Genomic DNA, 54,993 nt, shown 5'->3' with positions numbered 1-54,993 from the left:
CGAGCATGGTGAGCATGGTGCGCAACCGGTTGACCCGGAGTGCCTCCAGCGCCATCCGGAGCGCTTCGGCCGTCCTCACCGTGGGTCACCGTCCCGTTGGCCTCCTCGGTGCCGTTCGTTCCGTTCGTTCCATTCGCTCCGGATGTCCCGCCGGGCCGTACGGGCGGCGGCCGTGTCGAGCTCCACGAGCCCGTCGCGGACGTGGATCTGGCGGCGGGCCCGCGCCGCGACTCCCTGATCGTGGGTCACCAGCACCACCGCGACGCCGCCGTCGACGTTGAGCCGTTCCAGCAGGCCCATCACCTCCTCGCCGTTGCGCGAGTCGAGGTTGCCGGTCGGCTCGTCGGCGAGCAGCACCTCGGGATCGCCGACCAGAGCCCGCGCGATGGCCACCCGCTGCTGCTCGCCGCCGGACATCTGGGACGGGCGATGCCCGAGCCGGTGACCGAGCCCGACCGCTTCCAGCGCGGCCCTCGCCCGCGCCCGCCGCTCCGGCCTCGGTACGCCCCGGTAGACCAGGGGAAGTGCGACGTTGTCCAGCGCCGAGGTGCGGGCCAGCAGGTGGAAGGACTGGAAGACGAAGCCGATCGCCTGGTTGCGCAGCTCGGCCAGCCGGGTGTCGTCGAGGGTGGACACGTCCACCCCGCCCACCCGGAGCACGCCGGACGTCGGCCGGTCGAGACAGCCGAGGAGATGCATGAGCGTGGACTTCCCCGACCCCGACGGCCCCACGATCGCCACGAACTCCCCCTGGTCGATGCACAGGGTGACCCCGCGCAGCGCGTCGACGCGGACGCCGCCGTCGAGCGGATAGGAGCGGACGAGGTCCACGGCCTCGAACGCCGGCGCCGGCCGTGCGGCGGTCATGGGAGGGGCTGGCCGGGGCGGATGGTGTCCGCGGCCCTGACCACGACGCGCTCGCCCGGCGACACCCCGGCGAGGATCTCCACGACCGCGTCGCCCTGCGCGCCCAGCCTGATCACGCGGCGCTCGGCCCTGCCGTCGCGCACCGCCCAGACGATGGCGTCCCGCCCGCTGGTCACGACCGCCGAAGCGGGTACGGCCACCGCGTCGGGGGACTGCCGCACGGTGAGCCGCACCACCGCGCTCATCCCCGGTTTGGGCGCGGGGGCCGCGCCGCCGCCGTCGTAGGCGCCCTCGCCGAGTTCGAGCCGTACGGGATAGCTGACGCCGCCGGTCGCCCCCTGCTTGGGAGAGATGCCGACGCCCACCACCGTGGCGGTGTAGCTCGCGCCGGTCACCGCGTCGAACTCGGCCTGGGCCGGCGTCCCCTTCTTCACGAGCAGCACGTCGGTCTCGTCGACATCTGCCGAGAGTGTGAGCGTGGAGACATCGGTCACCGTGACGATGGCGTCCCCCGCGGCGACCGGCACCCCGGCCGCGATGACACCGCTCGACCGGCCGCTGCCGGGAGCCGTCAGCCGACTACTGAGCGCGCCCAGGTCACCCAGGCCGCCAAGGCCACCCGCGCCGCCGAGCGCGCCCAGGCCGCCGAGGCCCGCCGCACCGCCGGAGGAGGGACCCCCGAGCGTGACCACTCCGCCGAACGGCGCCCTGACGACCAGGGCGTCCACGGTCCGCCTGGCGGCCAGTACGGCGGCCCTGGTCTGCGACCGCGAGGCCTCCTGCAGGGACGACATGGACGCCGTCAGCCCACTCAGGCCCGACCGCAACTGGCCGGTCAGCTGCGTGGTCAGCCGGCCGGTCACCTGTGAGAGCACCTGATTGAGTGACCGGTTGAGCGACCGGTTGAGGTTCGCGACCACCTGATCGAGCGCCCGCCGCTGGTCCCGCTGCCGCGCCTGCGCCTCGTCGATCGCGGACAGCAGGGCGGCCCTGATCGCGGGGTCGTCTATCGCCTTCGTCGCCTTCCTGGCCCTGGCGAAGCCCTGTGCGACCTGCGAGTCCAGGGACGTGGAGGTCAGGTTCAGGCTCGGCGGGCTCACGGCTGCCGATCCGAGTCCGGAGGGCGGGCCGGACCCGCCGGGCACACCGGCCATGGAGATCGGCCGGGCTGCCTTCCTGTCGGCCTTCTTGGCCTCGGCGAGATGCTCTCGCGCCTGAGGTGAGCTGATCCGCGCCAGGATCTGGCCCTTCTTCACCGTGTCGCCGTCCTGGACGTAGATCGCGGCGACGGTGCCCGCGACCGGGGCCGTCATGGTGGCTGCGGCCCGCGCGACGACGGTCGCCGGCGCCTCGACGACCTCACTGACCGGCGCACGGGCGACCGTGCCGATCTGCGCTCTGGCCGGCTCAGCGGAGGTGCAGCCGGCGACCAGGACAATCGGAACGGCGAGCAACGGGAGAAGCCCGCGACGAAATGTCACCGGCCCATCGTAAAGGGACGGTCAAGCCGCCTTTCCGGGAGACCGGCTGACGGTCTGGCCTGTCAGCCGGAGGCGAGCCGGCGGCTGCGGTCGCGAGCGGCCTCGATGGCGTCGAGGAACGCCGCGCGCACGCGGTGCCGTTCGAGTTCGGCGATGGCGGAGATCGTGGTGCCACCGGGCGAGGTCACGGCCTCACGCAGGATCACCGGGTGCTCCCCCGAGTCGCGCAGCATGATCGCCGCACCGACGATCGACTGCGTGACCATGTCGAGCGCGGCGGCGCGGGGCATGCCCAGCAGGATGCCCGCGTCGACCATGGCCTCGACCAGGTAGAAGAAGTACGCCGGCCCGCTGCCGGACAGCGCGGTGGCCGCGTCCTGCTGCGATTCCGGGATGCGCAGCACCTTGCCGACCGGGCTGAGCAGCGCCTCCGTGCGCTTCAGGTGCTCCTCTGACGCGTACGAGCCAGCCGAGATGACGCTCATGGCCTCGTCGACCAGAACCGGGGTGTTGGACATGACCCGGACGACCGGGACCTGCCCGTCCAGTCGGGACTCGACGAACCCGGTCGTGATGCCGGCGGCCACGGAGATCACCAGCCGGTCGGCCGGCACGTACGGCGCGATCTCGGCCAGCAGCGTCTGCATGTCCTGCGGCTTGACCGCCAGGATGAGCGTCTCGGCGCCCTTGGCGGCCTCGGCGTTGTCCGCCACCGCCACGCCGTACCGCTCACGCAGCGCGTCGGCCCGGTCCGGCCGGCGTGCCGTCGCTATGATCTGCTCGGGCCTGAACCCGGCGCGCAGCAGCCCCGAGAGCAGGGCCTCACCCATCTTGCCGGTCCCGAGAATCGCGATCATGCATCTACCTCTTCATGGAGATCTTCCTCGCGGCCTGCCGAGCCCCCTGGCTAACCCGCCGACGAGCCCATCGAGCTTACCGCCCGCGTGACGGAGCGGCCGTGCTCGAGTTGCGGTTTCGCAACCGACTGGGCGTCGTTGCCGACTCTTACTGTCTCTGTCAGGAATGATCGCTCGATGGCGCCGTAAGCCGGTTCCAACGAGGAGCCGCCCGCGCTGAAGGGGTAACCAGGTGAAAAAGATCCTCATCGCGCTGGCCACAGCCGGCCTGGGGCTGAGCGGAGCACTGGTCGCCGGACCCGCGACCGCCGATGCGCCCGCGGCCCCCGAATACACCCCGCCGCCTCTCCAATGGGCGCAGTGCGAGGACCTCCCGGCGGGCATCGAGTGCGCGATGGTCGAGGTCCCGATGGACTACCACCGGCCACGCGGCCAGAAAATCAAGATCGCGGTATCGCGTAAGAAGGCGACCGACACGGCCCGCTACCAGGGCGCTCTGCTGTTCAACCCGGGCGGTCCCGGCGGCAGCGGCCTGGCCTACCCGGCAGTCATGGGGGCGCGGCTCGGCGCCGATCTGGCCGCGCGGTACGACCTGATCGGCTTCGACCCGCGCGGCGTCGGCGCCAGCGAACCGTCGCTCAGTTGCGACCCGCACTACTCCGACCCTGTGCGGCCCGACTACGTGCCGGCGAACCCGCCGGAGGAACTCGCCTGGGCCGAACGGGCGCGCGGCTACGCCGCGGCGTGCGGCGAGAAGTACGGCGATCTGCTCAAGCACATGTCCACGACCGACGCGGCCATGGACATGGACCAGATCCGCAAGGCGCTCGGCCAGCGGCAGATCAGCTACGTCGGCTACTCCTACGGCACCTACCTCGGCGCCACCTACGCCACGCTGTTCCCGGGCAGGGTACGCCGCCTGGTCCTGGACAGCATCGTCAATCCCAAGCGGATCTGGTACGGCCACAACATCGACCAGAACCACGCCTTCGAGGCCCGGGCCAAGGAATTCTTCGCCTGGATCGCCAAGTACGACGACACCTACCACCTGGGCACGACGGCCGCCGACGTGGAGAATGCCTACTACGCCGCCCGCGCCAAGCTGAAGGCGACCCCCGCCGAGGGCAAGGTCGGTCCGGACGAACTCGACGACACGTTCCTCGCCGGCGGCTACCTCAAGAGCCGCTGGCCACGCCTCGCCGAGGCGCTCGCGAAGTACGCCACGGCGGGTGAGACGGACGCGCTGCTCAGCGCCTTCGGCGTCTACGGCGACAACAGCGGCGACGACAACACACTGGCGGTCTACTCCGCCGTCGAGTGCTCCGACGCCCGCTGGCCGCGCGACTGGACCACCTGGCACACCGACTGGTCGCGCTCCTACCGTACGGCGCCCTTCCTGAGCTGGGGGAACGCCTGGTTCAACGCCCAGTGCGCGTTCTGGCCGGTGCACGGGCGCGAGCAGCGGATCGACGGCCGGTCGGTCAAGGACGCACTGTTCTTCCAGGACACCAAGGACGCGGCAACGCCGTACCAGGGCGGGCTCGAGATGCACAAGCTGTTCCCGACCTCGCGCCTGGTGGTGATGGACGGCGGCGGCAACCACGGCCTGACCGGTCGCGGCGACGCCTGCGTCGACGACATCTGGAAGGCGTACCTGACCGACGGCACGCTGCCCGCGAGCCGGCCGGGGCCGGACGCGCACTGCGCGCCGTTCCCCGACCCGGTGCCGCCGTCCGTGGCCGCGACGCTCAAGTCCGCGGCCCCGCAGCAGCACGACGACTGGGTGCCGGGCGAGCGCTGACGTCCCACCCGTCATTGAGAGCACCCGGCATTCAGAGCACCCGGCCCGCCGCCTCGCGGGCCGGGCATCGGTGAACCCGGCCGACACGGTGACCGTTTCAGGGATATGAGAACCTTCTGGCTCGTCGCACTCCTGTTCATGGCCGCCGCCTGTGGAGACCCCTCGTCCACATCGGCGTCGGGATCGGCGTCCGGGTCGGGTGGACCCGACGAGCCGGTCGGCGTACCGGCCAGTACGGCCACTCCGAGCGGTTCGCCGTCCCCCGTCACCCCGATGGGGCACACCCTCAACACTCACAAGGTGCCGTGGGTCAGCGCGACTCCCTCTGGGGACGGGCGATCGCTTGACGTCGTCTGGTGGTCGGGCGTCGAGCCGTGCAACGTGCTCGACCGGGTCGAGGTCGACGAACGGGCGGACAAGGTGGTCGTCACGCTTTACGAGGGTCAGGACCCGCGCTCGCCCGACGCGGTCTGCATTCTCATCGCGATCCAGAAGACGACCAAGGTCGAGTTGCGCGCCCCGTTGGCCGGCCGGAAGATCGTTGACGGTGCGGCGAGTTGAGCCCCGCACCCAGACTGAGCCGAGGCTTGAACCGCGACTTGAACCGCGATGCCGCCGCCTCCGTACTTAGGGGTATGCGTACCATCCACGGCATCACCACGACCACGGTCGCCGGTGCGGCCATCGCGGCGGTCGTCACCGCTGTCCTCACCGTGACGACCGCCTCCGGGGCGCTGGGCGCTCCCGGCCGCATCTCGCCCTCGGCCCCGCCCGGCCCGGTCGCCCCCGCGGTGGGGCCCTCGTCCCCCGCGGATGCCGGCCCGGTGAAACCGCACGGGCGCACGCTGGGCACGCACAAGGTGCGATGGCGCAGCATCAAGCCCGTCGCCCACGGCAGGAAACTGCGGATCACCTGGTGGTCGGGGGTCGCTCCGTGCACCGTGCTCGACCGCGTCAAGACGAAGGAGACGGCCAGGAAGGTGGTCGTCACCCTCTACGAGGGCACCGATCCGGCCGCCAAGGACACGATGTGCATCTCGATGGCCATCAAGAAGTCCACCACCGTGAAGCTGCGCGCCCCGCTCGGCAAGCGGAAGATCGTCGACGGCGCCGAACCTCAACCCAAGCCCAAGCCAACACCAGAGCCAACACCCCCCGCGTGATCTTGTAATTACTCGCAGAGATGGTCACTGACCTGCACAAACCCCACCCGAGATCTTGCACTTGCTTGCACAGAAGGCTGATGACCTGCGCCATCCCTCTTCGTGATCTTGCAGAAAATCACATGAAACCCCCTGGACCAGGGGCTTCACCATTCGCGATCTCGCACCTGCGAGGTCGCGAATGTCGTTTTTCACGGCGGCATCGGGCCGGGGGGCGGAATGAGGTCGCGCGACTCGAGGTTGAGTCCAGTAGGCTCAAGTCGTTTGACAAAGACTCGTTGGCAACACAAGATTGAGCCCGACCGACTCAACTTTGATTACAAGGACGTACTCATGGCACGTGCGGTAGGTATCGACCTGGGGACGACCAACTCCGTCGTCTCGATCCTCGAGGGCGGCGAGCCCACGGTCATCGCGAACGCGCAGGGCTCGCGGACCACACCGTCCGTAGTCGCGTTCGCAAAGAACGGTGAGGTCCTGGTCGGCGAGGTCGCCAAGCGGCAGGCGGTGACCAACGTGGACCGGACGATCCGCTCGGTCAAGCGCGAGATGGGCACCAACTGGTCCGTCGAGATCGACGGCAAGAAATTCACACCTCAGCAGATCAGCGCGTTCGTCCTGCAGAAGCTCAAGCAGGACGCGGAGGCCTATCTGGGCGAGAAGATCACCGACGCGGTGATCACCGTTCCGGCGTACTTCAATGACGCCCAGCGGCAGGCCACCAAGGAAGGCGGCCAGATCGCGGGCCTGAACGTGCTCCGGATCATCAACGAGCCCACCTCCGCCGCCCTGGCGTACGGCCTCGACAAGGAGCAGGACCAGACAATCCTCGTCTTCGACCTCGGCGGCGGCACCTTCGACGTGTCGCTGCTCGACGTCGGCCAGGAGGACGGCCACGGCTTCGTCGAGGTGAAGGCCACCAGCGGCGACAACCACCTGGGCGGCGACGACTGGGACCAGCGCGTCGTCGACGAGCTGGTGACCCGCTTCAAGAACGCGCACGGCGTGGACCTGTCCAAGGACAAGATGGCCCTCCAGCGCCTGCGTGAGGCGGCGGAGAAGGCCAAGATCGAGCTGTCCGCGCAGACCGAGACCACGATCAACCTGCCCTACATCACCGCCTCCGCCGAGGGCCCGCTACACCTCGAGGAGAAGCTGACCCGAGCCGAGTTCCAGCGGATCACCGCCGACCTGATCGAGCGCTGCAAGGGCCCGTTCAACCAGGTGATCAAGGACGCCGGCGTCAAGGTCTCCGACATCGCCCACGTGGTGCTGGTCGGCGGCTCGACCCGCATGCCGGCCGTGACCGAGTTGGTGAAGGAGCTGACCGGCGGCAAGGAGCCCAACAAGGGCGTCAACCCGGACGAGGTCGTCGCCATCGGCGCCGCGCTCCAGGCCGGCGTGCTCAAGGGCGAGGTCAAGGACGTCCTGCTGCTCGACGTCACCCCGCTCAGCCTCGGCATCGAGACCAAGGGCGGCATCTTCACGAAGATCATTGAGCGTAACACCACGATCCCGACCAAGCGGTCGGAGGTCTTCACCACGGCGGAGGACAACCAGCCGTCGGTGCAGATCCAGGTGTACCAGGGCGAGCGTGAAATCGCCTCGTACAACAAGAAGCTGGCGACCTTCGAGCTGACCGGCATCGCGCCGGCACCCCGTGGCATCCCGCAGATCGAGGTCACCTTCGACATCGACGCGAACGGCATCGTCAACGTCTCCGCGAAGGACCTCGGCACCGGCAAGGAGCAGTCGATGACCATCACCGGCGGCTCGGCGCTGCCGAAGGATGACATCGACCGCATGATGCGCGAGGCGGAGTCCTACGCCGAGGAGGACAAGCAGCGCCGCGAGGATGCCGAGGTCCGCAACAACGCCGACGCGCTGGCCTACCAGACGGAGAAGTTCCTCCGGGAGAACGACGACAAGATCCCGTCCGACGTGAAGACCGAGGTCAACGACTCGCTCGCCGAGCTCAAGAAGGCGCTGGAGGGCACCGACACGGCCGCCATCCGCACCTCGGCCGAGAAGCTCGCGACCGTCAGCCAGAAGATGGGCTCGGCCATCTACGCCCAGTCCCAGGCCGCGAGCAGCGGCGACGGGGCGCCGGCGGCCGACGCTCAGCAGGGCAGGGCCGATGAGGACGTGGTCGAGGCGGAGATCGTCGATGACGAGCCGAAGCAGGAGGGCGGCAGCAAGTGACCCCGCGTGAGAACGGTTCCGAGGAGGGGCCGGTGATCCGCGACAATCGCAAGATCGACCCGGAGACGGGGAAGGTCCGCGAGTCCGCCGACACGCCCGCTGAGAACACGCCCACTGAGAACAGGGCCGCCGGGCAGGAGCCCGGTGAGGAAACGCGGGCCACGGCCCAGGCGGACGCCCAGATGTCGGGTCTCCTCGCCGAGCGCACGGCCGATCTGCAGCGCCTGCAGGCGGAGTACAGCAACTACCGCAAGCGGGTCGAACGGGATCGGGTCGCCGTCAGAGAGCAGGCCACCGCGAGCGTGCTCGCCGAACTCCTGCCGGTGCTCGACGACATCGGCCGGGCTCGCGACCACGGCGAGCTCACCGGAGGTTTCGCCAAGGTGAGCGAGTCGCTGGAGGCGATACTCGGCAAGCTGGGGCTGAGCCCGTACGGCACGAAGGGCGACCCGTTCGACCCGGAGGTGCACGAGGCGCTGATGCACAGCTACTCGTCGGAGGTGACCGAGCCGACGTGCGTCGAGGTCCTCCAGCTCGGATACCGGGCCGGTGACCGCATCCTGCGCCCGGCCCGTGTGGCCGTCGCGGAACCCCCTGAAGGCGAAGCTCCCGGCGGCGCAGCGGAGGCGGCCGGATCGACCGAATCAGCGGAACCCGGCGCGTCCGGCGCTCCGGACGAGAACTGAACACGATGACTCTCCCCCGATCGGCGAAGATCGGGGGAGACAGTCGAGAAACCCGTGCGAAGGATGCGATAGATGAGCACCAAGGACTACTTGGAGAAGGACTACTACGCCGTCCTTGGTGTGCCCAAGAACGCGACGCCTGAGGACATCAAGAAGGCGTACCGGAAGCTCGCCAGGCAGTACCATCCCGACGCCAACCCCGGGAACAAGGAGGCCGAGGAGAAGTTCAAGGGGGTCTCCGAGGCCTACGACGTGCTCTCGGACGCCAAGCGACGCAAGGAGTACGACGAGGCCCGCACGCTGTTCGGTTCGGGCGCCGGTGGCTTCGCCGGAACGGGAGGTCACCGGGGCGGGGGCTTCAACTTCGATCTCGGGGACCTGTTCTCCGGCGGGACCGGCGGTAGCGGCGACCGGATCGGCGACCTGTTCGGTGGGCTTTTCAACCGGGGCGGCGGTGCGCGTACGACCACCACAAGCAGGCCCAGGCGCGGCCAGGACATCGAGTCGGAGGTCACGCTCGCGTTCGGCGAGGCCGTCGACGGAACCACGGTGTCCCTCCGGTTGACCACTGCGGCGGCCTGCCCCGCGTGCTCCGGAACCGGGGCCAAGGCCGGCACCACGCCAAGGGTCTGCCCGACGTGTGAGGGCACCGGGGCCGCCAGCCGCAACCTCGGCAACTTCGCCTTCTCCGAACCCTGCCGCGACTGCCGCGGCCGGGGCCTCCTGGTCGACGATCCCTGTCCTGTTTGCGAAGGCAGCGGTCGCGGCAAGAGCACCCGCACCATTCAGGCCCGCATTCCGGCGGGCGTGGGCGACGGCCAGCGCATCCGGGTCAAGGGCAAGGGCGCGCCGGGGGAGAACGGTGGTCCGGCCGGCGACCTGTACGTGCTGGTCCACGTGAAACCGCACCGGGTGTTCGGCCGCAGCGGCGAGAACCTGACGGTGAACGTCCCGGTCACGTTCCCGGAGGCCGCGCTGGGCGCCGAGATCAAGGTGCCGACGCTCAAGGGTATGCCGGTCACCCTGCGCATCCCCGAGGGCACTCCCAACGGACGGACCTTCCGGGTGCGGGGCCGAGGCACCGCACGCAAGGACGGGACCAAGGGCGACCTGCTGGTCACCGTCCAGGTCGCCGTGCCGCAGCACCTCGACGACAAGGCCCGCTCGGCGCTGGAGGAGTTCCGGGACGCGACTGAGGGCGCCGATCTCCGCGAAGAGTTGATCAAGCAGGCCAGAAGCGAGTGAGCCGATGGATGCGAAGTTCTTCGATCTGTCCGACGACACCCCCGTCTATGTCATCTCGGTAGCCGCCCAGCTCTCCGGGCTGCATCCGCAGACCCTCCGCCAGTACGACCGGCTCGGCCTCGTCAGCCCCGACCGTACGGCGGGCCGCGGCCGGCTCTACTCCACCCGGGACATCCTGCTGCTCCGCGAGGTCCAGAGGCTGTCCCAGGAGCACGGCATAAACCTCGCCGGCATCAAGCGAATCCTCGAGCTCGAGACTGAGAACATGCGGCTGCGTGAGGAGGTCACCCGACTCAGGGGCGAGGTCACCATGATGCGCGCCATCGTGCGCTACGAACTACCACCGGCCTGACGTCCGCGAATCGAGGGGATCGCAACATGGATTACAAGCTGACGCAGAAGAGCCAGGAGGCCCTGTCCGGGGCCGTCCGGCGCGCCGCGGCGGACGGCAACCCGGAGGTGGCGCCCGCTCATCTGCTCGCGACCCTGCTGACCCAGACCGGCGGCGTCGCCGTACCGCTACTGGACGCGGTCGGCGCCGACTGGAAGCGGCTGCGGACGCGGGTGGAGGAAATGCTCGGCAGGTTGCCGAAGGCCCAGGGCGCCACGGTGAGCGCCCCGTCGAGCTCGCGCCAACTCCTCACGGCATTGAACACCGCCGCCCAGCGTGCCAGGCAGCTCGAGGACGAGTACGTCTCGACCGAGCACCTGCTGGTCGGGCTCGCGACCGACGGCGGCCAGGTAGCGGAGTTGCTCAGGGCCGAGGGGGCCGGCCCGGACGCACTGCTCGAGGCGTTCGAGAAGGTACGCGGCCATGCCAGGGTGACCAGTGAGACTCCGGAGGACACCTACCAGGCCCTGGAGAAGTACGGCGTCGACCTCACGGAACGGGCGAGGTCGGGCAAGCTCGACCCGGTGATCGGCCGGGACAGCGAGATCCGCCGCGTCGTCCAGGTGCTGTCACGCCGCACCAAGAACAACCCCGTGCTGATCGGCGAGCCGGGCGTCGGCAAGACCGCCGTGGTCGAGGGCCTGGCCCAGCGGATCGTGGCCGGCGACGTGCCGGAGAGCCTCAGGAACAAGCGACTGGTCGCTCTCGACCTCGGCGCGATGGTCGCCGGCGCGAAGTACCGCGGCGAGTTCGAGGAGCGCCTCAAGGCGGTGCTCAACGAGATCAAGAAGAGTGACGGCCAGATCGTCACGTTCATCGACGAGTTGCACACGGTGGTGGGTGCCGGCGCGGCCGAGGGTGCGATGGACGCGGGCAACATGCTGAAGCCCATGCTGGCCCGCGGTGAGCTGCGCATGATCGGCGCGACCACGCTCGACGAGTACCGCGAGCGCATCGAGAAGGACCCGGCGCTGGAGCGGCGGTTCCAGCAGGTCTACGTCGGCGAGCCGACGGTCGAGGACACGATCGCGATCCTGCGCGGTCTCAAGGGGCGCTACGAGGCGCACCACCAGGTGCAGATCTCCGACAGCGCGCTGGTGGCCGCCGCTACGCTGTCCGACCGGTACGTCACCGCACGGTTCCTCCCGGACAAGGCGATCGACCTGGTCGACGAGTCGATGTCACGACTGCGCATGGAGATCGACTCGCGACCCGTGGAGATCGACCAGCTCCAGCGAAGCGTCGACCGCCTCAAGATGGAGGAGCTCGCGCTCACCAAGGAGACCGACGAAGCGAGCCGTCAGCGCCTGGAGAAGCTCCGCGAGGAGCTGGCCAACCAGCAGGAGGAGCTGAACGGCCTGGTGCACCGCTGGGAGCGGGAGAAGGCCGGGCTCAACAAGGTCGGCGAGTTGAAGAAGCAGCTCGACGAGGCACGCGGCGCGGCCGAGCGGGCGCAGCGCGACGGCGACTTCGAGGCTGCCTCCCGACTGATGTACGGCGAGGTGCCACGGCTGGAGAAGGAACTCGCGGAGGCCACCGAACTCGCGGAGAATAGGGGGGCGGCGGAGGCCGAGCCCGAACCCATGGTCAAGGAGGAGGTCGGCCCCGACGACATCGCGGAAGTGATCTCGTCGTGGACCGGGATCCCCGCCGGCCGCCTACTGGAGGGCGAGACCGCCAAGCTGCTCCGGATGGAGGATGAGCTGGGCAGACGCCTGATCGGCCAGCAGCAGGCCGTTCAGGCCGTCTCCAACGCGGTGCGTCGGGCCCGGGCCGGCATCGCCGACCCCGACCGCCCGACCGGCTCGTTCCTCTTCCTCGGCCCGACCGGCGTCGGCAAGACCGAGCTGGCCAAGGCGCTCGCGGAGTTCCTGTTCGACGACGAGCGGGCGATGACCCGGATCGACATGAGCGAGTACGGCGAGAAGCACAGCGTCGCGCGGCTCGTCGGGGCGCCACCCGGATATGTCGGTTATGAGGAGGGTGGCCAGCTCACCGAGGCCGTCCGCCGCAGGCCGTACACCGTAGTGCTCCTCGATGAGATCGAGAAGGCACACCCGGAGGTCTTCGACATCCTCCTGCAGGTGCTCGACGACGGCCGGCTAACCGACGGCCAGGGCCGTACGGTCGACTTCCGCAACGCGATCCTGATCCTCACCTCCAACATCGGCTCGCAGTTCCTCGTCGATCCAAAGCTGGAGACCGAAGCCAGGCGCGAGGCCGTGATGGCCGCGGTCCGCGGGGCGTTCAAACCGGAGTTCCTCAACCGGCTCGACGATGTCATCCTGTTCGACACGCTTGGCACCGAGGAACTGTCCCAGATCGTGGACCTGCAGGTCTCCCGGCTCGCCGCGAGGCTGGCCGACCGGCGGCTGACGCTGACCGTGACGCCCGCAGCCTGCGACTGGCTGGCGCTGACGGGCTACGACCCGCTGTACGGCGCCCGCCCGCTGCGGCGGCTGATCCAGTCCGCGATCGGGGACAAGCTCGCCAAGGAGTTGTTGTCGGGAGCGATCCGCGACGGCGACGAGGTAATAGTCGACTCTGATCCGGCAGGTGACACGCTCAGCATCCGGGCCGTTCGGTAAGGTCTTCGCCACCATTACGGCAAGCCGACCCCGCCCAATCCCCCCGCTGCTACTTTCGGCGTTCGTTGGACTACCCAAAGCGATCAGGGGGACGTGGATGTCCAGGACGACACGAAGTAGACGAGGGCGGTGCATCGCGCTGGCGGCGGTGACCGCGGGGGTGAGCTGGCTCACAACCGGCCCGGCGATGGCGGGACCGGCGTCGGCGGCAGGCGACGGTGCGACCGCTGCCCTCGTCTGCGGGTCGGAGTCAGGCAGCAAGCAGGCGGCGAGCAACCCGACCAGCCTCACCCCGGACGGGCTCACCCTGCACGAGCTCACCCCGAGCGACCTCACCACCCTCGCCCCGGCCGCCGGGGTGCTGAGCATCACCGACGCCGCCGGCGCAGCGGCGGGCCAGGGCATGCGTTCGCTCCCCGATCGGCCCGCCACCACACTCCCTGCCGGGATCACACCGGCTTCCCCGACGCTCAAAGACCTGACTCCCGCCGGTGGCACCGCCGTCCTCCCAGCGGCGAGGGCCGGGGTCATGCCGATCCTCGCCGCGGCGCCCAGCCGTCCGGCCGTTTCCAACGCAGTCTGCCTGCCGGCCACCCCCATGTCCGCGATCCAGCGTCACCCGCGCCCGCACAATCGCGTGCACCCCATGACCGAGACGAACCCGGAACGGCACCGGCACCCGAATCCGGGCCGGCCACAGGCGCCGGACAGATCACAGACGCAGACGGGCGCCAACGCGGCCGGTCCCGTGAGCACGACCGATGCCCGGACTCCGGCCGGGGCCGCCAACCGGCCGCACGGACGCACAGAGGGACGCCGTCACAAGGCGGACGCGCGTACAGCGGGGGCACTGCCTGGGCAGGCGCAGGACCGCCCGCGCCGCAGGAACCGGGGCGGACATTCGCAGCCTGAGACGATGCGCCCGCACCAGCAGGGGGGCGTGAACCAGGCCCAGGACACCGGCGGGCAGCGGAACGCAACCCGGCCCGCCCCGCGGCAGGCACGCCCCGCCCAGCCGGGCACGGTCCGGCCGGGTACGGCCCAGACCCCCGCGCAAACGGGCGCGGCCCAGCCGGGTACGGCCCAGCCCCCCGCGCAAACGGGCGCGGCCCAGCCGGGCGCCGCTCACAACAAGCGACAGCGCCGCCACCAACCGAACGGACAGACGGGACACACGGCACCTGCCTCCACCTCGACATCCTCCGGCTCGGCGCCGGCACCGCGCCGGGTCAAGCGCGAGGGCAGGGTGCAGGAGAGCAGGATGCATGAGGGCCGGGTGTACCCGAAGGCGGTGACGGAGCAGCTGGGCACCGCGTCATCGACCCCCGGCGACATCACCACTCCCGCCCTGGCGTCGGCCACCGCGACGGGCTCCTTGGCCGACCTCGCCGGCGCAGCCGGCCGGAAGCTCCTCCCCTAGTCCAACTCCAACCGAACGCAAGCAGAATGAAAGGGGCCGTTTCACACGGCCCCTTTCGTATGCCCCTACCTGTCTGCTCCCTCGCAACGGTCAGCAGAGCAGGGCGTCGAGGTCATCCTCGGGCAGGCCGAGATCGACCCGAATGCGGTAACGGGCGCGCAGCAGGGCCTCCCTGATCGTGATTCCGGAGGGGCAGGCCAGCACCCCCTCGGTCGCCCACTCAAGGGCGGCGTCCAGGTCGTCGTAGGCCGCCAACGTCTCGGCGACGGTGAGCGCGGTGGCCGGATTCCAGCCGCCGGCCCTGACCTCGGCGATCACTTTCCGGGCTTCCTCGGCGTGACCCAGCTCGAACAGGGTGTCCGCGACCCCGGCACGGGGATCGACCGAGACCTCTCCCCCGTCTTCGATCGCGCCGCGGAACCGGTCGAGGGCGATCTCGGGCCGACCTGCCTGACGCCACTCCTCGGCGGCGAGGACGAGGATCGCCGCCCTCGACATCTCACCGGACTCGTATCCCTGCGCCAGCGCGTCGAGCCGACTTGCGAGGGCACCATGGTCATCGAGCAGCAAGGCCTGGTCGAGCAGTCGGTCCACCTGCTCCCGCGTCACGTGTGCCACACAGCCGAGGCTACCCAGGTGGGTCCATCTTCGCAGGACAACGGCAGGCATTCACGAAGCAACGGTTAGTACACGTTCGACAGCGCATCGTGTTCCATCACAGCTAACCGGGCATATTGCCCACGCCTGTCCCACCGTACGAGCCCGGCGAGGAGCGATATGCGATGTCCAAGCGAGTGATCCTGGCCCTCGCTTCCGCAGCGGTGCTGTCCGCCGTGCTCCCCGGCGTGGCCGGTTATGTGACGGCCCAGTTCCAGGCCCTCGATCGGGCACGGGAGGAGCTCGCCCGTCTCCGGACCCAACTGCGCATGATGGAGTTGACGATCGAGCCGGCGGCCGCGCAGCGGTGCCGGGACGGCGAGTCCGCCGGCCGCCGCCACCGCCAGGAAGAGAACAGCATGCAGGTCCCGACGCCCCCGCGGACGGACAGTCGGCCCTGGCAGGACGCGGCATACGATCGGACGGTCGGAGCGCCCTCCACGTGGAGCTCGCTCGTCGGTCCCACCCTCATGGCGAAGTCCGTACCGGAGCGGCCGCGTCCCCAGCCTGGCGGCGGGCCCGGCTGCTCGGTGGTCGGGGCGTACCTCGCTCAGCTCGGATTCGGCGCTTCCGCGTCCCGCAACTGCCGCGAGAGGTAACCCCGCACCAGTTGCTTCGCCTCGGCGACGATCTCCGGTGCGCCGTCGGGATCATGACGGAAGGCGAGCTTCAGCACGGCGTCCCCAGCCTCGACGGCGACGAGAATGGCACGGTCCAGCTCTTCGCTGTCCACGAGTCCGAACTCGGCGAGCAGTAACGCACGGAGGCGCCCGGCGATCACCGTGTTGTTGTCGGCCACCGAGTCGAGGAGGTTGAGATCGAAGACGTCACCGAAGTGGAGTGAGCGAAAGCCGGGAACATCCCGGTGCATCTCGACGTACTCGTCGATGATCGCGTCCACCGCGTCCCACCATCCGGCGTAGTCCTCGTTGATGAAGCGGCGCCCCACCCTCGCGACGAACATCTCGACGTTGCGCCTCGTCAGGGCGTCACTGAGGGCCCGCTTGTCCGGAAAGAACTGATAGACCGAGCCGACCGCGACTCCGGCCCGCTCGGCGACCCGGGTGGTGGTCAGCGCCTCGTAACCGACCTCGTCGAGCAGTTCCGCACACGCGTCGAGCATCCGCTCCACCCTCCGCGCACTGCGGCGCTGGGAGGGCCGGCGACGCAAGGGATCTACCGTTCGCTGACTTTCCTTAACAGGCTGGCTTGACACCCATCTATCTTGCCCCCTTGGCCCCGCCTCGGTCAGCGCTTATCCGTCAGCGGCGGAATTCGCCGCCGATCGCGTCGCCGACAACCCGGTGCAGCCCCGCAGCGCCCGATAGTTGTCCAGCGCCTGCCGCCTGGCGTCCCCCGTCAGCGGGATCGGAACGCCCCCGTTGATGCGAGCCGGCGTCCACTGGTCGCTCAGCACCTTGCGGCCGTTGATCCGCAGGGTCAGCACGCCGGTCGCACCCGTCTCCGGCCCCCAGTTGTAGAAGGCGAAGTTGCCCAGGCCGTAGTGGACATAGGCCTGGCCGGAATAGCCGCCGCCGAGCAGGACGTGCGCATGGCCGCCCACGATCACATCGGCGCCCGCCTGGATGAGCTTGTCCGCCAGACTGCGCTGGACAGGGGTGGGGCATTTGACCAACTCCGTCCCCCAATGCAGGAAGACGATGACCGTGTCGGAGTTCTTGCGTGCCTGCCGTACCACGCGGACGAGGCGAGTCTCGTCCTTGGCAGAGGCGAGGCCCGCCTTGTCCGGCCCCGCCGTCCAGGACTGGATGAACTCCGAGTCGAGCACCTGGGTGGCGCCGATGATCGACACTCGGTTGCCCTTCACCGTCGCCCGGAACGGGCGGTAGGCCTCGGTGTCGTTCTTACCGACGCCGATCACCGGGAACCGGGTCTTCTTGATCGCGGCGAGCGTGTCGGCGAGGCCGCTCTCCATGTAGTCCATGCCGTGGTTGTTGGCCATGGTCACGACGTCGACCCCGGCAGCCTTCAACGCGGTGAAGGCCGTTGCGGGCGCCCGGAACGTGTACTGCTTCCCGGGGGCCGGGGTCCCGGCGGTGGTGATGGCCGTCTCGAGGTTGAGTGCCGTGAGATCCGATTTGCGCAGGACCGCGGCGATCGGGCCGAGGGCCGTACGCGGGTCGCGGTCGAGCCGGGCGCGCAGGACGCCCTCGAAGTGCACATCGCCGGCGAACGAGATCGTGTACGGCTGAGGCCGCGGCTTGGGGGACGACGGGGCGCTGGTCGCTCGCTGCTCCACGGGGGTGGGCGTCGGCTCCCCTTCGGCGGCGGTGCATCCGGCGGAGAGGAGGAGGGCGAGAAGGGTCACGGCAAGGGGCTCACGTCTCACGGCACCCGAGCATGCCATCTCCGGGTCACGACCTGCTCTCACCGGCGGGGCGCAGAAAACTTGGTTATTTCCTTTACTTGAACTGTTCAGGTTTACTGCTAACGTGGACGTGTGCAGGACACCGACCGACTCAGACAGGCAGGGCTTCGGGTGACCGCCGCCCGGCTGGCGATCTTGCAGACCGTACGTGAGGGCGACCATCTCGATGTGGACGCCATCCACCGCGGCGTGTGTCGACGCGTCGGGCAGGTGTCCCTGCAGGCTGTCTATGACTCACTGAGCGCACTGCAACGCGGTGGACTGCTTCGCCGGATCGAGCCGGCGGGAAGCCCGACGCGGTACGAGACACGGGTGGGCGACAACCATCACCATCTCGTCTGCCGTCAGTGCGCGAGGGTCACGGACGTCGACTGTGCGGTCGGACACGCGCCCTGCCTCGAGCCGGCACACGACGCCGGATACCTGATCGACGAGGCAGACGTCATCTATTGGGGCCTTTGCCCCGATTGTCAGCTCACCAGCCCCCTTCCAGCCGATTCGGCATCGGCCGGATCCCTGTCACCGCACGAGACCCGGAGGACGGCTCTATGACGGACAGGCCCGGCCTGCCGGGCCCGTCCTGATCGCCTTGCTGGCGACGAATGAGCACGAACGATCGCAAGAGGAGCGAACTTTGGCTGCGAACAACCAGAAACCGTTGACCACCGTCGCCGGCGCACCGGTTCCCGACAACCAGAACTCCCTGACCGCCGGCCCCCGCGGCCCGATGCTCCTACAGGACGTCTGGTTCCTGGAGAAGCTCGCCCACTTCGACCGCGAGGTCATCCCCGAGCGCCGGATGCACGCGAAGGGTTCGGGCGCGTTCGGCACCTTCACGGTGACCAACGACATCACGCAGTACACCTGCGCCAAGATCTTCTCAGAGGTCGGCAAGCAGACCGAGATGTTCGCCCGCTTCTCGACCGTCGCCGGCGAGCGGGGTGCGGCCGACGCCGAACGGGACATTCGCGGCTTTGCGGTGAAGTTCTACACCGAAGACGGCAACTGGGACATCGTCGGCAACAACACCCCGGTCTTCTTCTTCCGCGACCCGCTGAAGTTCCCCGATCTCAACCACGCGGTGAAGCGGGACCCGCGCACCAACCTGCGCAACGCCGAGAACAACTGGGACTTCTGGACCAACCTGCCCGAGGCGCTGCACCAGGTCACGATCGTGATGTCGGACCGCGGCATCCCCGCGTCGTACCGTCACATGCACGGCTTCGGCTCGCACACCTACAGCTTCTACAACGCCGAGGGCGAGCGGTTCTGGGTGAAGTTCCATCACCGCACCCAACAGGGCATCCAGAACCTCACCGACGCCGAGTCCGGGGCGCTGATCGGCAGGGACCGCGAGTCCCACCAGCGCGACCTCTTCGAGGCGATCGAGAGGGGCGACTTCCCGAAGTGGAAGCTCTACGTCCAGATCATGCCGGAGGCCGACGCCGAGACGTACCGGTACCACCCCTTCGACCTCACCAAGGTGTGGTCGAAGGAGGACTACCCGCTGATCGAGGTCGGCGAATGGGAGCTGAACCGCAACCCCGACAACTACTTCGCCGACGTGGAGCAGGCCGCCTTCACCCCGGCCAACGTGGTTCCGGGCATCGGCTTCTCGCCGGACAAGATGCTGCAGGGCCGGCTGTTCTCCTACGGTGACGCCCAGCGGTACCGCCTGGGTGTCAACCACCACCAGATCCCGGTCAACGCGCCGAGGTGCCCGGTCAACTCCTACCACCGCGACGGCGCGATGCGCGTCGACGGCAACCAGGGCGCGACCCCGGGCATCGAGCCGAACTCGTACGGCCGCTGGCAGGAGCAGCCCGCCTACCGGGAGCCGAGCCAGGCCGTCGGCGCGATCGCCGACCGGTTCAACTACCGCGAGGACGACGACAACTACTACGAGCAGCCCGGGAACCTGTTCCGGAACATGAGCCCCGAGCAGCAGCAGGCGCTCTTCGAGAACACCGCCCGGGCGATCAGCGGCGCCTCGCAGGCGACCGTCGAACGGCACATCGCCAACTGCACCCAGGCCGACCCCGCCTATGGTGAGGGCGTCCGCAAGGCGATCGAGGCGCTGGCCGCCGGCCAGATCTGAGGCCTCGAGACCAGCGGGTTCTCAGGCTTCGGGGCATCGCCCCGGCGTGGTGCGCGGTCATCCGCACCACGCCGGGGCGTGCCGGATCTCGCAGACGTGTATCAGGAGAAACACTCATGGGCGACGGCGGACTGACTCCGGCGCAGGTCGAGCGCGTCGTGGCGATCGCGATGGATCTGGCCCGGGAGGGCGACACCGGGCAGTTGATGGAGTTCGTCGACCACGGACTGCCGGTCGACACGGCCGACACGGCCGCGAACACCCTGCTCATGATCGCGGCCTACCACGGGCATGCCGGGACGGTGCGCGCTCTGCTCGATCGCGGCGCGGATCCGGACCGGCGCAACGCGCGCGATCAGTCGCCCGTCGCCGGCGCCCTGTTCAAGGGCGCGGACGACGTCGTGGCCGTGCTTCGCGAGGTGGGCGCCGACCTCGACGCGGGTACGCCGAGCGCGCGGGCCGCAGCCGCCATGTTCGGCCGGGAACACCTGCTGGCCGATTGAACAGCGAAGCCGTCTCCACCCCGCGTGCCAGGTCAGAGGTCGAATTCGCCGTCCTTGACGCCCCCGATGAACGCGTCCCATTCGGCAGGGGTGAAAACCAGCACGGGGCCGCCTCGGTCCTTGCTGTCGCGCACTCCGACATGACCGTCAGGCAGGGTGGCGACCTCGACGCAGGCGCAGTTGTTCGCGCTCCGGCTGCTCTTACGCCAGCCGGGCAGATCAGTTGACTTCATTTAGATATCGGTCTCCCCGCCGCGGGCTCGTCACCAGCGGCTGATGGTCTTCTCTATGTGTTTCCGGGAGGCGCGCGCATCGAGCGCCTTCGTTTCGAGGTAGTCGAACGCGACCTCGTAACGATAGACGATCGCCTCATCCTCGATCAGACGCCCGCCCAGGAGTGCCTCCAGGTACACGACGTCGTGAAACTCCGGCAGTTTGAGGTGAGAGAACGCCCCGGTGTTTATCGGGTGCTCCGCGTCCAGCGGGAGGACCCGCAGCGCGACATGCGGGAGTTCGGAGACTTCGACCAGACGCCGGAGCTGTTCCCGCATGACCTCGCCGCCGCCGAACGGGCGCAGCAGGACCGACTCCTCCATGACGACTGAGAGCTCGGGCGGGTTCTCCGCGTGGAGGACGGCTTCCTGCCGGGCAATCCGGACCTCGATCCGGCTCCGGAGACCGCCGGGCGCCTCCAGAGTGCTCCGCTGTCCGCTCTCCATCATGGCCCGGACGTACGACTCGGTCTGGAACAGACCCGGCACGACCTGGGGTTCCCAGCTGCGTGCCATGACGGCCTCGGCCTCCAGCCCCAGGAAGGTCGTGTATTCCTTGGGCAGGGAGTCCCGATACTCCTCCCACCAGCCTTTTCGGTTGGCGTCGCGATGCAGGGTGAGCAGCTCTTGGCGCTGGTCAGAATCTACCACGTAGATCACCAGAAGCGCCTCTATGTCGCTCTCGCGTGGCGAGGTCCGGGCGGTCTCGATCCGGCTCACCTTCGCCGCCGACCAGCCCAGCCGTTCCGCGACCTGGTCCCCGGTCAGCTCGGCGCGCTCCCTCAACCGGCGAAGTTCCTGGCCGAGCCGCCGCCTGCGGACGGTGGGACTGCCACGGTCCGGCATCCCGACCGACCTCCTTCACCGCGCCGCACCTACCCCCGAAAGGCTACCCGTTCACTCTGATGCAACTTGCACCGCAATCAGCAGTGCATGCCGAGAAGATCCTTGCAAGTTTCCTTTCGTCAAGTATTGCAGCGATATCCGTCCTGAGTCACGATCGGTACAGAGACGGTGTCTTCCAACCTCGAGTCCGCTCAACCACTGAGTCCGCTCAACCGCCAAGTCCGCTCAACCCTCGGGTCCAGCGGTCTCAACGGGAACACCGCCTCACGGGAATCGACACGATCCCAGGGGGAATCGGCACATCCCAACGGGGATCGACATGGCCGGGCCGAAGGCTGCCGACCCTCGACCCGGCGAAAGCACCTGAGAACTCCACCGCGAAGCCATCCGAAAGGAGTCTCCTATGCCTCCCAACGGTAGCAACTGGCTGTTACTAATCAAGACCCACATGAATCTGGCAGATCGGGCATTATGCGCGGATCAGGATAAATGGGCGCAGGAGCTGCGATGGACCGTCAACCGCACCGGCTTCGGCGCGCGCCTCTACCGCGACCCGCGCTTCGACCTGGTCCGAGAGGTCGAGGAGGTCGGCCGCCGCTTCTCGGCGTGACCCACCCGTGAAGGCTCCCCGATCGGGGGTACGGGACCGGTGTTAGGGGGCCGAAAATGGAAGAGACGACCAGGTCGCGGCGCGCGGGCCGACCCCGGCTGATCCGGTCCGCCGATCTCCTCGACGGGCTCGAACGGACCACCACCCTCGACCGGCCGATCTACAAGATCTCCAAGGCCATATGCCGCAGGCTGGGCACGGGCAGGTTACGCGACACCCTGCACGGAGTCCCCATCGGGCACCCGCTGCACCCGGCGGGGGCCATGACGACCTTCGGCTGCTGGATGGCCGCCGCCCTGCTGGACTTCTCCAGGGCCGACCCACGGGCATCGCGCATGCTGATCGCCACCGGGCTCGGTACGGCGCTGCCCACCGCCGCCGCCGGGCTCACAGACTGGTCGGCCCTCCACCGGGAGCAGCAGCGCGTCGGCCTGGTACACGCTCTGACCAATATCACGGCGGCCGCGTTGTACACGGGCTCGCTGCTCCTGAGAGTGGCCGGGCGGGAGCGGGCCGGACGGGCCCTGGGGTACGCCGGGCTCGGCGCGGCGAGCGCGGGCGGCTACCTCGGCGGCCATCTCGCCTACCGGCAGGGGGCGGGCTCCAACCACGCCCAGCCGGTCAGTCACCTCATGCCGCTCGGCTGGCACGACCTGTGCACGCTCAAGGACCTGCCGAATGGACGGCCGGTCCGGCGACGGCTGGGCTACATCGACCTGTTCGTGCTGCGCCTGGGCGACGGGGTGAGCGTGCTGGCGGACGACTGCTCCCATCTCGCCGGCCCCCTGCACCAGGGCCATGTGACACCCGACGGCGGCGAACCGTGCGTGGTGTGCCCGTGGCACGGCAGCGTCTTCCGCATCTCGGATGGCTCGGTGGTGCACGGCCCGGCCACCGCACGGCAACCGTCCTTCAAGACCCGCCTGCGTCAGGGTGGCATCGTCCAGATCCGTCCCGCCGAATGACCGGCTCGCGGTACTGCTACGACATCGTGTCGCAGTCGAACTCTCCGTCCTTGACTCCGGCGACGAAGGCTTCCCATTCACTCGGCGTGAAGACCAGAGCAGGGCCGTCCGGGTTCTTGGAGTCTCGCAGCGCGAACAGGCGTTCGCCGCTCTTCGGACCGTCGGTGCTTGAGACGACGGCTACCTCGACGCAGTTCCCGCCGTTATTGCTGTAGGTGCTCTTACGCCATCCGGCAGGGGGCAACTTGATCTTCATCCCTGCACCTTCATTGTTCGCGCGTCACATTTCCTTCGACACCTGAGCGAGCAGGCTCCGAGTCTGATCAGGGTCAAGGGCCTTCGCGCGCAGGTGGTTGAAGACCAGGTTATACCGCTCGATCGCCGCCGGTTCCTCTATGTAGAGACTGCCGATCTGGTTCTCCAGGTAGATCACGTCCGGGTCCGCCGCTTCAGGGAACCCGAGCACCACGAACCCACCGTCCATCGCCGGGTGAGGCCCGGCCGCGAACGGCAGGACCTGCAAGGTGATGTTGGGGCGCTCGGATATCGCCGAGAGATGGGCGATCTGTGCTTTCATGGTGGCCCTTCCGCCGACCGGACGACGAAGAGCCGCCTCGTTCATGATTGCCCAGAGTTGCAGGGGGTCGGTTCCCGTGATCCGCTGCTGCCTGGCCTGCCGGAACTCGATCTTCCGATCGACCTCCTCTTCGCTGGAGGCATTCGGTGCGGTGCTGATGTAGGCGCGGTAGTAGTCAGCAGTTTGGAGCAGCCCGGGCACAAGCTCGGCATCGTAGCTTCGGAGCTCCGCCGCTTCAGCCTCCAGGCCCACGAACACCTGAAACCACTCAGGGATCACATCTCCGAACGAATGCCACCACCCGCGTTGCCGCGCTTGCCGAGCCAGGACGAGCAGTTCCTCCCTGGCGTCACCGTGGACCTCGTATACGTCGAGAAGCGCTCGCAGGTCGATGGGACGGATCCCCCGGCGCCCTGTCTCTATGCGGCTGATCCACGAGGGATCCACGTCAAGCCGCTGGGCCACGGCCTCAGCGGTGAGCCCGGCCTCCTTGCGGAGGCGGCGAAGCTCACTGACAAGCCGTCTGCGTCGCACCGTGGGACTGCTCCCCGCGGCCATGTTCCCCCACCTCATCCCTGACTGCGGTCCCGCCCAGGAAGGGTCTCGCAGCCGTACGGCAGGCGGCAACCTGAAGAGAACTTTGGCATATTGCCAGTAACAGCATGTCAAAGACAGTAGGTTATTTGGCAAGTTGCCAATCGAGCGGCCCGGCAAGCCCCTTCATGCCGATGACAGCGCTACGGAGACGACGCGGTGATGAGGATGCGTGATCAGCGGCAAGTCGAGTCCATGTCGCAAGCCCAACTGGATCGGGGCATGCGATGCGTCGAGGAGTCCCCCTCGCTGGTGCCGTCCTTCACGGGGGCCAGTGGCGATGGTGGCACGATGAAAGGCCACAACCGAGAGCGAGACCACAAGGCACCAACTGAATCCATGGAGGCGCTGGCGGATGGAAGATTCCGTGCCCTACGGTTGCTGGGCCAGGCGGAATTTCCTGGGCGCGCCCCGTCTGTGAGCCAGTCCCGCAGTTGGGCGCGCGGCCTGCTGGCCGAGGTGGCTAGCAAGGAGGTCGTCGACGATGCGCTGCTCCTGCTGAGCGAGATCGTGACGAACGCCATCTGCCACACCGACTCGGGACGTGAACCAGATGGGCGGGTCACAGTGCATCTCGCCATTGGAAACGGAAGCGTTCGCGTCGAAGTGATCGACGGTGGCTCCGGGATGAACACGCCTACCGTATGCGAGCCGACCGAGGACGGCGACAGAGGTCGTGGCCTATGGATGGTGGAGCGCATCTCGGATGCCTGGGGGTCGCACTTCGATGCCGAGGCAGGCGGAGCGGTATGGTTCGAGATCGCGTATGGCGCAGGGTAAGTAACTCCCGCGCCTGCCCGTCAGGCCTGCGCGCAGCGGTGCAGTTGGCTCACACCCCTTAGAGATGGAAAGCTCAACCGGCACCGCCGCGCTCCGTCAGCCACTTTGAGTACGGATGTGTTGCGTACGACCTGCACTTGCCCCGGACAGACATGGCCAGGTCAGCACCGATGCGACTTGGCCACGCTCAATTCGCGGAATCCCCTGGCTGGGCAGCCGGCGAGAGCCAATCATCCGGCCAACCCTCTCGGCGCCAGGGAAACTTGCTTCCCGGCATCTCCATGTCAGCCAGATCCATGTTGGCGGCATTGGCGGCGAGCACCGCGACATATTCGACATCCGCGGTCGCGAGTGTCCATCGCTTGCCTTGTGCATCCACACAGTGGATCATTCCCCAACCGGTGGACGTCGCTCGAAGCCCCACGATGTCACACACACGGCGATAGGCCGTACCCATCGTGACAGGGGTGAGCAACGCGTACTCCCTCGCCAGCAGCATGACCGGCTAGGGAGTCAGGCGGTTCGGGCCGCGGAAGAGGAAGGTCGCCTCGCGGATCGAATCGAGACCAAGCATGACCATGAGCATTCGGCCCAGGCCCGCCCCGAAGCCGCCGTGCGGGGGGCATCCGTACCGGAAACAGTTCATGTAGTCGGCCATCGGCTCGATGTTCATGCCCTTCTCGGCGGCCTGCTTGCTCAGGACGTCGTAGCGATGTTCGCGCTGCGCTCCTGTCGTCACCTCCAGTCCCTTCCAGAGCAGGTCGAAACTGAGGGTCAGGTCTGGCCGACCTCCTGGACGCATGTGGTAGAAGGGACGGACGCTCGCCGGGAAGTGCGTAACGAACACGAACTCGTGGCCGGTCTGCTCGGCGATGTGAGCAGCGATGCCACGCTCACCCTCCGGGTCGAGGTCTTCCTTCTGATGCTCTGGATCCCAGCCCTTGTCTCGAAGGATCTCGATCGCCTCCGCCATGGTGACACGAGGGAATGGGATGGCGGGAATCTTCACCTCGGTACCGTAGACCTTCGCGATCTCGTCTCCGTGGACGTCCGCCACCTTCTGGAGAGCATGAGCGAGCATGCCCTCTTCAAAGGCCATCACGTCGTCCAGACCCTCGATCCACGCCATCTCGGCATCGACACCGGTGAACTCTGTAGCGTGCCGGGAGGTGAAGGACGGCTCCGCCCGGAACACGGGACCGATCTCGAAAACCCCTTCTATGCCTGCCGCAATGGCCATCTGCTTGTAGAACTGAGGCGATTGCGCGAGGTAGGCCGTCCGATCGAAGTAGCCGACCTTGAAGACCTCCGCGCCCGATTCCGAGGCAGTCCCCATGAGCTTCGGGGTGTGCATTTCGGTGAAGCCACGCCCGTAGGCGTACTCGCGCATGCCCTGTTCGAGTGTGGTCTGCACGTCGAAAACCAGTCGCGAAGCCGGACGCCTGCGAACGTCGAGGAACCGCCAGTCGAGACGGTGCTCCAGCCCGGAGTTCTCATCGATCGGCAGTGAAGGCTCGGCTTGGCCGAGAACCTGGATGTGCTCGGGAATGATCTCCACTCCACCGAGGTTCACGATCGGGTTGTCGACGACTCGGCCGGTGATGGCCACGGCGGCCTCGTCGGAGAGGGACTCGATCACCTGCTCCAACTCGTCGCCTTCGCCCTCCCGCTTGTGAGTGACCTGAGCCATGCCAGTGGCATCGCGAAGGATGACGAACTGGACCTTGCGCTGCAACCGCAAAGCGTTTATCCATCCGCATACGGTGACAGTCTGGTCGATATGGTCACGTAGGTCGCGAATCGGCGTCCTGGGCATAATGGGGTGCTCTCCGGGTCGTATGAACAGATGTCGGGTAACTGAGAGACCGTAGCCACTATGGCCCGCTGGCTACCCAGAAACCGTGAGACCTATACGTTATAGCGCCTGGCGGATCACGGCATCCCATGACACCTTCTGTAAAAGTTCCCAAGAGAAGGGGTCTAGATGACGCTCACAGTTGGGTTACGGGGCTACCCGGAAGCGGTACTCGCCGCTGATGTCGTCACGCTCGATGTCAACAGCGGTGTCACAGCCGGAGCGGTGGTCCAGAGCCTGGCCCGCACTTCATCAGGGCTTGGCGAAGCGCTGATCCGCCCCGATGGCGAACCGCGTCAGGCCGCCAAGGTCCTGGTCGACGGCACGCTCGTCAGCCATGAGACACAGATTCGTACCGGCAGTTCGGTCACCGTCGTAGCCGCCCTTCCCTGCGACGGCTGAGCGAGCACTTCAAGTCCAAGGCGGCGCGGTTGACACCCGCGCCGCCGTCCCATCACCAATGAGGAATCTCGATGGATTTTGTGGACACCCGGTACAACCGGCAGGAACTCATGCCCCAACTCGGTTCCGAGGCCCAACGTCGCCTGAGTAAGGCGCGTGTCGTGTCCATCGGAGCCGGTGGTGTCAAGTCGCCGATGCTTTACTACCTCGCTGCGGCAGGCATCGGAAATCTTAGGATCATCGACTTCGACCGGGTTGAGCTGAGCAATCTCAACCGCCAAATCCTTTTCACCACGGACGACATCGGCCGCAACAAGGCCGAGGCCGCCCGAGACCGACTTCGCCTGCTCAACGACGAGATCGACATCGAATCGATCGCCGAGCGCGTGGACGAGACGAACATCGGCGACCTGCTGCAGGGATTCGACGTCGTTGTGGAGGGCGGGGACTCCCTCGCGGGTCGCCAGCTCGTCAATGATTATTGCGTCCGTGCGAACGTACCCATGGTCCACGTGAGCGCACAGTATGGTTACGGGTACGTGCTCACATGCCTGCCCGGACGAACCGCCTGCTTCCTCTGCGCCTTCCCTGATCTGCCGAAAGGGCATGGCGGCAGTGTTCCGGTGTGGGGCGTGGCGACCGGAATCGCCGGATGCCTGGGCGCTGGAGAGGTCATCAAGCTGACGGCAGAAGTCGGCAGACCCGTGACCAACGGCTACCTCACCTTCAGCGTCTTTCCTGGCAGCTTCGACTTCATCCCCGTCGAGCGCCGCCCCACATGTCCAAGCTGCGGCACACGTTAAAGCGTCTCCCTGCCAGCCGCTGATCGGTTCACTCGGCACAGAAACTCAGGCGTGAGGATGTCGGCAGGCTGTCCTTGGACACGCGGGAGCTGCGGGTGATCGTCTTGACCTCGGCCGACGACCGCGGCGACGTGGCCCTGGCCATGCGCGCGGACGCCGCCGGCTTCCTCTACAAGGACGTCGACCCCGCCGCCCTCGTGCAGGCGATCCGCGCCGTGCACGGCGGCCAGGTGCTGCTCGCTCCGGAGGCGGCGGCGGCCGTGCTCACCCCGCCCGGCACGACAGGCGCGGGGCCGGGCTCGGCGGCACCGCACGACCCGGTGCCCGATGGGTCTGCTTCCGATGATCGGGGGGCCGCGCTCACCGAGCGGGAGTGGGAGGTGCTCAAGCTGATCGCCGGGGGCCACTCGAACCGGGAGATCGCCCGCGAGCTCGTCGTGGCGGAGAAGACCGTGAAGACCCACGTCTCCAACGTGCTCATGAAACTCGGCGTGCAGGACCGGACCCAGGCCGCCCTCTACGCCGTCCGGCACGGCCTGGGTTAGGCCTCTCCCAGCGCGTGATGGGCGGCGACGCGGGCGCGCCGTACGACCCGGTCGAGATCGCGCAGGGCCTCGCCGCGTGCGGAGATCTGCCCGGCGGTCAACCCGCGTTCGTCGGCGAGGCGCAGCGCGAGGGCGAGCCGTGCGGCGAGGGCGCCGACGCGGTGGGCCCGCCCGGGATAGCCGGGCGCGAGCGTGCCTTCGGCGTCGTCCCCGCCCTGGAAGGCCGCGGGGAAGCCCTGGGCCGGGCCGGTGACGGCGAGCAGCGCTTCGGTGGCCGACCGCATGGCGGCCGTGAGGGCCCGCTCCGCCTCGGCGAGCGACGGCAGGTCGGGGGGCGTGGTGGACGCCTCGTGGACGGTCCAGCGGATCCCGGAGTATGACGATCCGCGCCGGTCCTCGCCCGGCACGAGGCCGAAGCACCGATCGGGCAGCACGGCGATCGCGGCCTGGCCGGCGTCGATGGCGACGCCGTTGAACGCGGGGGGACCGGTGAGCCCCAACGGGTCGCCGGGCACCGGCAGGGCCAGCCGTAACGAGCTCAGCCCTTCGATCCGCCGGTCCATCAGGAACGCGCGGAGCGTGCCCTCGTCCATGCCGCTCGCCGTGTGGGCCGCCACCACTTGGGGCCCGGCGGCGCCTTCCAGCCGGTCCACCACGACGTCCAGTCCGGTATGCCCGGCCAGCCAGGCGTTGCCCCAGGAGACGAGCGTGGCGGAGACCGGTGAATCGTTGCGCACCCGATCCACGATATGCGCTTCACCTGCCATAGTTTTATGGCAAAGAACCTTGGGAGGGGGGCCACGATGGGCGGTCAGGTGCTTCGGTTTCAGGACGTGGCCGTCCGCAGGGACGGAGCCGTCCTGCTGCGGGGCATCGACTGGAGCGTCCGGGAGGATGAGCGCTGGGTCGTCATCGGCGCCAACGGGGCGGGGAAGACGACCCTGCTGCAGGTGGCCGGGGCGCTGCTCTATCCGTCGGAGGGCTCGGTAGAGGTCCTCGGGGAGCGGCTGGGCCAGACCGACGTGTTCGAGCTGCGGCCCAGGATCGGCCTGGCCAGCGCCGCGCTCGCCGAGCGGATCCCGCCGGATGAGAAGGTCATCGATCTCGTGCTGACCGCGTCGTACGCGATCCTCGGCCGGTGGACCGAGGAGTACGACTCGCACGACGTGACCCGGGCCGTGGAGCTCATCGACCAGTTCGGCTGCGCCCATCTGATCCGCCGCAGGTTCGCCACCCTGTCGGAGGGCGAGCGCAAGCGCGTGCAGATCGCCCGGGCCATGATGCCGGATCCGGAACTGATGCTGCTCGACGAGCCGGCCGCCGGGCTCGACGTGGGCGGCCGGGAGGATCTGGTACGCCGCCTGGGCGCGCTGGCCAAGGACCCCAAGTCCCCCACGATGGTGCTGGTCACCCACCACGTCGAGGAGATCCCGGCCGGGTTCACCCATGCGCTGCTGCTCCGGCACGGCTCGGTGGTCGACCAGGGCCCGCTCGAGTCGGTCATGTCCGTGGACAACCTGTCCAGGACCTTCGGCGTGCCCCTCTTCCTCGACCGCGGCCGGGAAGGCCGCTGGTACGCCCGCCCCCAGTGATTTCGCATACGGACGTTTCCCTAGAGTCGGGGGAAACCGTATGAGGGAGTAAGCGAGTGACGCCGTTGGAGGCGGTCGCGGTGTTCGCGGCCGGGGTAGGGGCCGGGGGCATCAACGCCGTGGTGGGATCGGGGTCGCTGATCACGTTTCCGACGCTGCTGGCCCTGGGTTTCCCGCCGATCGTGGCCAACGTCTCGAACAACATAGGGATGGTGCCGGGCGGCATCACCGGGGTGGTGGGCTACCGTTCCGAGCTCAAGGGCCAGCGCGACCGGCTCATCCGGCTGGGGACGGCCTCGGTGCTCGGCTCGCTGGTCGGTGGTGTGCTGCTGCTGTGTCTTCCGGAGAAGGCGTTCCAGGTCATCGTGCCGGTGCTCATCGGATTCGCCTGCGTCCTGGTCGTGGCGCAGCCGAGACTCAGCCGGTGGCTCGTCAAACTCCGCGTGCATCCCCACGGCGGCCCCTGGCTGTGGCTGGGCGTGCTCGGGGCGGGGGCCTACGGCGGCTATTTCGGCGCAGCGCAGGGAGTCGTCCTCATCGGGCTGCTCGGGCTCTTCCTCGACGAGGATCTCCAGCGGATCAACGCGGCGAAGAACCTGCTCTCGCTGCTGGTCAACGCGACCGCCGCGGTCCTGTTCACGTTGATCGCAGAGGTGGACTGGTCGGCCGTGCTGATGGTGGCGCTCGGTACGGCCGTGGGCGGGTTCCTCGGCGCGCGGCTGGGCCGCCGGCTTCCCCCGGTGGTCCTGCGCGGCTTCATCGTCGCCGTCGGAGTCGCCGCGATCGTGAAGCTCGTCTCCTGAAGCGGAAATCGCGCGGGCCTCGGACCATCGGCTTAGGGCGCCGGAGGCCTGCCGGTTCGGGAACCTGATGTACGGTCATGAAAGCCCGCACAGTAACCTCAAACAACGTGAACCAGCGCACGCTCCTGATCACGTTGACGGGTCCCGACCGCCCAGGCGTCACCTCCCGGCTGTTCGAGGTACTCACCGCGTTTCCCGTGACCGTCGCCGATGTGGAGCAGGTCGTGATCCGCGGCCGCCTCACGCTCGGCGTGCTGGTCGCCTACGCCGGTGGGCCGCCCACCGGCACCGGTGGCACCATCGGCGGCCTGTGGACGGCCGTCGAGCAGGTGGCCGCCGACCTGGACATGGACCTCGAGATCGCGACCGGCACGGTCTCCAAAGAGAAACGCCGTCGCGGCCGCCTCCACGTCACCGTGCTGGGCGCACCGCTGCTGCCCGCCGCGATGGCCGGGATCACCGGGCGGGTAGCCGCGTGCGGCGCCAACATCGACCGGATCGAGCGACTGTCGAGCTACCCCGTGACCTGCATCGAGATGGCGGTCTCCGGGGCGAACCCGCAGGCCATGCGGGTGGCGCTGGCAGCCGAGGCCGCCGCGCAGCAGGTCGACGTCGCCGTGCAGCGCAGCGGCCTGCACCGCCGCGCCAAGCGGCTCATCGTCATGGACGTCGACTCGACGCTCATCCAGAACGAGGTCATCGAGTTGCTGGCCAAGCACGCGGGCTGCCTCGACGAGGTGGCCCGGGTGACCGAGGAGGCCATGCGGGGCGAGTTGGACTTCGCCCAGTCGCTGATCAGGCGGGTCGCCCTGCTGGAAGGGCTCTCCGAAGAAGTCTTCGAGAAGGTCGCCAAGGAGCTGGTACTGACGCCGGGGGCGCGCACCCTGGTGCGGACCCTCAAGCGGCTCGACTACCGCTTCGCGATCGTCAGCGGCGGCTTCACCCAGATCACCGACACCCTGGTGCGGGACCTCGGCATCGACTTCTCGGCCGCCAACACACTGGAGGTCGTCGACGGCAGGCTCACCGGCCGGGTCATCGGCGAGATCGTCGACCGGCCCGGCAAGGCGCGTGCGCTGGAGCGCTTCGCCGCCGAGTCGAACATCCCGCCCAGCCAGACCGTCGCGGTCGGCGACGGGGCCAACGACCTCGACATGCTGGCCGCCGCCGGCCTCGGCATCGCGTTCAACGCCAAGCCTGTCGTACGGCAGGCCGCGGACACCGCGCTCAACGTCCCGTACCTCGACTCGATCCTCTATCTGCTCGGCATCTCCCGCGAGGAGGTCGAGGCAGCCGACGCCGAGGACGGCCTGCCGCCCATGCCGGCCTGAAATCCGTCAGGTCGGTTTCCCCAGAAAACGCCGAGGATGGCACATCTCGACCAGGCTTCCCGTACCGAACTCGGCCTCGGCCCACGACTCGGGGAGCCGGATCACGGCGACGGTGCCGGGCGGAAAGCCGTCGCCCGCCGTGCCGGTGAGGCCCAGCACGAGCTGGTGCACACCCGGGTTGTGCCCGACCAAGACGAGCGTGTGCACATCCGGGTCGGTACGGCGCAGCAGTTCCAGCAGCTCCTCCGGGTACGCTTCGTAGATCTCCCGTTCGATCTCGACGGGCGCGTCGAGATCGAGCAGTTCGGCGGTCCGCCGCGTGCGCACCGCCGGCGAGCAGACCACCAGCTCCGGTTTCAGGCGCCCGATGAGCTCCCCCGCCTCGCGGGCGTCGTGCTCGCCCCCCTCGGTGAGCGGGCGCTCCCGGTCCGGCAGGCCGGGCACGTGACCCGCCTCGGCGTGCCGTACCACGACGAGCGTCCTCATCGTCCCGCCGCCGACCCGGCTCATCCGGCCGCCCAAATCGCGAGGCCGACTATCACCGCGAACATCACCGCCATGATCAGCAGGATCAGCGCCAGGGACCGTGCGCCGCTCAGCTTGTTCATAGAGATCCAGTGTATGAAGAAGGTCCCCCGCTCCCGGAGCGGGGGACCTTCACATCATGAGCTCGCGTCAGCTCGCGACGGCGGCCGAGGCGCGCTTCTCGCTGTCACCCTCATCGGAGGGGGCGATGCCGCCGGAGCGCCGCTTGGAGACGACGATCGCGGCCACCACGATGGCCACCGCGACGACGGCCGCGCCCACACGGACCGCGACGTTGTCGGCGTAGGCGACGACGGCCGGTGCGATCAACAGCGCGACCAGGTTCATGACCTTGATCAGCGGGTTGATCGCCGGGCCCGCGGTGTCCTTGAACGGGTCGCCGACGGTGTCGCCGATCACCGTGGCGGCGTGGGCCTCCGAGCCCTTGCCGCCGTGGTGGCCGTCCTCGACCAGCTTCTTGGCGTTGTCCCAGGCGCCACCGGAGTTGGCCAGGAACACCGCCATCAGCGTGCCGGCCGCGATGGCGCCGGCGAGGAAGGCGCCCAGCGGGGCGTACCCGAGCGCGAAGCCGACCGCGATGGGCGTCAGCACCGCGAGGAGACCGGGCGTGGCCAGCTCGCGCAGCGAGTCACGCGTGCAGATGTCGACCACCCGCCCGTAGTCGGGCAGCTCGCTGCCGTCCATGATCCCGGGCTTGGTGCGGAACTGCTCGCGCACCTCGTAGACCACCCGGCCGGCGGCGCGGCCGACCGCGCTGATCGCCAGACCCGAGAACAGGAACACCACCGCCGCGCCGATGACCAGGCCGACCAGCACGTTCGGCGCTTCCACCGACAGGCTGAAGTCCGCGAACGAGCCGAGCATGTCCTTGACGCCCTGCGTCGCCCGCCCGAGTTCACCCTCGACCGCGGTGCGGAACGCACCGAACAGGGCGGTGGCGGCCAGCACGGCCGTGGCGATCGCGATGCCCTTGGTGATGGCCTTGGTGGTGTTGCCCACCGCGTCCAGCGAGTTGAGCACGCGGGCGCCCTCGCCCTCGACGTCGCCGGACATCTCCGCGATGCCCTGGGCGTTGTCGGCGACCGGGCCGAAGGTGTCCATCGACACGATGACGCCGACCGTGGTCAGCAGGCCGGTGCCGGCGAGCGCGACCGCGAACAGGGCCACGGTGACGTTGCCGAAGCCCAGCAGGAACGCGCCGTAGACCGCACCACCGATCAGCAGCGCCGAGTAGACCGCGGACTCCAGGCCGACCGAGATGCCGGACAGGATGACGGTCGCGGGACCGGTGAGGGAGCTCTCACCGATCTCCCTCACCGGGCGGCGGTTCGTCTCGGTGAAGTAGCCGGTGAGGATCTGGATCGCGCTGGCCAGAACCAGGCCGACGAGCACCGCGCCGATCGCGATCAGGCGCGGGTCGGAGGTGACCGCCGCGATCTCGCTGCTGACGCCGGACAGCTCGGCGAAGCTCGCCGGCAGGTAGGCGAACGCGGCGACCGCCACCAGCACGGCCGAGATCGCCGCCGAGATGAAGAAGCCACGGTTGATCGCGGACATGCCGGAGCGGTCGCGGCTGCGCGGTGCGGTGGTGAAGATCCCGATGATCGCGGTGATGACACCGATCATCGGGACGATCAGCGGGAAGACCAGGCCCTCGGTGCCGAAGGCCGCCTTGCCGAGGATCAGGCTCGCGACGAGCATGACGGCGTACGACTCGAACAGGTCGGCCGCCATGCCCGCGCAGTCACCCACGTTGTCGCCCACGTTGTCGGCGATGGTGGCCGCGTTGCGCGGGTCGTCCTCGGGGATGCCCTGCTCGACCTTGCCGACCAGGTCGGCGCCCACGTCGGCGGCCTTGGTGAAGATGCCACCGCCGACCCGCATGAACATCGCGAGCAGCGCGGCGCCGAAGCCGAATCCTTCCAGCACCCTCGGCGCGTCACCCTTGTAGACGAGCACGACGATGGCCGCGCCGAGCAGGCCCAGGCCGACCGTGAACATGCCCGCGACACCGCCGGTGCGGAACGCGATCCGCATCGCGACCTTCTCGCCGGACTCCCGGGCCGCCGCCGCGACCCGGACGTTGCCACGGACCGCGAGCCACATGCCGATGAAGCCGGTCAGCGCGGAGAACACCGCGCCGACGACGAAGAAGACCGAGCGGCCGATCCGCTCACCGGTCGACTCGGCGGGCAGCAACAACAGCAGCAGGGGGATGATGACGACGAACGCGGCGAGCGTACGGAACTGGCGCGTGAGATAGGCCGCCGCTCCCTGCTGTACGGCTCGCGCGATGTTCTGCATGCGTTCGGTGCCTTGTCCGGCTGCGAGCACCTCCCGGACAAGGCCGCCGGCGACGGCCAGGGCCAGCAGGGCCACCGCCGCGACTACGACGACCAGTGTGAGATGAGTTCCGTTAAGAGCCACCGCAGCGCCTTCGCCAGCGGCTTGGTAGGCAGACATCCGTCCTCCTCGGCCAGACGGGGTTCGGTTCCTGCCCGGAGGCGCCCTGACGATCTTGTCTGGCCTTCGCGGCGCGCATCCGGGTGGTTGGCAGTGCCGCTTCCGGTTGCATCCGCAATACCTTGGCCGGTGCCGGGAGTCTACGCAGCAGCGCCGCGGATATGAAGGCCTCCGAGCACGGTAATCGCCACCTCGGCCAGTAATGAGACAACATTTGACGGGTTTTGCCGTCTTCTTGACCAAGTTCGTCAGGGCAGCAGGCTTCATCGGACCGCATGGCATGGACGACCGGAAATGACAATTTCGGTCGTCCTGAATTCACCCGGACACGCCACAACCGGGTGCCGCACGGAGGCGGCACCCGGACTCCCGGTCAGGCGGTGGCGGCGGCTCCGTTGGAGGACGCCGGCCAGCTCATCCGAATGCACATGCCCTTGGGCCCGGGAAGCACCTCGACGTCGTCGGCGAGTCCCGCGATGACCGCGAGCCCGAGACCGGCCATCTCAGGCATGGGGTTGCCGTTCGCCGCGAGGACACGGGGTGTCACGTCGTCGCTCGGGGCGACGTCGGTGACGGTCACCTCGAAACGCCCCCCGTCATCGCGTAACTCGATGCGCACGGGCTCGTCCGGGCAGTGGAGGCGATGCGCCTCCACTGCCCTCGAACACGCCTCTCCGACGGCGAGCCGCACCTCGTCCAGGATCTCCTCCGCCACCCCGGTGCGTCTGGCGATCGCCGTGGCGACCAGCCGTGCCGTACGCACGTGGGCGGGCAGGGCGCTGAACGTCAGCTCGACGGTGGCCATGTCACAGGCTCCCGCGCCGTCACTTGTCCCGGCCGTGCATTTCCTTGGCCTCATCCACCGAGGAGTAGATCCCGAAGACCTTGGTCAGTCCGGTGATCCGGAAGATCTTCAGGATGCGCTCCTGCGTGCAGACGAGCTCCAGCGAACCGTCGTGCGCCCGTACCCGCTTGAGCCCGCCGACCAGCACCCCGAGGCCGGTCGAGTCGAGGAAGTCCACCTTCTCCATGTTGACGAGCAGGTGGAAGTTGCCCTTGTTGACCAGGTCGATCAGCAGCTCACGCAGTCTCGGCGCGGTGTAGACGTCTATCTCACCCTCGACGTCGACGATGGTGAGATTGTCCTCGGAATGGTGGTCCAACTTCAGATCCACAGATCCTCCAGCGCCTTACGTGCGTTCGTCTCGATGTGGTCGTGCATCCTGGTGGTTCCAGGACTCACGACACCGATGCGCGGCATTCAACCACGCCCCGACTCCGTGTCTATACGAAATCACGACTCCCGGGCGACTCTCCCCAGAGATGCCAAACTGGAAACCAGTGACTCCGACTTCTTCCTATACCCAGCGAACAGGCTCACTTCTCACCCGCTTGCTCGCGGTTTCCGCGCGCCGGCAACGGGTCACCCATGTGGAGCATGTCCCCCCACGTCAGGCAGGTCAAGTGCGATGGCCGGACTGGGTGCCGGAGCCCCTGGTGACGCGCCTGCGAGACCAGGGCGTCCCGGGGTTGTGGGAGCACCAGTCGGCCGCCGCCGAGCACGTCCACTGTGGCCGAAACGTGATCCTCGCGACGGGTACGGCCTCCGGAAAGACCCTGGCCTATCTGGTCCCCGCGGTCACGGAGATCTGCGGCGGCGGCACCGTGCTCTATCTGACCCCCACCAAGGCGCTCGCCGCCGACCAGCTCAGGACCGTCCGGGGGCTGCGGATGCCCGAGGTGAGGGCCGCGACCTTCGACGGGGACACCCCGGCGGAGGAGCGGCGATGTGTCCGCCAGAACGCCAACTACGTGCTGACGAATCCGGACATGCTGCATCGATCGATGCTGCCGCGGCACCAGTCCTGGTCCGCGTTCTGGCGCCGGCTGCGACTCGTCGTCGTGGACGAGTGCCACGGGTACCGGGGCGTCTTCGGCTCACATGTCGCCCAGATCCTGCGCCGACTCCGGCGGGTCTGCGCCAAGTACGGCTCGAGCCCGGCGTTCCTGCTGGCGTCGGCCACCGCGAGCGACCCGGCGGTGGCGGGAACACGCCTCACCGGCCTTGAAATGGCCGAGGTGACGACGGACGCCTCTCCCCGGGGTTCGACCACGTTCGCCCTCTGGGAGCCGCCCCTGACCGATCTGCGGGGTGAGGGGGGCGCACCCGTACGCCGTACGGCCACCGCCGAGGCGGCCGACCTCCTGACGGACCTGGTGATCGACGACGTCCGCACGCTCGTCTTCGTACGGTCGCGGCGTGCCGCCGAGAACGTCGCCCTCACCACCCGGCGGAACCTGGAGGAGGTCGACCCGAGCATGGCCGGTCACCGGGTGGCGGCCTATCGGGCGGGTTATCTGGCCGAGGACCGCCGCGCGCTCGAGAAGGCGCTGCGCTCCGGCGCGCTGACCGGGCTGGCGACCACCAACGCGTTGGAACTCGGGGTGGACGTGTCGGGGCTCGACGCCGTCCTCATCGCCGGATGGCCCGGCACCCGAGCCTCGCTCTGGCAGCAGGCCGGACGCGCGGGGCGGGCCGGGCAGGACGCGCTGGCCGTGCTGATCGCCCGCGACGACCCGTTGGACACCTACATCGTCCACCACCCCGAGGCGCTGTTCGGCCGGCCCGTCGAGGCGATCGTCCTCGACCCGGACAATCCGTACGTGCTGGCGCCGCACCTGTGCGCGGCCGCCGCCGAGATCCCGCTGACGACCGCCGACCTGGACATCTTCGGGCCGTCGACGGCAGAGGTGCTCGACGAGTTGGTCGACCGGGGGCTGCTGCGCAGACGGGCCAACGGCTGGTTCTGGACCAGCCGGGAGCGCGCCACCGACCTCGCCGACATCCGGGGATCGGGTGGTGCCCCGGTCCAGGTCGTGGAGACCGCCACGGGGCGGCTGCTGGGCAGCGTGGACGAGCCCTCGGCCCACACGATGGTGCACGCGGGCGCGGTGTACCTGCACCAGAGCGAGACCTTCGTGGTCGACATGCTCGATCTCGACGCCGAAGTGGCGCTGGTCTCGGCCGCCGAGCCGGACTATTCGACCTTCGCCCGGGACGTGACCGACATCCGGGTGATCGAGTCGCTGAGGTCCCGTCCTCTCGGGCCCGGCGAGCTGCACTTCGGCTCGGTGGAGGTCACCCGGCAGGTGGTCTCGTACCTGAAACGGCGCACGCAGAGCGGAGAGGTCCTCGGCGAGGAGCCTCTCGACCTGCCACCGCGCACGCTCCGCACGCGGGCCGTCTGGTGGACGCTGCCGAACTCCGCGCTCGCCGTCGTCGGCTCAGGCGGGAAACCGATCGACCTCGGGGGCAGCGCCCACGCGGCCGAGCACGCCGCCATCGGTCTACTGCCGCTGTTCGCGACGTGCGACCGGTGGGACATCGGCGGAGTCTCCACCGAGCTGCATCCCGACACCGGACTGCTCACGGTGTTCGTCTACGACGGTCATGACGGCGGAGCCGGCTTCGCCGAACGTGGTTACACGAGGGCTTCCGAGTGGCTCACCGCTACCAGGGACGCGATCGCCTCCTGCGAGTGCGATCACGGCTGCCCGTCCTGCATCCAATCTCCGAAGTGCGGAAACGGCAACGAACCGCTCGACAAGACCGGGGCCCTCCGCCTTCTCGGCGTGTTACTCGGGGCGATCTCTGGCCAGACGGGCTGAAACAGGATCGGAAGCGCCGTCAGGGGTCGCGGCGACGGCCCGGATTGGCGGGATCACGGCCGTTCTCGTCCGTCGTCCAGTAGTCGGGCTCCGGCGGTCTGGGCCGTTGCTCAAGGACGTCGCCGCGCAGGACGTAGGGCCGGGCCCGCTCTCGCGCTCCCGATCGCCGTACGGCTTCCGGCGAGCGGGAGGACGAACTCTACGACGACCGCGACGTCAGCCGTCGCGCCGGACAACGAGCAGGACCTCAGCCGGGCACCGTTGGCCATCGCGATCGTCTGTGCCCGTTCACAGGCTTGACCCGGTGCGGCGAGCGCCCAGGACGCAGCGGCGAGCGCGCTGAGATCGGCCGTGCTCTGCGCCCGATGCCGGGCGACGCGGGCCGTCCCTATCTGGACGATGACCAGCGCCGCCACCCAGATGATCGCCATGATCCCGACGACCCAGACCGTCGCCGACCCCCGCTCGGCGCGAGGCCTCCTCCCGCATTCCCTCATGGGAAAACCCCGATCTCGGTGGCCGAAGCGGCCGAGGCCGTCACCTCCACGGAGGGAGCCGCCGACTTCCACAGTGGCCGGACGGAGACCGAGACGTCGACTCGGGTCACCTCCGGTCCCGGCACGACCACGACCCGGGATCCCGCCGGAGCCGACCGAAGCACCGTCTCCCGCACGGCGTTCAAGGCCTCGCCACGGGCAGCGGCCCGGGCACCCGCCCGGGCCGCGTCCACGCACCGCAGGCGGGCGTCCACCACCGTGACCGCCCAGAGCACGGCGGCGAGCACCAGCACGAGCACCGGCAGCGCGACCGCCGTCTCCGCCGTCACCGACCCACGTTCCCGTGGCCCCGGCCTGAGCACGTCCATCACCTTCCGCGGCATCATCCGGCCAGCTTGAGCGCCTTCTGAACGAGCGCGGACAACATCGACCTGACCTCTCCACTGCTGAGGATCTTCCACAGGAGGGCGGCGAAACCGCAGGCGGCGATCGTCCCCACCGCGTACTCCGCGGTCGACATACCGGCCTCGGCCCTCGTCCGGGCGATCAGCGCCGCCCGTAGCGCGGCCGCCCGGACGCGACCCCACACCGAGCGGCCCCGCCGCTGAAGCCACGACTCGGCGCGGGTTCGAGACACGGGCGGCGGCGCCGTCGGCTCGGCTGTCCACTTGACCATCGATCCTCCCGAAGGCTCCGGGGCGGCTCATCCGCCCCGCCGAACCCCAGGTTGCGGGACTGCGACTTCCGCTGGAGCAGGCGAACCCCACTCTGTGGATAACTGACACTCTGTGGATAACTTCGTCGGCAAGACCGGTCGTAGGCACGAAAGACGCAGGATTTCCACAGCTGTGGATGAAGTTGTCCACAACTGCTGAAATATTGATCACGGTAGCAAGATCTGGGCGGCCAGGCCCGCGACCACGGGAACGATCCCCAGGAACACGAAGGCCGGCAGGAAGCACAGCCCGAGAGGCGCTACGGCCTGAACGCCCACCCTTCTGGCTGTCGCGCAGGATGCCGCCCGCGCCGCCTGACGCGCCTCATCCGCGAGTCGGAGCAGCACGTCCGCGACGGGTGCACCGCCCTGCGTCGATCGGATCATCGTCCGCGCGAGGGAGGCGAGCGGTGGCTCGGCCGCCAGAGCGGCCCAGGCCGTTTCGGAATCAGCCCCGAGCCGCACCTGTGCTCCCGTCCACGCCAGACGTTCTCCCAGTGGGCCGCCGACCGCCTCGGCAGCGGTCTCGATGGCACCGCTCAACGGCTGGCCTGCCCGCAGGCAGGCGACCATCAGGTCAGCCGCGAAGGGAAGGTCTTCGGCCATGCGCTGGTGGCGGCGGCGCGACTCGACCGGCTCCCGCCGGTGCATGACGGCAAGCGCCACGCAGGCGAGCACTGCGCCCACGACCGCGCCGGCGATCCCACCCACGATGAGGAAGCCGACGAACCCCACAGGCATGGCGAGCATCAGCCGCGCCTTACGGGTTCCCGCCGTCGTCAGCGTTATGGCCGCCTCACCGGCACCCGCGGCGGTCGTCATCGCCTGAAGCCGATCGGCAGGAGAGCCTGGCGACGGCCAGGCCCAGACGGCGAGTCCGATGAGAACGGCCGCCGAGACGGTCATCGTGGCCATCTTCGCCCCATTCGCGACCTTCGATCGGCCAGTCTGTTCGGCACGCCCGCGCTCACCCCATTCCCCCTGATCCGGCCCCCTCCGGGGGATCCGGTCCCTTCCGCCCGGGCCACCAGGTGATGCGTCCACCAGACGCCGGCCGCGTCGAGCACCAGCCCGACGAGCAGGCAGGCGAACCCGGCCGGGCCGCCCAGCAGGAAGGACAGCGGGCTCATCCCGAGGGCGGCGCCCATGAGCAGGCCGAGCACGGGCAGCGCCGCCAGCAGCCGGGCGGTCGCACGAGGTCCGGCGAGCTGGGCCGCCAGGTCCAGCCGGTGCGCTTCGGCGTCACGGAGCGACACGGCCACCCGCTCGATGAGCGTCGCCAGGCCACCCCCCACCATCACGCTCACCCGCCAGCAGGCTGCGAGCCGTACCAGCCCCTCCCCGCCACGTGCCGGCGCGACACGCAGCAGGGCGGCGGCGACGTCGCCGCCGTCCCGAGCCACCACGGCGACCGGCGCCAGAACCGCCGGATCGGGCGGGCTGACCGCGGCGACAGCCCGGGCGAGCGCGTCTCCGGGAGTGCGGCCGGCCGCGAGCTCGGCCACGACGCCCTGACACAACTCGATGGATGTCGCCCGCCACGCGGCGGCACGTGCCGCTCCGGCCGGACGCCGTCTCCACCGCATCCACGTCGTCCACGGCCGCCCACGCGATCCGTCGCTCGACAGCACGAGCAGACGGGCGGCCCTGGTCCGGCCGATGTCGGGACCGGCCCACACCCAGGCGGCGATTCCCGCGGTCAGCACGGCTATCAGGTGCATATCTCCTCCATCTGAGGACACCGGGACCTGAGCGCGGCGAAGGCGGCTCCGGGTACGGCGCCGCCGTCGGCGGCGAAGGTGAGTGCGGGCACCGCCGCCACCAGACCCGTCGGCTCCCGCTCCAGAAGGCAGATCTCCGCCACGCGACGCGGGCCGCCCGGGAGCCGGACGAGGTGCACGACCACGTCGAGAGCCGCCGCGATCTGGCTGTGCACCGCCTCACGGGTCAGGCCGGCCGCACATGCGAGGGCCTCGAGCCTGGCCGGCACGTCGGCCGCGTTGTTGGCGTGCAACGTCCCGCAACCGCCCTCGTGGCCCGTGTTCAGCGCACTCAACAATTCGATCACTTCACACCCGCGCACCTCCCCCACGACGAGACGGTCGGGACGCATGCGCAGGGCCTGCCGTACGAGATCACGAAGGCCGACGCCACCCGCGCCCTCCAAGTTGGGCGGCCGGGCTTCCAGACGCACGACGTGGGGATGTCCGGGGTTGAGCTCGGCGGAGTCCTCGACCAGCAGCAGCCGCTCGCCGTGACCGGCCCGCGAGAGCATCGCGGAAAGGAGCGTCGTCTTCCCCGTGCCCGTTCCGCCCGTGACGAGGAAGGCAAGCCGCGCCGTCATGATGGCGGTGAGCACGGCCGCTCCGACACCCGGCACGAGCTCCTCGATCTCGAACGTGCGCCGGGGCGGCAGGCGCAGTGACAGGCAGGTGCCCTCCGAGGCGATCGGCGGGAGCACGGCATGCAGCCGCACGCCACCCGCCAGTCGCGCGTCCACGTAGGGACACGCGTCGTCCAGGCGCCGTCCGGCCGCGGCCGCCAGACGTTGAGCGAGCCGCCGCACCTCATCGTCACCGGAGAAGGTCACCGCGGTCCTGCGCAGGCCGTGGCCGTCATCGATCCACACCTCGGCGGGCCCGTTCACCAGCACGTCGGTCACACCCGGCTCGGCCAGGAGTCCTTCGAGCGGGCCGGCGCCGATCAGGTCGGCGCGTAGGGTCCGCGCGATGGCCAGAACCTCAGCGTCGCCGAGGACCGCCCGCTCGGCGCGCAGTGCCGCGGCCACCTGCGCCGCCGTGGGCGGGGCCCCGGCGAGCGAGAGCCGTACCCGCACGGCCTCAACCAGTTCCGCCGGAACCGGCTGGACCGGCTGAACCGGCTGAACGGGTTGAGCAGAGCGGCCGGAGCGTGTGGCGGGGATGGCCGGGGCGTCGGAAGGCCTGGTCATGCCGCCTCCACCAACCCGGCCAGCAGATCGGAGCAGAACCGGCCGAGCGGAGCGCGGCCGAGCGGAGGCGGATCACCACGATCGAGGGTCGCCACCAGGCCGCGGATCTCGGGAAGGACCCCCACGCAGGGAGCGTCGAGGGAAGTGGAGATCACCTCGGGGTCGATGCCGCCCGGACGCACCACGGCGCGCAGTTCACCCGTGTGGCGCCGGAGCAGGGCGGCGGTCTGCGCGGCCGAGAGCACCCCCCTGAGATCGGCGTGCACCACGACGAGCGTCACGGCGGCCCGGGCCAGGGCCTCGGCCGCACCGTCGTCCACATGGCGGGGCAGATCGACGATCACGAGGTCGCATCCGCGCCGCGCGGCGTCGAGGACGGCCCGCATCGCCTCGCGGGGCACCCGCTCCGGCTCGCCGCGATGCCACGACAGCACGGTGAGCTCGCCGAACGTGGGCAGCGCGTCCTGGAGAGCGGCGAAGCTGACCCTCCCCTCCCGGCCGGCGATGTCCGGCCATCTGGCGCCCAGGGCCTCCTCTTGTCCGAGAATGACGTCGATGCCGCCGCCCAGCGGATCGGCGTCGACCAGCAGTGTGCGTAGACCGCCGCGCGAGGCGGTCAGCGCGAGCGAGGCCGCCAGCACCGTGGCGCCGGCGCCGCCCCTCCCGCCGGCGACGCAGACGACCAGGCCCGCTTTGGTCGCGGGTTCGGCCACCTCGCCCAGTTCCTCGACCAGCAGCCGTTCCGCCTGTGGCAACTCGAGCACGGTCTGCGCCCCCACGGCGACACACCGGCGCCACATGTCGGGGTCGGCCGCTGCTCTCGTGACGAGGACGACGTTCTGCCGGGGAGGGGGGCCGGTGGCGGCCAGGTCTTCGGCGACGTCACCGCCCACAACCACAAGCGGAGCGCGATTCCAGTACGGCCTGGCCCGCGTCGGGGCCTGGGCCACGTCGAACTCCACACCCGCAGCCGCTCCGATGCGCAGCAGGTCGTCGAGGAGTTCCCGGTCACCGGTGATGGCCAAGGGCCGCGGCTGCATCATGCCTCCCTGTCTTGTCGTGGAAGACCACCTTGCGAGATCGCGACCTCTGCGAGGTCGGCCGAACCAGGTTCTGTGGATAAAGTCGCCCGGCCCCCGTACTGCAAGATCATGGATGTCGAGTGCGCAGGTCAGCCACACAGTGTGCGAGTTTCTGCAAGATCACGGAAGGTGTCGCGGCCGGTCAGCACGGCACCCTGCGACAATTCGCAAGATCACGCCCGAGAGGGGGGGTGCGGGCGGGGAATTACGGACAGGGCGGAGTGCACGGGGATGAGGGGGCTTCATTCCGAGGCCGGGAACGCCGGGAAGGGGGCCGGGAACGCCGGGAACGCTGAAAAAGGGGCGACCCCCGCCGGGGGGGAGAGCGGGGGTCGCCGACTGGCCCGGCTCTGGGGGGGTAGAGCCGGCCCTTACCGGAAGAAGCTTCAAGAGCAGGTCAAGCGTGACAAGGGCCCGATCATCTGTGGCCCATGCACAATCTCCCGGAAGCAGGGACACACCGTATGTTGCCTGACACACGTGGAGTTAGTCGAGTATCCAGCAAAATCTGAGCAAGTTTTTTGCCCCGAGTCAGACCATCTGTCGACGGAGAGTCACAGTGAACGGAGAGGAAGCTGGAACTCCTGGTGACGGAGATCCAGCATATCGGTCATGTCCTATTTGCCGTCATCAACTCCCCTTAACCAGGTCGTTAGCGGGATAAAACCGACATTTCGGGAAGTCCGATCACTTCGGTAATGGTCTTGGTCCGAGGGCTTTCCAACTCGAGGAAACGGACGTAGAAAGGGATTACGGACTCACGAGTCCGCGTACGACTCACCGGGTACCCACGCGCGACCAGCCGCGGGAGGCGTGCCGAGACGGGCTTGACCCGATCCGGCAAATCAGAGGTGCACGCTTGGTAACCCGGGAGGACGTGCTGAGGACGGCGTTCCGCTCAGGGACGCCGTCCACTTTTTGTGAGCCTGCCTCACCGCGACAGGGCCTCGCAGATGGCGGTCGTCTCACGGGCGCCGGCGACCACCGCTTCGGCGCAGTGCCTGACCCACGCGCCCACGCCGTCGGCCGTTCCCTTGAGATAGGCCCGCAGTCCCTCCGCGTACGCGTCACCGAGCTCGAGATGGCCCACCTCCACCGCGATGAGCGACTTGGGGTCGAGCCCGTGCTCCACCAACGTCAGGCGACCGGCCCCCCGTGCGACGAGCCCGTCCGCGACCCCGAACGGCCGCAGCACGACGAGCTCGGCGTGAGCGACCGCGGACAGGACGAGAGCCGGAGCCTTCGTCGTGCCCGACAGCAGCCCGGCCAGCGCGGACATCCGTATCGCGGTCTCCTCCGGAGCGGGGGCGGGGCCGAGCCCGAGCGGGTCGGCGAAGGTCGGCTCGTTCCTCGGGCGGCCGGGGTCGGCCATCAGGCCCGCCGCGGCGAGGGTGTGCAACCTGGCCAGGATCTGACGGGGCGCCGACCGCCACGTCCCGCCGAGCCGCCCCAGCTCGGCGGACACCCGCAGCGCGCCCTGGGACACCGGATCGGCCGCCTCGCCGAGCCGCAGCGCCTCCAGCGGCACGTCGACGCCTTCGAGCGCCGCGGAGGCCCTGGCCCCCCGCAGGGCCGACTCCGCCGACACCTCGGGGCTTCGCCTCCGCAGCGCACGGTGCCGGTAGAGGCGGTCGGCCGCCTCACGGGCCTGCTGTACGGCCTCGGGCACTCCAGGCAGCTCGGCTATGACAGCCAGCGGGTCGTTCACAGGCAACGACCATACCTACCGGTAGAAAGTCGTTCGGCGAGGAGGTCCGGCCGTTGAGCGCACAGGAGGGGGCCTGGCCTGCTCTTCATCACCAAATGTCACTATGTTCCACCACATAGCACCAGTTGCACTGATCGCGATGGGAGGCGCCCGCTTACTTGTACTTGACGCCCCTGGCCTGGTGAAGTGGGAAACTACATACCCCAGCTTGGCCGAGGCGGCCGAACGGATGACAACCCATGAGAAGCGGTAAGGAGCACGGAGTGGCCACCGAGACCCCCGGCCAGGAATCCCAGCAGACCTTGTCGAACCTGATGAGCGAGACGCGGCGGTTCGAGCCCCCGGCAGACCTGGCGGCGTCCGCGAACGTCACGGCGGCGACCTTCGAGGAGGCCGACCGGGACAGCCTCGCCTTCTGGGAGAGCACCGCGGACCGGTTGACCTGGGCCCGGCGCTGGGACACCACGCTCGAGTGGAACGCCCCCTTCGCCAAGTGGTTCGTGGGCGGCGAACTGAACGTCGCGTACAACTGCGTCGACCGTCACGTCGAGGCCGGGCTGGGCGACCGGGTCGCCTACTACTGGGAAGGCGAGCCCGAGGGCGACAGCCGTACGATCACGTACGCGGACCTCCAGAAGGAGGTCTCCAGGGCGGCGAACGCTCTCGAGGAACTGGGCGTGCGCAAGGGCGACCGGGTCGCCGTCTACCTCCCGATGATCCCCGAGCTGCCGATCACGCTGCTCGCCTGCGCGCGCATCGGTGCGATCCACTCCGTGGTGTTCGGCGGGTTCTCCTCCGCCGCGCTGAAGAGCCGCATCCACGACGCCGACGCCAAGGTCGTCATCACGGCCGACGGGGGCTACCGGCGCGGCAAGCCCAGCGCGCTCAAGCCGACCGTGGACGAGGCGCTGGAGGAGTGCCCGGGCGTCGAGCACGTCGTCGTCGTCCGCAGGACCGGTCAGGACATCGCGGTGAACGACCGGGACATCTGGTGGCACGACATCGTCGACCGCCAGTCCGCCGAGCACGAGCCGGCGCCGCACGGCGCCGAGGACCCGCTCTACATCCTCTACACGAGCGGCACGACCGGACGGCCCAAGGGCATCCTGCACACCACCGGCGGCTACCTCGCCCAGACCGCCTGGACGCACCACGCGGTCTTCGACCTCAAGCCGGAGACCGACGTCTACTGGTGCACGGCCGACATCGGCTGGGTGACCGGGCACTCCTACATCGTGTACGGCCCGCTCGCCAACGGCGCGACAAGTGTGATCTACGAGGGCACTCCCGACACCCCGCACAAGGGCCGGTTCTGGGAGATCGTGCAGAAGTACAAGGTCACGATCCTCTACACCGCCCCGACGGCGATCCGGACGTTCATGAAGTGGGGCGACGACATCCGTGCGAAGTTCGACATGTCGTCCCTCCGGGTGCTCGGCTCGGTCGGCGAGCCCATCAACCCCGAGGCGTACGTCTGGTACCGCGAGAACATCGGCGGCAGCCGCTGCCCGGTGGTCGACACCTGGTGGCAGACCGAGACGGGCGCCATCATGATCAGCCCGATGCCCGGGGTCACCGCGGCCAAGCCGGGCGCCGCGATGCGGCCGCTCCCCGGCATCAGCGCCGACGTCGTCGACGACCAGGGCAACTCGGTCCCCAACGGCGGCGGCGGCTTCCTCGTGGTCCGCGAGCCCTGGCCGGCCATGCTCCGCACGATCTGGGGCGACGACCAGCGCTACATCGACACCTACTGGTCCAGGTTCGACGGGATGTACTTCCCGGGCGACGGCGCCAAGCGCGACGAGGACGGCGACCTGTGGCTGCTGGGCCGAGTCGATGACGTGATGCTGGTCTCCGGCCACAACATCTCGACCACCGAGGTCGAAAGCGCGCTCGTCAGCCACCCCAAGGTGGCCGAGGCCGCGGTCGTGGGTGCGACCGACCCGGTCACCGGGCAGGCCATCGTGGCGTTCGTGATCCTGCGCGGGAGCGTGGAGGAGAGCGCCGACATCGCCACCGATCTGCGCAACCATGTCGCCAAGACGCTCGGCCCGATCGCCAAGCCGCGCCAGATCATGGTCGTACCCGAGCTGCCCAAGACCCGCTCGGGCAAGATCATGCGCCGCCTGCTGCGTGACGTGGCGGAGAACCGCTCGCTGGGCGACGTCACCACGCTGACCGACGACTCGGTGATGAAGCTGATCTCCGAGAAGATGCCGGCCGCCAAGAGCGAGGACTGAGACACCACCGGGACGCGGGGCCTTCGGCGGACGCCGGGGGCCCCGCTTTCCGTCCACGTGTCCAGATACGCGCCGTCCAGATACGCGCCGTCCGGGTGCGCGTTCTCCGGGTAGGCACGACATGATGTTTGATAGGCGCTGATAGGAGGTCACCGATGCCCGAGGACGAATCGCTCGGCGCGCTGGTCGCCCAGGCGAGCCATCAGATCTCGACCCTCGTACGCTCCGAGATCGAGCTGGCCAAGGCCGAGCTCAAGTTCGACGCGAAGCGGGTCGGCACCGCCGCCGGCCTGTTCGGCGCCGCCGCCTTCATCGGGCATCTGTGCCTGATCCTTGCCTCGTTCGCGATCGCGTACGGCCTCGTCGCGATCGGACTGGCGCAGTGGCTGGCGTTCGCCATCGTCACCGTGTTCTACCTCCTCATGGCGGCGCTGCTGGTCTTCGTCGCGTACCGGCGGCTTAAGGGCCTGTCCGGCATGCGCCGCACGGCCCGAAGCCTGCGCAACCTCGCGGGCGGGGCTGAGGCTGAGGCTCCGGCGACGGAGGTCGAGGCCGAGCCGTCGTCCGCCACGCCCGCCAAGCCGGCGCGCGAGCCGTACACGGGACCGACCGCGGGGCAGGTGGGCGCGCACCGGGAACCCGTGGACGCGCAGCGGGTGCCCGCGAGCGGGCCCCGAGATCCCGCGGGCGCGCCCGGTGGGGAGCCATCGTCCGATGCCTCCTGACGAGTCCCTGGTCCGGGTCGACGGACCCTGGACCCATCGGGAGGTGCACGCCGGGGGCACGCGCTTCCATGTCGTGGAGGCGGGCAAGGGACCGCTGGTGCTGCTGCTGCACGGTTTTCCCCAGTTCTGGTGGACCTGGCGCCACCAACTGGTCTCGCTGCCCGCGGCGGGCTATCGGGCCGTCGCCGCGGACCTGCGCGGGTACGGCGCCAGCGACAAGCCGCCGCGCGGGTACGATCTGCCGACCCTGGCCGTGGACGCGACCGGTCTCGTCCGCGCCCTCGGCGAGACGGGCGCCATCGTGGTCGGCCACGACTGGGGCGGGCTGCTGGCCTGGACGATGAGCGTGCATGATCCGAAGGTGGTGCGGCGGCTCGTACCGGTGTCCGCGCCGCATCCGCTGCGCCTGCGCGCTGCGCTGTTCGGTGAGCCCTTCGGCCAGCTCAAAGCCAGCCGGTACGCCTTGGGATTCCAGCTCCCCCTGCTGCCTGAGCGGCGGCTAACTGCCAAGGGAGGCGCCCGCGTCGGCCGTCTCATCCGCCGGTGGGCGGGACCGGAGTGGCCGTCGGACGAGGCCACGCGCACCTATCAGGAGGCACTGCGAATCCCGGGGGTGGCGCACTGTGCCCTGGAGTACTACCGCTGGTTCGCGCGTTCCCAGTTCCGGCCGGACGGCTTCCGCTACGCGCGGCGGATGCGCACCGAGATCGAGGCGCCCACGCTGCAACTGCACGGCGCGCTCGACCGGTGTCTCCTGCCGCGTACGGCCCAGGGCTCCAGCCGTTATGTGGCCGCGCCGTACCAATGGCGGCTGATCGAGGGAGCCGGCCACTTCCCGCACGAGGAGCGACCCGACCGGTTCGACGCCGACCTGATCGCCTGGCTCGCCGATCCGGGACCCGACCAGTGACTCCAAGTAACCGCCGCGCCCCATTGGACCGTCGCCGCCCGGTTTCACGTTTTGACTTCATCCATATCGTGTAAGCGATCGGGCATGGTCTCCCACCTGGCTCGCCAGAACGAACCTCCGGCGTGATCTTGTGGAATCTTGTAGAAATGTGCCCTGAAGTGCCGCGACCCCGTGGTGTGACCACAGCGTGATCGTGGCGTGACCCTGCAGTGCGGAGAAACCATATGCGTGACCGTGATGAAGCGGGCCGGCCCCGGAACTCCCGTCCTAGGGACGAGTACGGCAGGCCGCTTCCCCGGGGCGTGGAAGGAGTGCCGCGCGTCCCCGATGATTACTCCCCCGGCGCCCGGCAGGCGATCGAGGAGGCCCGGAGGCTGCTCGCCGCCGAGCGGCCGTTCCACGCGCACGAGGTCCTGGAGGCACGCTGGAAGACCGGCCCCGCGGAGGAGCGGGAGCTCTGGCAGGGCCTGGCCCAGATCTGTGTCGGGCTCACGCACGTGCAGCGCGGCAACCTGTCCGGGGCCGCGGCGCTCCTGCTCCGCGGATCCGCCCGACTGGGCGGGTGCGGCTCCCGCAGGCCGTACGGGCTGGACCTGCGCGCGCTGGAACTGGCGGCCGACGGGGTCATCACGGAGCTCGATTCAGGCGGCATCGACGCATCGACGGCGATCAACGTGATTCTCGACCATCTCCAGGACACCGAGAGCGCCCGCCCCGGCCAGCCGGACTGACCACCTGAACCAGGAACACCCCGCGACCACTCCGCGTTCACCCCCACCTTGGGCGTGATCTTGCGAATACTCGCAGATTCGTTCCCTGAGCAGGCATTTCCCGCTCCGTGATCTTGCAGTTTCTCGCAAGCCTATCTGCTGACCAGCGAAAACAGTATTCGTGATCTTGTACTACACCCCCAACTGCAAGGTCACGACAGATATAGCCGCAGGTCAAGTGGCCCGCCTGCAAGCAACCGCAAGATCACGGGAGTGATTTACGCAGGTCAGCCGGGTGTTGTGCGAGAATTCGCAAGATCACGGGGATTGAGGGGGGATCACGGGGATGGGGAATGGGGGGCGACGGAAGTTTCAGTCGCACTCCTGGGTGCTCACCCTGCCGGTGGCGGCGGTGCCGTCCTCTGCGTCGGGCAGGACCTCCTCGGCGGTCAGGGCGAAGCCCGTCTCCTTCTTGTCGATCGCGGCCGCGAAGATCACTCCGTACACCTTGCCGTCCGGGCTGAGCAGCGGGCCGCCGGAGTTGCCCGGCTGGACGTCGCCGCGGATCGCGTAGACCTCCCGGTTCACCTTGCGGTCGTTGTAGATGTTGAACGACTCCGCCCGCTGCTTGACCCGGATCCGCGCGGCCGCCGGGGTGAAACCGTGCCCCTTCGGATAACCGGCGATGATCGAGTTGTCGCCCCGTTCCGCCGAATAGTCGAACCGCAGCGGCCCGGCCTGCAGGTCGGAGACGAGCAGGACGGCGATGTCCCGGTCCGGGTTGTAGAGCACGACCTTCGCCTCATGCTGCGAGCCGGTGGAGTCGGTGACCCTGAGCCCGTCGGTGACTCCCGCGACGACATGGGCATTGGTCATGACCCGATGCCGGGCGTAGACGAAGCCGGTGCCCTCGATGCGCTTGCCGCAGCTCGGAGCCGTGCCCTGAATCTTGACGATCGCGTGTCTGGCCCTGGTCAGCCCCGGACTGCCCCGGAGCACACCCTGGTCGGGTGGCGCGACGTTGCGCCCGTCGATGGCCGTGATGACCTGGGGCCAATCGGAGGCCTTGACGAAGTCCCGGAACGGTTTCTGCCAGGATCGGACGTTGTTCGGGATGGCGTCGTCCACCGTCTGCCACACCACCGAGCGGCTGACCTGGTCTTTCACCACCTCGATGCTCAGCGACACGAGCAGCGACCCGAGCAGCCAGGCAACGGCCAGGACCGACAGTCCGCCGGCCACCGAGCCACCGAACGCGTCGACCATCTTGGCGGGCTCCCACGTCACGTGGCTGCGCACCACCACGCCGATCGTGGAGAACGCGAAGTGCCCGACCGTCGCCGCCAGGAAAACGATCACGATGGCCAGCAGCGCCCGTTCGAGCACACCGCTGACGATCGCCCCGACGACGGGTGGCGCGAGGAACATCCCCAGAAGCGCGCCGCCGAGAAAGCCCACGAAGCTGAAGGCCCCGATGATGAAGCCCTGCCGGTATCCGGATACAGCGAAGGCCAGCACCAGGCCGATCAGTATGAGGTCCAGGAGATCGCCGTGCACATCTCAACGGTAGCCAGCCACGCTGCACATCGTGCGGGCGTCGGCAAGGTCTCATCGATATCGTGACGTCATGGGGGAATCGGAGGGGCGACAGCACGGAGTCGAGGGAAGGCCGAGCGATCCCGCCGCCGATATCGACGGGCGAGTCGACGAACTGGTCCGGATCGCGCTTTCGGACACGGACCCGGACGGGCCGGTCAGATGGCGGGCGATCACGGCGTTGCAGGAACGCGGTGATCTGGAGACGTTCACTCTGGCCAGGCGGTTGTGCGCGAGCGGGGCGACCGCCGAACGGGTGCTCGGGGCCGACATCCTCGGGGAGCTCGGCCGGGACCGGCCGTTCACCGATCGCACACTGCCCGTCCTGCGCCACCTCGCGGCGAGCGAGACCGACCCCCGCGTGCTCTATTCGGTGCTGCTCGCTTTCGGGCACCTGCGCGACCGGCGCGCGCTGCCCTCGGTGATCGAGCTGTCCGAGAACGTCCATCCCACCGTCCGGTACGGCGCGGCCTACGCCCTGCCCCATGTGATGGGCGACCCTCCCGACCCGGCGGGCATGGCGGCGCTGCACCGGCTCACCGGCGACCCGGACGAGGACGTGGCCGACTGGGCGTCGCTGGGCCTGGCTCTGGGCGGAGGCGGTTCAGCCTCGGGTACGGTCCCGGGAGGCGAGTGCGACGACATCGGGGGGCAGATCCTCGACCCGTGACCGGTCCCAGGGCTGTTCGAACCCGGTGGCGGCCAGCACGCCGTCGAGCACCCCGGCGGTGAAGCCCCACACGAGCATGCCGCGCACCCGGAAGGCCACGGAGGGCATGACCCCTGCGGGGTGGCGCAGCCGCAGCCGGTTGGCCGGGTCGACCAGCTCGGCGACGGGGACGCGCTCCACGGACTCGACCTCGTCCGGGGAGGCGGCATGCACCGCGCTGGGCGTGTGCCACCACCCGAGCACCGGCGTCACCCGGTTGTCGCTGCGCCACAGGTAGAGCTCGGGCATGGTGCCGATGACCTGAACGCCGTCGGGCTCGAGCCCGGTCTCCTCCTGGGCCTCCCGGAGCGCCGCCGCGATCGGCCCGCCGTCCTCTGGGTCCACGCCGCCGCCGGGAAACGCCGGCTGGCCGGCGTGTACGCGCCCCCTGGAGCTGCGCTGGATGAGCAGGATGTCAGGACCCTGCGGCCCCTCCCCGAACAGCAGGAGCACCGCGGCGCGCCTGCCCTCGCCGTTCGCCGGCGGCCGCATCGCCTTCGGCACCGGCGCGTACCCGGCCTTCGCCGCGAGGTCCGTCAACCACCCGGGAGCCACGACCACCTCCGATGCAACCGTCCCACGCAGGTTACGCCAGTCACACTCCGAACGCGTGCCGGCCGGTGGTGTCAGGAGAACGGTCCCGGCTTGACGAGCTTGGCCGCCTCGGCGGGATCGGTGGGGCCCGTGCCGTACGAGGGGCACAGCGTCGCGACCGGGCACGCGCCGCAGGCCGGCCTGCGGGCATGGCAGATCCGCCGGCCGTGCCAGATGAGCCGGTGGGAGAGCATCGTCCACTCGGACTTGGGGACGAGGCCGCCGATCTCGTGCTCGATCTTCACGGGATCGGTCTCGGCGGTCCAGCCGAATCTGCGCGCCAGGCGCTGGAAGTGGGTGTCCACGGTGATGCCGGGGACGCCGAACGCGTTGCCGAGCACCACGTTGGCGGTCTTGCGGCCGACGCCGGGGAGGTCGACCAGGTCGGCGAGCTTGCCGGGGACCTCGCCGCCGTGCCGCTCACACAGGGCCTGGGCCATGCCGATGATGCTGTTCGCCTTCGCCCGGTAGAAGCCGGTCGTCTTGATGATCCCTTCCAGCTCCTCACGGTCGGCGGCGGCGTAGTCACCCGCCATCCGATACTTGGCGAAAAGTACCGGAGTAACCATATTTACCCGTTTGTCCGTACACTGCGCCGAGAGGATCGTGGCGACCAGCAACTCGAGAGGGGAACCGAAGTCGAGCTCGCAATGGGCGTCAGGGTAAGTTTCGGCCAGAATTCTGTTGATCCGCCGAGCGCGGCGTACGAGCGCGAGCCGGGACTCACCCGCCGGAGGGACTTTACGGGGCACCCCGTAAGCCTACGCGGTGGGCAGGGGTCCACAATGGCAAGCAAGGGAGGCACCGTGAGCACCGAAGAAGTCTTGAGCAAGGCGCCCCTGTTCTCCGCGCTCGACCGAGAGGGCGCCGCCGCGCTGCGAACGAGCGTCACCATCGTCGAACTGCCCAAGGGGCGCACGCTGTTCAGCGAGAACGAGACGGGCGACCGGCTCTATGTGGTGCTCGAAGGCAAGATCAAGCTCTCGCGGGCCGCGCCCGACGGCCGCGAGAACCTGCTGAGCGTCCTCGGCCCCGGAGAGATGTTCGGGGAGTTGTCGCTGTTCGACCCCCGCCCCCGTACGGCTTCCGCGATCGCGCTGACCGACGTCCGCCTGGCCGGGCTCGGCCACGACGACCTCCGACCCTGGCTGACGGGCCGCCCCGAGGTCGCCCTTCACCTGCTGCGGGCCCTGGCGCAGCGGCTGCGCCGTACCAACGACGTGCTGGCCGACCTGGTCTTCACCGACGTGCCCGGCCGGGTCGCCAAACAGCTGCTCGACCTGGCCGACCGCTTCGGGCAGAAGACCGACGACGGCATCCGCGTCCATCACGATCTGACCCAGGAGGAGCTCGCCCAGCTCGTCGGAGCCTCCCGGGAGACCGTCAACAAGGCGCTGGCCGACTTCGCCCAGCGCGGTTGGCTGCGCATCGAGGCCAAGGCCGTGGTCATCATGGACTGGGAGCGGCTCTACAACCGCTCCCGGTAGGCCCTGCTCTACCGGAATGCGGGCCAGTGCTCCGGCGTTCACGCCGGGGGTGAAGGCCCGCGCGGGAGT

57 protein-coding genes and 2 pseudogenes (1 of these 59 only partly in view) are annotated in these 54,993 nt (G+C 69.1%); 29 read left to right on the top strand and 30 right to left on the bottom strand.

Annotated features, from left to right (window positions below):
- The 4 genes from ACFHYQ_RS23420 to proC all read right to left on the bottom strand — a co-directional run.
- Positions 1–79, bottom strand: the 5' end (the start) of a protein-coding gene (locus ACFHYQ_RS23420; RefSeq protein WP_394303283.1) for an ABC transporter permease. Its footprint begins 1,106 nt before the window's first position; the window shows 79 of its 1,185 coding nt (coding positions 1–79); it begins with the start codon at positions 77–79; the stop codon falls past the left edge of the window.
- A complete protein-coding gene (locus ACFHYQ_RS23415) occupies positions 76–867 on the bottom strand; it encodes an ABC transporter ATP-binding protein (protein WP_394303282.1) in 792 nt (263 codons plus the stop codon). The genes ACFHYQ_RS23420 and ACFHYQ_RS23415 overlap by 4 nt, the downstream gene beginning before the upstream one ends.
- A complete protein-coding gene (locus ACFHYQ_RS23410; RefSeq protein ID WP_394303281.1) occupies positions 864–2,348 on the bottom strand; it encodes an efflux RND transporter periplasmic adaptor subunit in 1,485 nt (494 codons plus the stop codon). The genes ACFHYQ_RS23415 and ACFHYQ_RS23410 overlap by 4 nt, the downstream gene beginning before the upstream one ends.
- A gap of 62 nt (positions 2,349–2,410) precedes the next feature.
- Positions 2,411–3,205, bottom strand: a complete 795-nt coding sequence (proC, locus tag ACFHYQ_RS23405) for a pyrroline-5-carboxylate reductase (RefSeq protein WP_394303280.1) — start codon at positions 3,203–3,205, stop codon at positions 2,411–2,413.
- Positions 3,206–3,437: 232 nt separating this feature from the next.
- Here proC and ACFHYQ_RS23400 point away from each other — a divergent pair, with 232 nt between their 5' ends.
- The 9 genes from ACFHYQ_RS23400 to ACFHYQ_RS23360 all read left to right on the top strand — a co-directional run bounded on the left by ACFHYQ_RS23400 (position 3,438) and on the right by ACFHYQ_RS23360 (position 14,701).
- Positions 3,438–5,006, top strand: a complete 1,569-nt coding sequence (locus ACFHYQ_RS23400; protein WP_394303279.1) for an alpha/beta hydrolase — start codon at positions 3,438–3,440, stop codon at positions 5,004–5,006.
- 105 nt (positions 5,007–5,111) lie between these two features.
- Positions 5,112–5,567 (top strand): hypothetical protein, encoded by a 456-nt coding sequence (locus tag ACFHYQ_RS23395; protein ID WP_394303278.1) that lies wholly within the window; start codon positions 5,112–5,114, stop codon positions 5,565–5,567.
- A gap of 74 nt (positions 5,568–5,641) precedes the next feature.
- Positions 5,642–6,169, top strand: a complete 528-nt coding sequence (locus ACFHYQ_RS23390; protein ID WP_394303277.1) for a hypothetical protein — start codon at positions 5,642–5,644, stop codon at positions 6,167–6,169.
- Positions 6,170–6,502: 333 nt separating this feature from the next.
- Positions 6,503–8,371 carry a molecular chaperone DnaK gene (gene dnaK / locus ACFHYQ_RS23385; RefSeq protein WP_394303276.1) on the top strand — a complete coding sequence of 623 codons (1,869 nt, stop codon included), beginning with the start codon at positions 6,503–6,505 and terminating at the stop codon, positions 8,369–8,371.
- On the top strand, positions 8,368–9,057 hold the full coding sequence (gene grpE / locus ACFHYQ_RS23380; protein WP_394303275.1) for a nucleotide exchange factor GrpE: 690 nt from the start codon (positions 8,368–8,370) through the stop codon (positions 9,055–9,057). Before dnaK ends, grpE begins: the two co-directional genes overlap by 4 nt.
- Before the next feature lie 72 nt (positions 9,058–9,129).
- Positions 9,130–10,302 (top strand): molecular chaperone DnaJ, encoded by a 1,173-nt coding sequence (gene dnaJ / locus ACFHYQ_RS23375; RefSeq protein WP_394303274.1) that lies wholly within the window; start codon positions 9,130–9,132, stop codon positions 10,300–10,302.
- Positions 10,303–10,306: 4 nt separating this feature from the next.
- A complete protein-coding gene (locus tag ACFHYQ_RS23370) occupies positions 10,307–10,654 on the top strand; it encodes a heat shock protein transcriptional repressor HspR (protein WP_204015950.1) in 348 nt (115 codons plus the stop codon).
- 26 nt (positions 10,655–10,680) lie between these two features.
- Positions 10,681–13,281 (top strand): ATP-dependent chaperone ClpB, encoded by a 2,601-nt coding sequence (clpB, locus tag ACFHYQ_RS23365; protein ID WP_394303273.1) that lies wholly within the window; start codon positions 10,681–10,683, stop codon positions 13,279–13,281.
- 97 nt (positions 13,282–13,378) lie between these two features.
- Positions 13,379–14,701, top strand: coding sequence for a hypothetical protein (locus ACFHYQ_RS23360; RefSeq protein ID WP_394303272.1), 1,323 nt, complete (start codon positions 13,379–13,381; stop codon positions 14,699–14,701).
- Positions 14,702–14,791: 90 nt separating this feature from the next.
- Here the strand turns inward: ACFHYQ_RS23360 and ACFHYQ_RS23355 are convergent, their stop codons facing one another.
- Entirely contained in the window at positions 14,792–15,319 is a 528-nt protein-coding gene (locus ACFHYQ_RS23355; protein ID WP_394303271.1) for a hypothetical protein, read from the bottom strand.
- Between the two features lie 164 nt (positions 15,320–15,483).
- Here ACFHYQ_RS23355 and ACFHYQ_RS23350 point away from each other — a divergent pair, with 164 nt between their 5' ends.
- Positions 15,484–15,957, top strand: a complete 474-nt coding sequence (locus ACFHYQ_RS23350; protein ID WP_394303270.1) for a hypothetical protein — start codon at positions 15,484–15,486, stop codon at positions 15,955–15,957.
- On the opposite strand, the gene ACFHYQ_RS23345 is transcribed toward ACFHYQ_RS23350, so the two are convergent.
- Positions 15,909–16,574, bottom strand: a complete 666-nt coding sequence (locus ACFHYQ_RS23345; RefSeq protein WP_394303269.1) for a TetR/AcrR family transcriptional regulator — start codon at positions 16,572–16,574, stop codon at positions 15,909–15,911. The two genes, ACFHYQ_RS23350 and ACFHYQ_RS23345, sit on opposite strands and share 49 nt — an antisense overlap.
- A 39-nt stretch (positions 16,575–16,613) precedes the next feature.
- Positions 16,614–17,708, bottom strand: coding sequence for a CapA family protein (locus ACFHYQ_RS23340; RefSeq protein ID WP_394303268.1), 1,095 nt, complete (start codon positions 17,706–17,708; stop codon positions 16,614–16,616).
- Between the two features lie 111 nt (positions 17,709–17,819).
- On the opposite strand from ACFHYQ_RS23340, the gene ACFHYQ_RS23335 reads away from it, so the two are divergent.
- From ACFHYQ_RS23335 to ACFHYQ_RS23325, 3 genes are all read left to right on the top strand, one after another.
- The gene (locus ACFHYQ_RS23335; protein WP_394303267.1) at positions 17,820–18,299 is read left to right on the top strand and encodes a Fur family transcriptional regulator; all 480 of its coding nucleotides are present in this window, start codon (positions 17,820–17,822) and stop codon (positions 18,297–18,299) included.
- An 82-nt stretch (positions 18,300–18,381) separates the two neighbouring features.
- Positions 18,382–19,845, top strand: a complete 1,464-nt coding sequence (locus ACFHYQ_RS23330) for a catalase (RefSeq protein ID WP_394303266.1) — start codon at positions 18,382–18,384, stop codon at positions 19,843–19,845.
- Between the two features lie 116 nt (positions 19,846–19,961).
- The gene (locus ACFHYQ_RS23325; protein WP_394303265.1) at positions 19,962–20,348 is read left to right on the top strand and encodes an ankyrin repeat domain-containing protein; all 387 of its coding nucleotides are present in this window, start codon (positions 19,962–19,964) and stop codon (positions 20,346–20,348) included.
- 32 nt (positions 20,349–20,380) lie between these two features.
- On the opposite strand, the gene ACFHYQ_RS23320 is transcribed toward ACFHYQ_RS23325, so the two are convergent.
- Positions 20,381–20,581, bottom strand: a complete 201-nt coding sequence (locus ACFHYQ_RS23320; RefSeq protein ID WP_394303264.1) for a DUF397 domain-containing protein — start codon at positions 20,579–20,581, stop codon at positions 20,381–20,383.
- A gap of 30 nt (positions 20,582–20,611) precedes the next feature.
- Positions 20,612–21,466, bottom strand: coding sequence for a helix-turn-helix domain-containing protein (locus ACFHYQ_RS23315; RefSeq protein WP_394303263.1), 855 nt, complete (start codon positions 21,464–21,466; stop codon positions 20,612–20,614).
- Between the two features lie 448 nt (positions 21,467–21,914).
- On the opposite strand from ACFHYQ_RS23315, the gene ACFHYQ_RS23310 reads away from it, so the two are divergent.
- A complete protein-coding gene (locus tag ACFHYQ_RS23310; RefSeq protein ID WP_394303262.1) occupies positions 21,915–22,076 on the top strand; it encodes a hypothetical protein in 162 nt (53 codons plus the stop codon).
- 56 nt (positions 22,077–22,132) lie between these two features.
- On the top strand, positions 22,133–23,041 hold the full coding sequence (locus ACFHYQ_RS23305; RefSeq protein WP_394303261.1) for a Rieske (2Fe-2S) protein: 909 nt from the start codon (positions 22,133–22,135) through the stop codon (positions 23,039–23,041).
- Between the two features lie 16 nt (positions 23,042–23,057).
- Here ACFHYQ_RS23305 and ACFHYQ_RS23300 read toward each other — a convergent pair whose 3' ends face one another.
- From ACFHYQ_RS23300 to ACFHYQ_RS23290, 3 genes and pseudogenes are all read right to left on the bottom strand, one after another.
- The gene (locus ACFHYQ_RS23300) at positions 23,058–23,297 is read right to left on the bottom strand and encodes a DUF397 domain-containing protein (protein ID WP_394303260.1); all 240 of its coding nucleotides are present in this window, start codon (positions 23,295–23,297) and stop codon (positions 23,058–23,060) included.
- A 24-nt stretch (positions 23,298–23,321) separates the two neighbouring features.
- A complete protein-coding gene (locus ACFHYQ_RS23295; RefSeq protein ID WP_394303300.1) occupies positions 23,322–23,897 on the bottom strand; it encodes a DUF5753 domain-containing protein in 576 nt (191 codons plus the stop codon).
- Positions 23,898–23,963: 66 nt separating this feature from the next.
- A pseudogene (locus ACFHYQ_RS23290) lies at positions 23,964–24,176 on the bottom strand (helix-turn-helix domain-containing protein); the annotation flags it as partial.
- A 204-nt stretch (positions 24,177–24,380) separates the two neighbouring features.
- Here ACFHYQ_RS23290 and ACFHYQ_RS23285 point away from each other — a divergent pair.
- The gene (locus tag ACFHYQ_RS23285) at positions 24,381–24,992 is read left to right on the top strand and encodes an ATP-binding protein (protein ID WP_394303259.1); all 612 of its coding nucleotides are present in this window, start codon (positions 24,381–24,383) and stop codon (positions 24,990–24,992) included.
- A gap of 187 nt (positions 24,993–25,179) precedes the next feature.
- Here ACFHYQ_RS23285 and ACFHYQ_RS23280 read toward each other — a convergent pair whose 3' ends face one another.
- Positions 25,180–25,467: a hypothetical protein gene (locus ACFHYQ_RS23280; RefSeq protein WP_394303258.1), complete on the bottom strand. Its 288-nt coding sequence runs from the start codon at positions 25,465–25,467 to the stop codon at positions 25,180–25,182.
- Between the two features lie 30 nt (positions 25,468–25,497).
- Positions 25,498–26,808: an aspartate--tRNA(Asn) ligase gene (aspS, locus tag ACFHYQ_RS23275; protein WP_394303257.1), complete on the bottom strand. Its 1,311-nt coding sequence runs from the start codon at positions 26,806–26,808 to the stop codon at positions 25,498–25,500.
- A 168-nt stretch (positions 26,809–26,976) separates the two neighbouring features.
- Between aspS and ACFHYQ_RS23270 the strand changes: the two genes are divergently transcribed.
- The 3 genes and pseudogenes from ACFHYQ_RS23270 to ACFHYQ_RS23260 all read left to right on the top strand — a co-directional run.
- Positions 26,977–27,249 carry a hypothetical protein gene (locus ACFHYQ_RS23270; RefSeq protein ID WP_394303256.1) on the top strand — a complete coding sequence of 91 codons (273 nt, stop codon included), beginning with the start codon at positions 26,977–26,979 and terminating at the stop codon, positions 27,247–27,249.
- A gap of 71 nt (positions 27,250–27,320) precedes the next feature.
- Positions 27,321–28,052 carry a HesA/MoeB/ThiF family protein gene (locus ACFHYQ_RS23265; RefSeq protein ID WP_394303255.1) on the top strand — a complete coding sequence of 244 codons (732 nt, stop codon included), beginning with the start codon at positions 27,321–27,323 and terminating at the stop codon, positions 28,050–28,052.
- Positions 28,053–28,144: 92 nt separating this feature from the next.
- Positions 28,145–28,597, top strand: a pseudogene (locus tag ACFHYQ_RS23260) (LuxR C-terminal-related transcriptional regulator); the annotation flags it as partial.
- On the opposite strand, the gene ACFHYQ_RS23255 reads toward ACFHYQ_RS23260, so the two are convergent.
- Positions 28,594–29,334 (bottom strand): Rv1486c family protein, encoded by a 741-nt coding sequence (locus ACFHYQ_RS23255; protein WP_394303254.1) that lies wholly within the window; start codon positions 29,332–29,334, stop codon positions 28,594–28,596. The pseudogene ACFHYQ_RS23260 and the gene ACFHYQ_RS23255 overlap by 4 nt on opposite strands.
- A gap of 66 nt (positions 29,335–29,400) precedes the next feature.
- Between ACFHYQ_RS23255 and ACFHYQ_RS23250 the strand changes: the two genes are divergently transcribed.
- The 3 genes from ACFHYQ_RS23250 to serB all read left to right on the top strand — a co-directional run bounded on the left by ACFHYQ_RS23250 (position 29,401) and on the right by serB (position 32,323).
- Positions 29,401–30,189, top strand: coding sequence for an ABC transporter ATP-binding protein (locus tag ACFHYQ_RS23250; protein WP_394303253.1), 789 nt, complete (start codon positions 29,401–29,403; stop codon positions 30,187–30,189).
- Positions 30,190–30,245: 56 nt separating this feature from the next.
- On the top strand, positions 30,246–30,992 hold the full coding sequence (locus ACFHYQ_RS23245; protein WP_394303252.1) for a sulfite exporter TauE/SafE family protein: 747 nt from the start codon (positions 30,246–30,248) through the stop codon (positions 30,990–30,992).
- A gap of 107 nt (positions 30,993–31,099) precedes the next feature.
- Positions 31,100–32,323 (top strand): phosphoserine phosphatase SerB, encoded by a 1,224-nt coding sequence (serB, locus tag ACFHYQ_RS23240; protein ID WP_394303251.1) that lies wholly within the window; start codon positions 31,100–31,102, stop codon positions 32,321–32,323.
- Between the two features lie 6 nt (positions 32,324–32,329).
- On the opposite strand, the gene ACFHYQ_RS23235 is transcribed toward serB, so the two are convergent.
- The 4 genes from ACFHYQ_RS23235 to ACFHYQ_RS23220 form a co-directional block, all read right to left on the bottom strand.
- On the bottom strand, positions 32,330–32,833 hold the full coding sequence (locus tag ACFHYQ_RS23235; protein ID WP_394303250.1) for a SixA phosphatase family protein: 504 nt from the start codon (positions 32,831–32,833) through the stop codon (positions 32,330–32,332).
- A 165-nt stretch (positions 32,834–32,998) separates the two neighbouring features.
- Complete coding sequence (locus ACFHYQ_RS23230; protein WP_394303249.1) at positions 32,999–35,332, bottom strand: sodium-translocating pyrophosphatase; 2,334 nt, start codon at positions 35,330–35,332, stop codon at positions 32,999–33,001.
- Between the two features lie 373 nt (positions 35,333–35,705).
- On the bottom strand, positions 35,706–36,137 hold the full coding sequence (locus ACFHYQ_RS23225; protein WP_394303248.1) for an ATP-binding protein: 432 nt from the start codon (positions 36,135–36,137) through the stop codon (positions 35,706–35,708).
- 19 nt (positions 36,138–36,156) lie between these two features.
- Positions 36,157–36,507 (bottom strand): STAS domain-containing protein, encoded by a 351-nt coding sequence (locus ACFHYQ_RS23220; RefSeq protein WP_055479003.1) that lies wholly within the window; start codon positions 36,505–36,507, stop codon positions 36,157–36,159.
- A gap of 148 nt (positions 36,508–36,655) precedes the next feature.
- Between ACFHYQ_RS23220 and ACFHYQ_RS23215 the strand changes: the two genes are divergently transcribed.
- Positions 36,656–39,001: a DNA 3'-5' helicase SftH gene (locus ACFHYQ_RS23215; protein ID WP_394303247.1), complete on the top strand. Its 2,346-nt coding sequence runs from the start codon at positions 36,656–36,658 to the stop codon at positions 38,999–39,001.
- A gap of 110 nt (positions 39,002–39,111) precedes the next feature.
- On the opposite strand, the gene ACFHYQ_RS23210 is transcribed toward ACFHYQ_RS23215, so the two are convergent.
- The 8 genes from ACFHYQ_RS23210 to ACFHYQ_RS23175 form a co-directional block, all read right to left on the bottom strand.
- Positions 39,112–39,498 carry an Rv3654c family TadE-like protein gene (locus ACFHYQ_RS23210; RefSeq protein ID WP_394303246.1) on the bottom strand — a complete coding sequence of 129 codons (387 nt, stop codon included), beginning with the start codon at positions 39,496–39,498 and terminating at the stop codon, positions 39,112–39,114.
- On the bottom strand, positions 39,495–39,884 hold the full coding sequence (locus ACFHYQ_RS23205; RefSeq protein WP_394303245.1) for a TadE family type IV pilus minor pilin: 390 nt from the start codon (positions 39,882–39,884) through the stop codon (positions 39,495–39,497). Before ACFHYQ_RS23205 ends, ACFHYQ_RS23210 begins: the two co-directional genes overlap by 4 nt.
- Positions 39,881–40,174 carry a DUF4244 domain-containing protein gene (locus ACFHYQ_RS23200; RefSeq protein ID WP_394303244.1) on the bottom strand — a complete coding sequence of 98 codons (294 nt, stop codon included), beginning with the start codon at positions 40,172–40,174 and terminating at the stop codon, positions 39,881–39,883. Before ACFHYQ_RS23200 ends, ACFHYQ_RS23205 begins: the two co-directional genes overlap by 4 nt.
- A 207-nt stretch (positions 40,175–40,381) precedes the next feature.
- The gene (locus tag ACFHYQ_RS23195; RefSeq protein ID WP_394303243.1) at positions 40,382–41,119 is read right to left on the bottom strand and encodes a type II secretion system F family protein; all 738 of its coding nucleotides are present in this window, start codon (positions 41,117–41,119) and stop codon (positions 40,382–40,384) included.
- The gene (locus ACFHYQ_RS23190) at positions 41,116–41,934 is read right to left on the bottom strand and encodes a type II secretion system F family protein (RefSeq protein WP_394303242.1); all 819 of its coding nucleotides are present in this window, start codon (positions 41,932–41,934) and stop codon (positions 41,116–41,118) included. Before ACFHYQ_RS23190 ends, ACFHYQ_RS23195 begins: the two co-directional genes overlap by 4 nt.
- Positions 41,925–43,163 (bottom strand): TadA family conjugal transfer-associated ATPase, encoded by a 1,239-nt coding sequence (locus tag ACFHYQ_RS23185; protein WP_394303241.1) that lies wholly within the window; start codon positions 43,161–43,163, stop codon positions 41,925–41,927. Before ACFHYQ_RS23185 ends, ACFHYQ_RS23190 begins: the two co-directional genes overlap by 10 nt.
- Positions 43,160–44,206: a septum site-determining protein Ssd gene (ssd, locus tag ACFHYQ_RS23180; protein WP_394303240.1), complete on the bottom strand. Its 1,047-nt coding sequence runs from the start codon at positions 44,204–44,206 to the stop codon at positions 43,160–43,162. Before ssd ends, ACFHYQ_RS23185 begins: the two co-directional genes overlap by 4 nt.
- A gap of 970 nt (positions 44,207–45,176) precedes the next feature.
- Positions 45,177–45,953 (bottom strand): Fic family protein, encoded by a 777-nt coding sequence (locus ACFHYQ_RS23175; protein ID WP_394303239.1) that lies wholly within the window; start codon positions 45,951–45,953, stop codon positions 45,177–45,179.
- Positions 45,954–46,192: 239 nt separating this feature from the next.
- Between ACFHYQ_RS23175 and acs the strand changes: the two genes are divergently transcribed.
- The 4 genes from acs (at position 46,193) to ACFHYQ_RS23155 (ending at position 50,559) form a co-directional block, all read left to right on the top strand.
- Complete coding sequence (gene acs, locus ACFHYQ_RS23170) at positions 46,193–48,193, top strand: acetate--CoA ligase (protein WP_394303238.1); 2,001 nt, start codon at positions 46,193–46,195, stop codon at positions 48,191–48,193.
- A 155-nt stretch (positions 48,194–48,348) separates the two neighbouring features.
- Entirely contained in the window at positions 48,349–48,918 is a 570-nt protein-coding gene (locus ACFHYQ_RS23165; RefSeq protein ID WP_394303237.1) for a phage holin family protein, read from the top strand.
- Positions 48,908–49,828 (top strand): alpha/beta fold hydrolase, encoded by a 921-nt coding sequence (locus tag ACFHYQ_RS23160; RefSeq protein ID WP_394303236.1) that lies wholly within the window; start codon positions 48,908–48,910, stop codon positions 49,826–49,828. The genes ACFHYQ_RS23165 and ACFHYQ_RS23160 overlap by 11 nt, the downstream gene beginning before the upstream one ends.
- Before the next feature lie 224 nt (positions 49,829–50,052).
- A complete protein-coding gene (locus tag ACFHYQ_RS23155) occupies positions 50,053–50,559 on the top strand; it encodes a DUF309 domain-containing protein (protein WP_394303235.1) in 507 nt (168 codons plus the stop codon).
- A gap of 351 nt (positions 50,560–50,910) precedes the next feature.
- On the opposite strand, the gene ACFHYQ_RS23150 is transcribed toward ACFHYQ_RS23155, so the two are convergent.
- Complete coding sequence (locus ACFHYQ_RS23150; protein ID WP_394303234.1) at positions 50,911–52,095, bottom strand: MarP family serine protease; 1,185 nt, start codon at positions 52,093–52,095, stop codon at positions 50,911–50,913.
- Between the two features lie 70 nt (positions 52,096–52,165).
- On the opposite strand from ACFHYQ_RS23150, the gene ACFHYQ_RS23145 reads away from it, so the two are divergent.
- The gene (locus ACFHYQ_RS23145; RefSeq protein WP_394303233.1) at positions 52,166–52,804 is read left to right on the top strand and encodes a HEAT repeat domain-containing protein; all 639 of its coding nucleotides are present in this window, start codon (positions 52,166–52,168) and stop codon (positions 52,802–52,804) included.
- Here the strand turns inward: ACFHYQ_RS23145 and ACFHYQ_RS23140 are convergent.
- The gene (locus ACFHYQ_RS23140) at positions 52,739–53,398 is read right to left on the bottom strand and encodes an NUDIX hydrolase (protein WP_394303232.1); all 660 of its coding nucleotides are present in this window, start codon (positions 53,396–53,398) and stop codon (positions 52,739–52,741) included. The genes ACFHYQ_RS23145 and ACFHYQ_RS23140 overlap by 66 nt on opposite strands.
- Positions 53,399–53,469: 71 nt before the next feature.
- Entirely contained in the window at positions 53,470–54,189 is a 720-nt protein-coding gene (nth, locus tag ACFHYQ_RS23135) for an endonuclease III (RefSeq protein ID WP_394303231.1), read from the bottom strand.
- A 54-nt stretch (positions 54,190–54,243) separates the two neighbouring features.
- On the opposite strand from nth, the gene ACFHYQ_RS23130 reads away from it, so the two are divergent.
- Positions 54,244–54,924, top strand: coding sequence for a Crp/Fnr family transcriptional regulator (locus ACFHYQ_RS23130; protein WP_394303230.1), 681 nt, complete (start codon positions 54,244–54,246; stop codon positions 54,922–54,924).
- Positions 54,925–54,993 lie beyond the last annotated feature (69 nt).

Origin of the sequence: Sphaerimonospora cavernae (genome assembly GCF_042435035.1) — a bacterium.
In the GTDB taxonomy this organism is placed as follows: Bacteria; Actinomycetota; Actinomycetes; order Streptosporangiales; family Streptosporangiaceae; genus Sphaerimonospora; species Sphaerimonospora cavernae.
The sequence above is the reverse complement of the archived record's forward strand: the minus strand, read 5'-3'. Positions and strand labels throughout refer to the sequence as shown.

Excerpts from the sequence above, each read along its gene's own strand:
- ACFHYQ_RS23315 (WP_394303263.1), bottom strand. The coding sequence starts at position 21,466 with ATGCCGGACCGTGGCAGTCCCACCGTCCGCAGGCGGCGGCTCGGCCAG.
- ACFHYQ_RS23395 (WP_394303278.1), top strand. The coding sequence starts at position 5,112 with ATGAGAACCTTCTGGCTCGTCGCACTCCTGTTCATGGCCGCCGCCTGT.
- ACFHYQ_RS23195 (WP_394303243.1), bottom strand. The coding sequence starts at position 41,119 with ATGACCGTCTCGGCGGCCGTTCTCATCGGACTCGCCGTCTGGGCCTGG.
- ACFHYQ_RS23185 (WP_394303241.1), bottom strand. The coding sequence starts at position 43,163 with ATGACCAGGCCTTCCGACGCCCCGGCCATCCCCGCCACACGCTCCGGC.
- ACFHYQ_RS23390 (WP_394303277.1), top strand. The coding sequence starts at position 5,642 with ATGCGTACCATCCACGGCATCACCACGACCACGGTCGCCGGTGCGGCC.
- ACFHYQ_RS23225 (WP_394303248.1), bottom strand. The coding sequence starts at position 36,137 with ATGGCCACCGTCGAGCTGACGTTCAGCGCCCTGCCCGCCCACGTGCGT.
- dnaK (WP_394303276.1), top strand. The coding sequence starts at position 6,503 with ATGGCACGTGCGGTAGGTATCGACCTGGGGACGACCAACTCCGTCGTC.
- ACFHYQ_RS23285 (WP_394303259.1), top strand. The coding sequence starts at position 24,381 with ATGCGTGATCAGCGGCAAGTCGAGTCCATGTCGCAAGCCCAACTGGAT.
- ACFHYQ_RS23310 (WP_394303262.1), top strand. The coding sequence starts at position 21,915 with ATGAATCTGGCAGATCGGGCATTATGCGCGGATCAGGATAAATGGGCG.
- dnaJ (WP_394303274.1), top strand. The coding sequence starts at position 9,130 with ATGAGCACCAAGGACTACTTGGAGAAGGACTACTACGCCGTCCTTGGT.
- ACFHYQ_RS23210 (WP_394303246.1), bottom strand. The coding sequence starts at position 39,498 with ATGAGGGAATGCGGGAGGAGGCCTCGCGCCGAGCGGGGGTCGGCGACG.
- ACFHYQ_RS23165 (WP_394303237.1), top strand. The coding sequence starts at position 48,349 with ATGCCCGAGGACGAATCGCTCGGCGCGCTGGTCGCCCAGGCGAGCCAT.
- ACFHYQ_RS23270 (WP_394303256.1), top strand. The coding sequence starts at position 26,977 with ATGACGCTCACAGTTGGGTTACGGGGCTACCCGGAAGCGGTACTCGCC.
- acs (WP_394303238.1), top strand. The coding sequence starts at position 46,193 with ATGAGAAGCGGTAAGGAGCACGGAGTGGCCACCGAGACCCCCGGCCAG.
- ACFHYQ_RS23235 (WP_394303250.1), bottom strand. The coding sequence starts at position 32,833 with ATGAGCCGGGTCGGCGGCGGGACGATGAGGACGCTCGTCGTGGTACGG.
- ACFHYQ_RS23200 (WP_394303244.1), bottom strand. The coding sequence starts at position 40,174 with ATGGTCAAGTGGACAGCCGAGCCGACGGCGCCGCCGCCCGTGTCTCGA.
- proC (WP_394303280.1), bottom strand. The coding sequence starts at position 3,205 with ATGATCGCGATTCTCGGGACCGGCAAGATGGGTGAGGCCCTGCTCTCG.
- ssd (WP_394303240.1), bottom strand. The coding sequence starts at position 44,206 with ATGATGCAGCCGCGGCCCTTGGCCATCACCGGTGACCGGGAACTCCTC.
- ACFHYQ_RS23145 (WP_394303233.1), top strand. The coding sequence starts at position 52,166 with ATGGGGGAATCGGAGGGGCGACAGCACGGAGTCGAGGGAAGGCCGAGC.
- ACFHYQ_RS23370 (WP_204015950.1), top strand. The coding sequence starts at position 10,307 with ATGGATGCGAAGTTCTTCGATCTGTCCGACGACACCCCCGTCTATGTC.
- ACFHYQ_RS23320 (WP_394303264.1), bottom strand. The coding sequence starts at position 20,581 with ATGAAGTCAACTGATCTGCCCGGCTGGCGTAAGAGCAGCCGGAGCGCG.
- ACFHYQ_RS23350 (WP_394303270.1), top strand. The coding sequence starts at position 15,484 with ATGTCCAAGCGAGTGATCCTGGCCCTCGCTTCCGCAGCGGTGCTGTCC.
- clpB (WP_394303273.1), top strand. The coding sequence starts at position 10,681 with ATGGATTACAAGCTGACGCAGAAGAGCCAGGAGGCCCTGTCCGGGGCC.
- ACFHYQ_RS23155 (WP_394303235.1), top strand. The coding sequence starts at position 50,053 with ATGCGTGACCGTGATGAAGCGGGCCGGCCCCGGAACTCCCGTCCTAGG.
- ACFHYQ_RS23415 (WP_394303282.1), bottom strand. The coding sequence starts at position 867 with ATGACCGCCGCACGGCCGGCGCCGGCGTTCGAGGCCGTGGACCTCGTC.
- ACFHYQ_RS23265 (WP_394303255.1), top strand. The coding sequence starts at position 27,321 with ATGGATTTTGTGGACACCCGGTACAACCGGCAGGAACTCATGCCCCAA.
- ACFHYQ_RS23300 (WP_394303260.1), bottom strand. The coding sequence starts at position 23,297 with ATGAAGATCAAGTTGCCCCCTGCCGGATGGCGTAAGAGCACCTACAGC.
- ACFHYQ_RS23160 (WP_394303236.1), top strand. The coding sequence starts at position 48,908 with ATGCCTCCTGACGAGTCCCTGGTCCGGGTCGACGGACCCTGGACCCAT.
- ACFHYQ_RS23230 (WP_394303249.1), bottom strand. The coding sequence starts at position 35,332 with ATGTCTGCCTACCAAGCCGCTGGCGAAGGCGCTGCGGTGGCTCTTAAC.
- ACFHYQ_RS23250 (WP_394303253.1), top strand. The coding sequence starts at position 29,401 with ATGGGCGGTCAGGTGCTTCGGTTTCAGGACGTGGCCGTCCGCAGGGAC.
- ACFHYQ_RS23190 (WP_394303242.1), bottom strand. The coding sequence starts at position 41,934 with ATGCACCTGATAGCCGTGCTGACCGCGGGAATCGCCGCCTGGGTGTGG.
- ACFHYQ_RS23215 (WP_394303247.1), top strand. The coding sequence starts at position 36,656 with ATGCCAAACTGGAAACCAGTGACTCCGACTTCTTCCTATACCCAGCGA.
- ACFHYQ_RS23305 (WP_394303261.1), top strand. The coding sequence starts at position 22,133 with ATGGAAGAGACGACCAGGTCGCGGCGCGCGGGCCGACCCCGGCTGATC.
- ACFHYQ_RS23205 (WP_394303245.1), bottom strand. The coding sequence starts at position 39,884 with ATGATGCCGCGGAAGGTGATGGACGTGCTCAGGCCGGGGCCACGGGAA.
- ACFHYQ_RS23360 (WP_394303272.1), top strand. The coding sequence starts at position 13,379 with ATGTCCAGGACGACACGAAGTAGACGAGGGCGGTGCATCGCGCTGGCG.
- ACFHYQ_RS23325 (WP_394303265.1), top strand. The coding sequence starts at position 19,962 with ATGGGCGACGGCGGACTGACTCCGGCGCAGGTCGAGCGCGTCGTGGCG.
- aspS (WP_394303257.1), bottom strand. The coding sequence starts at position 26,808 with ATGCCCAGGACGCCGATTCGCGACCTACGTGACCATATCGACCAGACT.